The sequence below is a fragment of the Caballeronia sp. SEWSISQ10-4 2 genome (genome assembly GCF_030464885.1).
Taxonomy (GTDB): Bacteria; Pseudomonadota; Gammaproteobacteria; order Burkholderiales; family Burkholderiaceae; genus Caballeronia.
In genome coordinates this window covers 115,344-172,237 of record NZ_JALPRJ010000002.1, presented here as the reverse complement: position 1 = coordinate 172,237, position 56,894 = coordinate 115,344, and the positions used below count along the sequence as shown (strand labels likewise).

Genomic DNA, 56,894 nt, shown 5'->3' with positions numbered 1-56,894 from the left:
GAGACATAGTCGATCAGGTTCGTATAACGCGTCTGGAACACCGTCAGCCGCACGATGCCCACCGCGCTCGACGCGTACTGCAATGCCGCTTCCACTGAATGACTGCGCTCGGGCTGGATCGACGGATTGCCGCTGAACGGATAGTACAGATCGTCGAAGCTTGGCGCGCGGAATGCATCGGAATAACTCAGCGTGGCTTTCCAGTTCGCATCGAAATGGTAGCCGTAGCCGAGATAGTAGCTATTGGCGCCGCCGAAGTCGGAGTACTGGTCATGGCGTACGTTGGCCTGGAACTGACTCGCGCCGAACGTGCCGACATAACCCGCAAAGCCCGAATTCACATGCCGGCCGGGCGCCGTAACCTGATCGGAATCGAGCGTCTGGTCGAGATGTTCATAGCCGAACAACAGCCTGTGATCAGGCGTCAGCGCGATGTCGTTCTGCCACGTGTATTGCCGGTTCTCCGAGTTGAACTTGCTGTTATAAACGCCGTTCAACTCGGTATCGGCACGATCCTGCCCCTGCGCCACAATGAAATGCGTGGTCCAGTTATCGGTGATCTTGCCGTTCGCAAAAACCGACGTCGAGCGCACGCGATTGTGCGACTCATTCTGATCGGTCGGCAGGCCGTAGTTGTTATCGAAACTATTGATACCGTTCGATTGCAGGAAGCGCACGCCGGCATCCCATTTGTCGGTGAACTGATGGCGCAGCGTGGCCGCCACGCTCTCGTTGAGATAACCGTTCGCGTTGGGATTCACATTCGACGACGTGGCGGGATCGATGGATGAGAAGCCATCAGTTTTCTCCCGCGATACCGTCACGTTGAACGTGGTGCGGCCGTCTTTGTCGAGCGCGCCGTTCGCGCCGAGCTGCTGGCGCTGCGTGTGATAGCTGCCGGCTTCGGTCTCGAAGTTGAAGCGCGGCGGGTGATCGCCGCCGTCCTTGGTGAAGATCTGCACCACGCCGCCAACCGCATTCGATCCATACAGCGCCGACACATTGCCGTTCACCACCTCCACATGATCGATCTGGTCGAGCATCAGTTGCGAGAGTTGCGCCGCACCAAGTCCTGCCGATTCGACCCGCACGCCGTCGATCAGCACGAGCGACTGAGCTGACGATGCACCGCGCAACATCAATCCCGCCGGCGACCCCGGACCGCCGTTGCGCGTGATTTGCACGCCGGGTGCCAGCGCGAGCAGGCCGGCGATGTCAGTCGCGTTCGAATCGGCGATATCCTGCCGATCGAAAAGCGTGGTTTGCGCGATGGAATCGGCGAGTTTCTGCGGGACACGTGCCGTCGTCACAACGACGGGCGAGAGCTGCACAGGTTCGGTGGACGCGTCTGTCGCGACCGGAGAAGATTGCGCGAGCGCGACGACAGGCAAGCCGCCGAATAGCAGCAGCACTGCGCGGGCAATAGGTGAAACCATGGCAGGAGAAGGTCCGGTTGGAGCATGCGCGACCCGCTCCCCGCAGGTCCATGCGTGACGAACGCCGCCGCGAGGCGACACTCTCCCCGAGGCCGGTATCCGGGCTGGCGACGCATCGGCCCGCCTTCCCGCGCGAGAAGCGCAGTGGCATGACCGCGTGCTGCCGTACGCCATTTCGAGTGGTGAAATGGGCTGGGCAATACGCGTTGGGACCGACTTGCAACTTGCGTTGTAGTCGCTTACCGTTGCGGGGGCAGCGCAGGTTGGCTCGTCCGGGCGGACTCCGCTCCCTGCTTCCCGTTTAACTGCGCGCACTGGCAGGCGCGCGCGAGCACCAAGGTGGCGGGAGTTTAAGAGCGGCACAATAGCCCGTCAAGAAAGCGGGACAATGCAGGCATGCGGACTGTTCGCGCAGGGGTTCGAACATTCGATTCACCCTTGTTTTAAGGGGGTTTGCGTGATAATCCGAAGACCGCTCGCACGCCTGAATGAATGAGAGAATAAATCCCTGTAACGCGTTTCCTTCTACGAATAAAGGCCCTCGCCAATGATTTGAAGACCGACTGCTGTTACGTCTGGAAACGAACCAATTTTCTGAAGCGCCTGAGAAGCGCGCTAAAATGCGAGGTCTTAAGAGGACGCAGCACATGCTCAACGAACTCGAATCACTGTCACAGAATATCGGCCGGCTGATCAAGATCAGCGAACGCCACCATCAAGCTCACAACGCGCTGGCCCTGCAACTCGAACAGTTGCGCGCCGAATATGCCAACACGCAGGGCGAGCTTGCGGCCGTGCGCGAAGAACGCGACGCACTGGTGGCGGAGCGCGATTCGCTGTCGGCGAAAATCGACGACGCGCAAATTCGCCTCAACGCGATTCTCGAAAAATTGCCGCGTGCGAAAGCTGCGCCAGAACCGGATAACCAGCTTGCCCTTTTGCCTCCCGATGGCGGCATCGAACCGGATACCGCCGAATCGGCGCACGGTGCGTTGCATGAAGAATCACACCATCACGGAGAAAAGGCATGACGACGAAGCAGATCGAGGTATCCATTCTCGGCGCACCGTATCGGCTAGCGTGTTCGCCAGAAACCGAAGACGCGCTGCGTGAAGCGGTGGCGCGCGTGGACGCGGAAATGTCAAAGGTGCGCAATGCGAGCAGCGTGCGCGGCACGGATCGGATTGCGGTAATGGCGGCGTTGTCGCTGGCCTCCGAATTGCTTAAGCTGCAGAACAGCGTGCGTCACGGCGAAGCGTTTCCGGCGGAAGAAATTCGCCGCACCATGCATCAGATGAACGAACAACTTGGCGTCGTGATTTCACAATACGAAGCGCAGTAGTTGCAGCGGTAGCGGTCGGAATTCGCTTTTATTGCTTGACGATTCCGCTGATACCTGAATGTTATTTTGTTGCCTGGATGAGTGCATGAGTGGTTACATAAGCCCGTGTTTTACGGGCTTTTTGCAATTTCATCAGTCACCATAAACTTTTCCCGGATCATTGCTGCATCGTCTCAACGATTGGTGTAAAGTGACTGCTCCCTGCCTGGTTTGCCAAGGTCATATATTCCTTGAACCAATGCCTATGTGCACGGTTGTGGGACCTTGTAGCACTGGCGAGCGCGTCACTCTGTCTGATGAGCCCAAGGTGCTGCTTACTGCGACCAATCTTGAACCCAGGTTCAGGATGCCGGCCTAGCGGCTTGGGCGGGGACCCTTTTCAGCAGCATGCGTGTTGTTCTGCGCAAGCTTGCAAGCAGTTGATTTGAATTGGCTAGATTTGACTAACGGCGTCGGAAATTTTCCGATGCCGTTTTCTTTTGCATCGTGAATCCTGCATCGTGCATGCTCTTTTGCACTGCATATTCTCTATGGGCGACATTCATGCGCTACTGGCTGATGAAGTCGGAACCGAACGAAGCGAGCATCGACCATCTCGCTCACGCTCCGAAAAAAACTCTACCCTGGACCGGCGTGCGTAATTACCAGGCGCGCAACTTCATGCGTGACGGCATGCAGATTGGCGACGGCGTGCTGTTCTATCATTCGAGCTGTCCGCAACCGGGCATCGCGGGTATTGCGAAGGTATCGTCGGCGGTTTATCCCGATCCCACTCAATTCGATTCCGCCAGCCACTACTACGATCCGAAGTCATCGCCGGAAAAGCCGCGCTGGCTGCTCGTGGACGTCCATTTCGTGAAGAAGACGCCGCTCATTCCACTTGCCACGCTGCGCGATCATGCAGAGCTTGCCGACATGCAAGTGCTCGCGAGAGGCAATCGGCTGTCGATCACGCCGGTGACCGAAGCGCAATGGCGCTTTATCACCGAACACCTTCTGTAACCTTGTTGAAGGGAACTTCGCGTGCATGAGAAGCGCCTAAGCTTCGCGTCACATGACGTGCACTCATGCTTACGGAGTTACACGATGAGAAAGAAAAACACCACTTCGACACTCGCGGCCATTGCCCTGCTGGCAGGCGCCGCCATGGCACAGGGCGCGTTTGCGCAAAGCGTCGTTACGCAGGCTCAGCCCTCGGGCGTGTTGTCGCTGGCGGCGCAGGCCAGCGAAGACGTGCCGCAGGACGTGGTCGACATCACGCTGTTCTATGAGCAGGAAGCGAAAGATCCGGCCTCGTTGACGACGGTGCTCAATCAGCGCGCCGAGACAGCGCTGCGCCAGGCCAAGGGCGTCGAGAACGTCACGGCGCATAGCGGCTCGTTCACCGTGTATCCATCGACGGATCGGGATGGACGCATTTCCGCATGGCGTGGCCGAACGGAGGTCGTGCTGGAGTCGAAGGACTTCACGGCAGCATCCAAGCTCGCAGGCAAGATGAGCGATTCAATGCAGGTTGGCAGCGTGACGTTCTCGCTGTCGCCGGAAGCGCAGCGTGCCGCCGAGCAGAAACTGTCGACGCAGGCTATCGCTTCGTTCAAGCAGCAGGCGCAGAATTCGGCGCAGGCGTTCGGCTATAGCGGTTATGCCATTCGTGAAGTGAACATCGGGCATAACGGGTCGTCGCCGCGGCCGGTCATGATGATGGCCGCGCGCAGCATGAGCGCGGATGCAAAGATGTCGGCGCCCATGGCGCTGGAAGCGGGCACCTCGACGGTGACGGTAAACGTGTCGGGTTCCGTGCAGATGAACCGCTAGGCGCTTGAGTCTTGCCATGCAAAAAAGCCTCGCTTTCCGCGAGGCTTTTTCATTGGTTCTGCAAAAGCAGATTCACCGTTCAGGAAACCTTCGCGGGCTCCGAAGGCACTGCCCGGCCACGTCGATACGACCAGATGAGCAAGCCAATTCCGACAATGATCATGGGCAGCGAAAGCCATTGGCCCATCGACAGATTCATCGCCAGCAGGCCGAGATAGTCATCGGGTTCACGTGCGAATTCAACCGTGAAGCGCGCAAGGCCATAACCAATCAGGAACACCGCCGAGATGGCGCCCACCGGCCGCTGCTTGCGCGACATCAGCCACATCACGATAAACAGCGCCAAACCCTCCAGCGCGATCTCATACAACTGCGACGGATGACGAGGCAGCATCTGGTAACGCTCGAAGATCTCCGTCAAATTCCATTGCGCAGCCTGTTGCGGATGGGTCCGCAGCCAGATGGCGTCGTCGGCGGATGTGTTCTGGAAGAGCATGGCCCACGGCGCTTTCGGGTCCGTCACGCGGCCCCATAACTCACCATTGATAAAGTTGCCAAAGCGTCCGGCTGCGAGCCCGAGCGGAACCAGCGGCGCGACAAAATCAGTCACTTGCAGCCAGGTCCGCTTGCGTTGCCATGCGAACAGGATCATCGCGGTCGTCACGCCGAGCATGCCGCCGTGGAACGACATGCCGCCTTCCCAGACCTTGAAGATATCGAGTGGATTCGCGAGGTAATAACTCGACTTGTAGAACACCACATACCCAAGCCGGCCGCCCAGGATCGTACCGAGCACGCCGTAGAACAGGATGTCGTCGATATCTTTCGTCGTCCATCCTTGCGCCGCGACGTAAGGCAAGCGCAGCCGCAAGCGGCCGATAACAATGCACTGGACGAACGCCACCAGATACATGAGGCCATACCAGCGCACAGCGAGCGGACCGAGATGAAGCGCGATGGGATCGAAATTGGGGTGAATGAGCATGTTTCTATTTACGTGTTGGGGTCACTGCAACGCGGGCACGGCAGCCGCATGAGCGCGCACTATATCGATAAAACCGGCGAGCACCGGGCTGACCTCCGCCGCACGCCACACAAGTCCGGTCTCGACGACCGGCCCGGATTCGAGCAACGGACGATACACCACTCCGGTTCTGCGCAGATGTCGCAGCGACTGCGGCACGAGCGCGACACCCATGCCGGCCGATACAAGACTGACGATGGTCTGCATCTGGATGGCTTCCTGCCCGACACGCGGCATCAGCCCGGCCGCGCCGTAGCAACCCATAATCATGTCATAGAAACCGGGCGCGAGACGCCGTGGAAAGACGACGAGCGGGGCATCGGCGAGTTGGTGAAGGCTGACGGGCGTCTCCGACCACTCTTCAGCGCCCTGCCCCAGCTCAGCCGCAGCCTCGCTGGACATGGCGATGACCAGCGGCTCGCGCGCGATCGGCAGATACGAGAGCGCCACGGCATGACGCGGCGGCAGCGGCGGAATGACGAGGCCGGCATCAATGCGCCCCGCCACCAGTTCCTCCACCTGCACGTCGCTGGTCGCTTCCACGAGCTGCAGCCGCACGCCGGGATACCGCGTGCCGAAATCGCGCAGCAGCAAGGGCAGCAGGCCGTAGTCGGCGGTGGAGACGAACGCCAGCGACAACACGCCCGCCTCGCCCCGCGCGAGCGATTGCGCGAGCGGACGCAGGCCGTCGGCGCCCGCGAGCAGCCGCCGCACCTCCGGCAGCAAATCCTTCCCCACGGGCGTCAATTCGACGGAGCGCTTCGTGCGCACGAACAGCGCCACGCCGAGCATCTCCTCCAGCGCCCGGATGGCCTGCGACAAGGGCGGCTGCGTCATGGCGAGCCGCGCCGCGGCCCGTCCAAAGTGCATTTCCTCGGCAACCGTCACAAAATAACGCAACAATCTGAGTTCGATGTTCCGCGCTTCCACTGATATTTTCCACGACCTAATAGACCCTGAATAATATATTGGACACGCGTTCGCACAAGCTTCATCCTTGCGCGACCAGATAAAAAAATTCTCAAGGAGCCCCCACATGGCCTTCAATCGCCGCTCGAAAAACATTACGCAAGGCATCGCGCGTTCCCCGAATCGCTCGATGTATTACGCCCTCGGCTACAAGGAAGAAGACTTCGACAAGCCGATGATCGGCATCGCCAACGGTCATTCCACCATCACGCCGTGCAATTCGGGCCTGCAAAAGCTCGCCGATGCCGCCATCGAATCGATTCGCAAATCGGATGCAAATCCGCAGATTTTCGGTACGCCGACGATCTCGGACGGCATGTCGATGGGCACCGAAGGCATGAAGTATTCGCTCGTGTCGCGCGAAGTGATCGCGGACTGTATTGAAACGGCCGTGCAAGGCCAGTGGATGGACGGCGTGGTTGTAATCGGCGGCTGCGACAAGAACATGCCTGGCGGCATGATCGGCCTCGCGCGCATGAACGTGCCGGGCATCTACGTGTACGGCGGCACGATCCGCCCGGGTAACTGGAAGGGCGTGGACCTGACCATCGTGTCGTCGTTTGAAGCGGTGGGCGAATTCTCGGCCGGGCGTATGTCGAAGGAAGATTTCGACGGCATCGAGAAAAACGCGTGCCCGTCGAGTGGTTCGTGCGGCGGCATGTACACGGCCAACACCATGAGCTCGTCGTTCGAGGCGCTCGGCATGTCGCTGATGTATTCATCGACGATGGCAAACCCCGACGAAGAAAAAGTCACGTCCGCCGCGGAATCGGCGCGCGTGCTGGTCGAAGCCGTCAAGGCCGATCTCAAGCCGCGCGACATCATCACGAAGAAATCGATCGAAAACGCCGTCGCGCTGATCATGGCGACCGGCGGCTCGACGAATGCCGTGCTGCATTACCTCGCCATCGCGCATGCGGCGGAAGTGGAATGGAGCATCGACGACTTCGAGCGCATGCGCAAGAAAGTGCCGGTGATCTGCAACCTGAAGCCGTCGGGTCAATACGTGGCAACCGATCTGCACAAGGCCGGCGGTATTCCGCAGGTGCTCAAGATCTTGCTCGACGCGGGCATGTTGCACGGCGATTGCATCACGATCACGGGCAAGACCATCGCGGAAGAATTAAAGGACGTGCCGTCAAAGCCACGCGCCGATCAGAACGTGATTTTCCCCATCGATAAAGCCCTCTACGACGAGGGCCACCTCGCGATCCTGAAGGGCAACCTGGCTCCGGACGGCGCCGTGGCGAAGATTACCGGCCTGAAAAACCCGGTCATCACAGGCCCGGCACGCGTGTTCGAGGACGAGCAAAGCGCGATGACCGCGATTGTCGCGGGGCAGATCAAGGCCGGCGATATTGTCGTGTTGCGTTATCTCGGCCCGAAGGGCGGTCCGGGCATGCCGGAAATGCTGGCGCCTACTTCAGCGATTATCGGCCAGGGGCTGGGCGAGTCCGTGGGCCTGATTACCGATGGCCGTTTCTCCGGCGGCACCTGGGGCATGGTCGTGGGTCACGTCGCGCCGGAAGCGTACGTGGGCGGCACGATTGCGTTCATCAAGGAAGGGGATTCGATCACCATCGACGCCCACAAGCTGCTGCTGCAACTGAACGTGGATGACGCTGAGATCGGGCGTCGTCGTGGAGAGTGGACGCAGCCTGCGCCACGTTATACGCGCGGCGTGCTGGCGAAATATGCTGCACTCGCGTTGCCGGCGAACAAGGGAGCGGTTACGGGTTAATTGCTGGCTGTCCTTCGCTGGCGCCGGTGGACCGTTTCAGGTTCTGCCGGCGCACAGCGGGGTTCAACGCGGGGTTCCAATATCCGGCTACTTTCACAGCCGCTACCGCGCTCGGAAAACCCGTCTACTACCGCCCTCGCCGCTCCAGTTCGTCCGCCACCGCCTCGCGCACCCATTGCGTCAGCTCCGTCTCCAGCGCCAATGCGACCTCTCGCGTGATCTGACTGACCAGCCAATTGGAATGCTCCTGCAACGACTCCCGGCAGCGCTCCTCGATCAACGCCCGGCCATCGCCAGTCAAAAAGTGCGTGAAACGCCCGCGCAGCCTGTCCGCGATCACATCGGCGTCACGATCCGCGCCGTGCGCAAGCTCCTCCCGCGATGGCGCGGCCGCCGGCGACAACACCGGTTCCGGTGCACGCGGCGCAGCACGAGCGCGATCCGGCCGGCCCGCCGCGATGACATCGCTCAGGACGGGAATGGAGGAATCGAAGTTTTCGGGTGTTTCAGCCGTATCGGGCGCGGTAGTGTTGGGCACGAGTGGACTCCGTCTCTTGATGGCAGGCTGACTGCGGGCTAACGGCGGGCGTTTTTACGATCATACCGCGTGGCCGCCGCCCACTGCGACTGAGCGGCGCGCTCAGTCGCCCTGCTTGTAGTTGTTGAGCACGTAGCCGCGATCGCGATAGAAACGATACCGTTCCCGCCCCGCCACGAGTTCGTGCTCTTCGTTGCCGACCACTTCCAGCAGGCGTTCGAACCGCGCGAACTGAGGCGGCACCGTCGCACTGAGGTTCAACAGGATCTGATGCTGCTGATCCTGCACCAGCGACTCCAGCGACGCGGTCAGCAATACCGGCGTTTCAGCCGCCAGCGCGCTGCCCGCCATGCAATGCGGCACGAACTCGAGCGGCTTGAAGGTCCACAATTGCTCGTCGAAGCGCTTCAGCCGGTCAGGTTCGGCCAGCACGATCAACGGCTGGCCGCTCAGGTACGCCTTGCGCGCGAGACGGCAGGCATACGCGATCGAATCCCCGACATTCGAATGGAAATCGATACGCGTCATAGCCACGCCTCCACGCTTACGCTTGCTTCGGTCAAATTTTCAACCAAGCTCATTGGCCTGCACGGTCGACCAGGAACTGCGTGAGCAAAGGCACCGGACGTCCGGTCGCGCCCTTCGCCGCGCCGCTTTTCCAAGCCGTGCCCGCGATATCGAGGTGCGCCCACGGATAATTCTGCGCGAAACGCGACAGGAAACACGCCGCGGTAATCGCGCCGCCCGGCCGTCCGCCAATGTTCGCGACATCGGCGAAATTCGACTTCAGCAGATCCTGGTATTCGTCGTCGAGCGGCATGCGCCAGGTCGGATCGATCGCTTCCTTCGATGCGTCCAGCAACTCGCCCGCAAGCGCGTCGTCCTTCGAAAACAAACCCGTGTTGTGATGCCCAAGCGCGACCACGCACGCACCCGTGAGCGTGGCGATATCGATTACAGCGGCGGGTTTGAAGCGCTCCACGTAGGTCAGCGCGTCGCAGAGAATCAGGCGGCCTTCCGCGTCCGTATTCAACACTTCGATAGTCGTGCCCGACATCGACGTGACAATGTCACCCGGCTTCACGGCATTGCCGGCCGGCATGTTCTCGCAGGTCGGAATCACGCCGATCACATTGAGCTTCAGCCCCATTTCCGCGATGGCGCGCATCGTGCCGAACACGGACCCGGCGCCCAGCATGTCGTACTTCATCTCGTCCATGCCTTCGCCCGGCTTGATCGAGATGCCGCCCGTGTCGAACGTGATGCCCTTGCCGACCAGCACGACCGGAGCGGCCTTCGCGCCCGCGCCCTGGTGATGGATCACGATGAACGCTGGTGGCTCGACCGAACCCTTCGCCACTGACAGGAACGAGCCCATGCCGAGCGCTTCGATCTGCTTCTGGCCGAGCACTTCCACCTTCAGCTTGAAATCCTTGCCCAGTTTTTTCGCGGTCTGGCCAAGATACGTGGGCGTGCAGACATTCGGCGGCAGGTTGCCGAGGTCGCGCGTCAAGTCCATGCCGTTAGCAAGCGCCGTTGCATGTTTCACCGCGAGTTTCGCGGCTTTGTCGTCGGCGGCGTCGATGCTGAACACTACTTTCTTCAACGCACGATCGCCGTTTTCCGGCTTGCTTTTCATCTGCGTGAACTTGTAGGTCACTTCGCGCAGCGCAAGGATGGCGCAGCGCACACCCCAGTCGCCCGTACGCTCGGGCACCGGCAATTGTGCAAGCGTAAACGCCACATTCGCGATCTTCGTGGCAAGCAGCGCACGCCATGCGGCGCGTGTGGCTTCCGTGTAAGCCTTCTGATTGAAAGCGTCCTGCTTGCCGAGGCCGACCAGCAAGATCCGTGACGCGCCAATCCCCGTCACTTCGGTCAGCATCAGCGTGGAACCGGCCTTACCGCTCATGTCGCCGGCTTTCACCGTACGCGTGAGCAACCCCTTGGTCACCAAATCCATCTCGCGGGCTGCGCCCGTCAACGTCTGCGCTTCGAACACTCCGAGCACTACTACATCGGCCTTTCCGTTAAGGAAACCATTTGCCGAGCCTTTGCTCCAATCACAGGCTTTTATGCTAAAGTCCATCGCGCTTATCCTCGGATAAAATCTGGGCTGAAGGATGAAAGCCGCAATTATCCGCTATTTTTTCCGAGGCGGTCGCGGGCAGCGATGCCCGGATTGAATGTCTCGCTCATGACTCGTTCATGTCTCATTCAATCGGCACGTTTGTCATGGCGTGTGGCCCAAACGCGGGCCGCACATAATCCAACCGCCCGTCGCCCCCGGCGTCCACCTGACAATCAATGATCTTCGAACGCTCCCTTCAGCGTGAACTCGCGTATACGGCTGGCGCCGTATTCATGGTGCTGCTCACGATCATGCTGACCACGATGATGATTCGCATCGTCGGCTTTGCAGCATCGGGGCAAGTCGATCCGCGCGACGTGGTCGTGCTGATCGGCCTCACCGTCATCGGCTATCTTGCCGTGATAATGATCGTCACCCTGTTCGTGTCCATCCTCTTCGTGCTGACGCGCTGGTATCGCGACTCGGAGATGGTCGTGTGGCTCGCGTCGGGTGTCAGTCAGACGGCCCTGATCAAACCGGTCGCCATGTTCTCCACGCCGATCATCCTGGCCATCGTGTTTTTCGCCTTCGTGGTCTGGCCGTGGTCGAATCTGCAGAGCAAACTCATCAAGGCGCGGTTCCAGCAACGCGATGAAGTCTCGCTGCTCGCGCCAGGCCAGTTCCGCGAATCGCAGACAAGCCACCGCGTGTTTTTCATCGAAAAAATGTCGCCGGACCAGGGGCAGGTGCAAAACGTGTTCGTGACGAGCACGGAAGGCGGCAAGGTCAACGTCGTGGTGTCGAAGAACGGCCATACCGAAACGCGCGCCAATGGCGACCGTTTCGTGGTGCTGGAAAACGGCCGGCGCTATGACGGCGTTCCGGGCCAACCGAACTTCCGCATCATGGAATTCGAGAGTTACGGCGTGAAAATCCAAAGCCAGCAATTCGTGAACACGCCGACCACGACCGGCATGTACACAAATGAACTGCTGGCGAATCCCACTCGCGACAACCTGGCCGAGATCGCATGGCGCGCGGGGCTGCCGCTGATCGCGATCAACCTGATGCTGCTTGCCATTCCGCTCTCGTACCAGAACCCGCGACGCAGCCGCACAATCAATCTCGTGATGGCCGTGCTGATCTATCTGACGTATTCGAACCTGCTGAACGTGGTGCAGTCGTGGATCGAGCAAGGCCGGGTATCGTTTGGCGTGGGGCTGGTGGGACTGCACATACTCGTCTCGATCATGGTTGCAGTCATCTTCTGGCTGCGCATACGCAATCGCCCGCTGTTCCGGCTGTCGATGTTCACCCGCTCGAAAGGGGCCTGACGCAATGCGCATTTACGAACGGTATTTCGCGCGTCAGATCTATCTCGCGTTCATCTTCATCCTTTTTGCATTCTCGGGCCTGTTCTTCTTCTTTGACCTGATCAATGAGCTGAACACGGTCGGGCACGGCAACTACAAGTTCGGCCTCGCCGTACTGCGCGTGGCGTTGCAGACGCCGTCGCGCTTCTACGAAATCATCCCGGTTGCCGCGCTGATCGCGGCTATCTATGTGTTCGCACAGATGGCCGCGGCGTCCGAGTTCACCATCTTCCGCGTGTCCGGATTGTCCACCGGCAAGGCGTTGCGCTCGCTTCTCAAGATCGGCATACCAATGGTGCTGCTCACGTATGTAATCGGTGAAGTGGTTGGCCCCTACTCCGATCAGCTCTCGGAGAAAGTGCGGCTCGAGGCGCTGGGGTCGTCGGTATCGATGAACTTCGAATCGGGCGTGTGGGTGAAAGACACGCTGACAGCACGCGCCGACGGCGAACAGGTCACGCGTTTTGTGAACGTGGGCACGCTGAACCCGGATACGACGATTGCGAACGTGCGCATCTACGAGTTCGATTCGCTGTTCCGGCTGACGAATGTGCGGATCGCGAAGAGCGGCGTGTTCCAGCCGCCGGGCCACTGGAAGCTCACCGATGTGACGGATACCGAACTCATCGATGCACCGCCCCAAGCCGTGAATCCCGGCGATGCGCTCAACCCCGTTTATCGTGCGAAACAAGTCACCGTGCCCGAGTACTCGCTGCGCTCGGAACTGACGCCACAGATTTTGTCGGTGCTGCTGGTGTCGCCGGACCGGATGTCGATGTTCAGCCTGTTCAGCTACATCCAGCATTTGACGGAAAATCACCAGGACACGCAGCGTTATCAGATCGCGTTCTGGCGCAAGATCTTGTATCCGCTCGCGGTACTCGTGATGCTGGTGTTGTCGCTGCCGTTCGCATACCTGCATACGCGGGCCGGCGTGGTCGGCGTAAAGGTGTTCGGCGGCATCATGATCGGCATGAGCTTTCAGCTGGTCAACACGCTGTTTTCGCACATCGGTACGCTGAATACCTGGCCAGCGCCCTTGACGGCCGCAGCGCCGGCGCTGGCGTATCTGATAGTCGGATTGATCGGGTTGCGGTGGGTGGACCGGCATTAGGGTTTTGTGGGAATGACAAACGCGTGGAGAACGCCATGAGCAAGCACGGCATGATCTTGTTCGGCCACGGTGCGCGCGATCCGCGCTGGGCTGAGCCTTTCGAACGGCTCGCCACGAAGCTGCGCGCAATGCGCAGCGAGCCGGTGTCGCTCGCATTTCTTGAACTGATGACGCCCGATTTGCCCACGGCTATCGAACAGCTGGCAGCGGATGGGTGTGATGCGATCACGGTCGTACCCGTGTTCTTCGGTCAGGGTGGGCACATCCGGCGCGACTTGCCCGAGTTGCTCGATCGATGCCGCGCGAGGTTTCCATCGGTTGAGATCAACTGTGCGACGGCGGTCGGTGAAGACGACAGCGTGCTCGATGCAGTCGCGCAGTACTGCGTTCGGCAGGTTTGATAGGTTTGGCAGCTGCCGCACTCGGATAGCTGGCTGCTTCAAAGCCCTCAGACGCGGTAATGAAGGTCCGGCAATTTCCCAGGATGCCCCGTAAGTCATCGACTTCCGGGGCATTGTCTTGTGCAGATCATTTTCTCGGCAACACGGCTGAATCTCGCACCGCCGCGCCACCGATAACGACGATGCTTGCTTTCTGCAGCTGCGACGTTTCGCCTAAAATAGTCATATCTGACAAAATAATCCACTTAATTTGTCAGATATGACTATTTTCTAACTCTACTACATTGACGATCATCGTACTTTGTCTATACTGACCAATTAAGTGGGTTTATATGTCAGATACGACAAAATGAAGCGCAATAACAAGGAATTTTCCACTCCGGAACTCGGCCACCGGGCTAAGTCCTTAGGACGCGCGGTCGCGGCGGCCCGTATCGCGCGCAACATGACCCGGCAAGATTTTTCCGAACGAGCCAACATCAGCCCGAGCACCCTGATACGAATCGAAAACGGCGATGTGTCAGTCAGTTTCTCGTCGTGGCTGCAGGCGTTCGACCGGGCTGGCCTTCTGGGGCTCCTCGAGCCGCTCGCTAGCCCCCAAAACGACGTGATCGGCGAGGCGCGGCGCAAGACGGAGTCTCGTCTGCGTCCACGCAAGACCGCATCGAAAACGGGTGAGTATGATTTTTAATACAACGACATGGAGCAAATACGTCTTCATCGCTCTCGAAGGAGCGGTGGAAGCGGTGCCTGCCGGCAAGCTTGAACTCCTTGAAGAAGGTATCAGGCCGGTCGGGTCAACCTTCGTCTACGGCAACAAGTATCTGCAGCGCGCGAACGCTGCCGCCGTAGACCCTGTCAGCATGCCTCTGGACGAGGCCAGGAAGTCGAAGGAAGTCGTATTTCAACCGCCCGCGGGACTGGCGCTGTTTGGCGCGATTCGCGACGCTGCCCCGGATTCCTGGGGGCGTCGCGTCATTGAGAATATGTTGAGGGCGGCGCCCGACGGCCTGCCGGAAACCGAATATCTGACTCACGCCGGTGCGCATCGAACCGGCGCGCTGGATTTCAGGGACTCCCCGACCGCACCCGCGGAGCCCGGCAAGCTCCCGGATGCAAAAGAACTGTCCTATCTGCTGGACGCCGCAGCGATGATCCAGGACGGCAAGCCGGTTCCGAAAAAACTGCAGTTGCTGTTCAGCGTCGGCGCGACGTTCGGTGGCGCGCGGCCCAAAGCGGTGCTGCTGGACGATGGACGGCAGTGGGTAGCCAAGTTCCCCGTCACCCGGGATGGTTTCAACGTTCCCGTCGTGGAGCGCGCGACGCTCGAACTCGCCCGTAAGTGCGGCATGCGCGTTCCCGCGACCAAGCCTGTCCACCTCCCCGACGGGCGGGATGTCATGCTGATCGAGCGCTTTGACCGCGTGCCGCTTTCAGGGGGTGCGTTCGGCAAACGGCACGTTGTGAGCGCCCTGACGATGCTCAAGATGTATGAGAGCGATACCGCGTCGGCCAACTACGCGGACCTGGCTGACCTGCTCGGTGAACGCGGAGCCACGGGCTTTGTCGCGGCCGACAAGATCGAGTTGTTCAAACGCATGGTGTTCAACATCCTCGTGACGAACGACGACGACCATCTTCGTAATCATGCGTTCGTGTGGGATGGGGCCAACAAGGGCTGGCGCCTGAGCGACCTGTACGACGTCGTGCCGAAGCCGCAGGTCGGCTCCGAGCGCTTCCTGGTGCTGGGCGTGGGCCCGGCGATGGGCAGGCTGGCAACGCTCGACAATGCGCTCTCGGCGGCAGGGCGATTCGGCCTGTTAAAACACGCGGCGGTTGAAATCATCCAGCACCTGTCGGCTGTCGTGAGGGAGTGGCGGACTTACTTCGAGGAGTTCGGCGTGCCCAAAGCGGAGTGCGACAAGATCGCCTCGGCATTCCGCAAGCCGCAGGCCATTGGTTTGCGCGAAGTGGAGAAGGCGTAGTCGTTCACGTCTGCTCCACTTCACGCGGGCGTCAGGAAGCCGGCGCGAATATGAAAAAGCCCCTGCAGGTCATCGACCAACAGGGGCTTTTTCGAAGAACCAAACGCCGCATCACACCCGTTCAGCGCAGCGTTTTTCAGCATCGTCAGCGGCTTGAATCAAGCTGCAACCTGCAACGCCGCCTGCACCAACTCCGTCGATACCCCCGACGACCGTTCCGCAAACGCTTCGCCAATCATCAGCAGACTCGGCTGCGATGCATCGAGCCAATCCTGCGCATCACCACGCGCCATCGCGCCCAGCGTCAGCGTCAGCGAGCGCTCACGTTCCGTACTGCAAGCCTCGACGATAGCAACCGGCGTCGACCCCGCCCGCCCTGAATCCAGCAGCTGCTGCGCGATCTCCGGCGCGCTGTCGCGGCCCATGTAGAACACGAGTGAGTCCGCACTCGCCTGCTCGCGGATTTCATCGGTGTTGGGTGCGCGGCTGTAAGTCGCCAGCGCCACGCTCCGCGATACCCCGCGCAAGGTCAGCGAGCGCTTCAACGTCGCAGCACTCGCCAGAGCAGCCGTGATACCCGGCACCACTTCATACTCGATACCCGCCGCTTCCAGCGCGCGCATTTCTTCATCAGCACGGCCGAACAACATCGGGTCACCGCCCTTCAGACGCACGACCACGTCATGTTCGCGAGCGGCATCGACGATCTGCTTGTTGATGAAATGCTGCGCCGTCGAACGCTGTCCGCAACGCTTGCCCACCGCAATCTTGCGAGCGTCCGGCGCGTAGTCGAGCATGGCTGGTTCGATCAACGCATCGTGCAAGACCACTTGCGCCTGGCTCAGCAGCTTCGCGCCGCGAACCGTAATAAGGTCCGCAGCACCCGGCCCTGCACCGATCAGATACACCTTACCCATAGTCAATACTCAGGCTGAAAATGAACGAATCATCCCGGCCGCAACCGTGTGATGCGTCGCTTCATCGATAAGAACAAACGCGCCCGTGCCCTGATGCGTGTCGTAGGCATCGCAGACGATCGGCTTTTGAAGCGTCAGCGCCACTCGGCCGATGTCGTTCATCGTCAGGTTGTTGCGATCCACGGCGTGCAGCAGCGTATGCACGTCGAGCACTTCCTTGATCGCACCGATCCGCGCGAACACGGTGTTCGTGGTCTGCTTGAGCAAGTACTTGCGCTGCGGCGAAAGCGGCTCTTCATCGAACCAGCAGAGGTCCGCGTCCAACTTCTTTGCGGGCTCGATCTTCGTGCCGCTCGTGTTGCGCGGCACGAACGTATCGCCACGTGACACGTCGACATCTTCCGCCAGGCGAATGGTCACCGTCTGACCGGCAAACGCGCGATCCACTTGCGCCACGCCGCCCGGAACCGGCGCGATGATCTCGGCCACGGTCGCATCGCGGTTCGCCGGCAGCACGGTAATCGTGTCGCCCAGCTTCACTTCGCCCGATTCAACACGGCCCATGTAGCCGCGGAAATCGTCGGCCTGGCTACCATCTTGACGTGCGACCCACTGCACCGGGAAACGCAGCGCCTGCTCAACGGGCTGCGCGACCGGCAGCGCTTCGAGCAGGTCGAGCAGCGGTTCGCCTGCATACCAGGGCATGCGCTCGCTGGCGGTCACGATGTTGTCGCCCTTCAGCGCCGACACCGGCACGAAACGCACATCGTTAATCCCAAGCCGGCGTGCGAGTTCGACGTACGCATCGCGAATCTCGTTGAAGCGCGTTTCGCTGAAGTCGATCAAATCCATCTTGTTGATCGCGACGATCACATGCTGCAGTCCAAGCAACTTGACGATCGCGCTGTGACGTACCGTCTGCGGCAGCAATTGCGCAACGCCATCTTTCAACGTCACGCGCGTGGCGTCGACGAGAATGATCGCTGCGTGCGCCGTCGAGGCACCCGTCACCATGTTGCGTGTGTACTGTTCGTGACCCGGGGTATCGGCGATGATGAACTTGCGCTTTGCGGTAGCGAAATAGCGGTACGCAACGTCGATGGTAATACCCTGCTCGCGTTCTGCTTCGAGACCATCGGTCAGCAAAGACAGATCGATTTCATCGCCTACGGTGCGCTTGTTCTTCGCCCGCGACAATGCCGACAACTGATCCGACAACACCGCCTTGCTATCGAACAGCAGGCGGCCGATCAGCGTGCTCTTGCCGTCGTCGACACTGCCCGCCGTGATGAAACGCAACACGCCGAGGTCTTCGGGTTGATGAATGCTCATGATGTTTCCCTGTTCCTTGTTACGGCGTGATGCTTAGAAATAACCTTGTTTCTTGCGGGTTTCCATCGCGGCTTCGGAGGCTTGATCGTCCATCCGCGTGGCGCCGCGTTCCGTGATTTCCGTCACGGCCGTTTCAGCGATGATCTTCTCGACGTCGTCGGCATCGCTGGCTACGGGGCACGTGCAACTGATGTCGCCAACCGTACGGAAACGCACAAGCGCTACTTCCGACACTTCGCCTTCCTGCAACGGCGTGAGTGGCGTCAGCGGCACGAGCAAGCCGTTACGGCGAATGATCTCGCGATCGTGCGCGTAGTAGATAGACGGCAGTTCGAGCTTCTCGCGCCCGATGTATTGCCAGATATCCAGTTCGGTCCAGTTCGAGATCGGGAACACGCGCAGGTGTTCGCCGTTATGCAGACGCGCGTTGTAGATGCTCCACAATTCCGGGCGTTGCGCTTTCGGGTCCCACTGACCGAATTCATCGCGGAAAGAGAAGATGCGCTCTTTTGCGCGGGCCTTTTCTTCATCGCGACGTGCACCGCCGATCAACGCCGTATAACCGTATTCCTCGATGGTCTCGAGCAACGTCACCGCTTGCGCAGCGTTACGCGAATCCGTTTCGCGACGCAGCCGCACGGTGCCCTTCTTGATCGAATCCTCGACATGGCCGACCACGAGTTCCGCGCCAATTTCAGCGGCACGGCGATCGCGGAAGTCGATGACTTCGTCGAAGTTATGACCGGTATCGATATGAACCAGCGGGAACGGCAGCACCGTCTTGCGGCCCGAGCCCAGACCAAATGCCTTCAACGCAAGATGCAGCACGACGACCGAATCCTTGCCGCCGGAGAACAGCAGCGCAGGCTTGCTGCACTCGGCCACGAGTTCGCGCAGGATATGAATCGACTCGGCTTCGAGCCAGTCGAGGTGGTCCATCCGGGTCTCGCGATTCGCGATCGGAGCGTTGACTGTTGAATCGAGCGTGCTGCTCATATGCGTCGTTCCTTGGTTGCTTTGCATAGCACCAAAGTGAAGGCGCCATGCGTCAAATTCAAATACGTTCAGAGCGCCGAGCTAGGCACGGCGCTTCGGTCTTCCACGATGCTGATGTTCGTCACGTGCAAGCCGCATTCCTTCGTGTCCCGAGATTCCCACCACCAGCGTCCTGCCCGGCTGTCTTCGCCCAGACGGATGGCACGCGTACACGGCTCGCATCCAATGCTCGGATAACCACGCGCATGCAGCGGGTTGACGGGAACATCGAAAGCTTTCAGATACGCCCATACATCGGCTTCGGTCCAGTCCGCGAGCGGATTGAACTTGGCGATGTTGCGCGGCGCGTCGTGCTCTTCTTCATGCAACTCGACACGCGTCACCGACTGCTCACGACGCTGCCCCGTGACCCACGCGCTCACGTCCTTCAACGCGCGATTCAGCGGCTCGACCTTGCGAATACCACAGCAGCTTTTACGCAGATCGACGCTTTCATAGAACGCGTTCAAGCCATGATCGCGGACATATTCTTCGACCGCTTCCGGCTGCGGATGAAACTGTTCGATGTCGTAGCTATAACGCTCTTTCACACGATCGATCATGCCCAGCGTTTCAGCGTGCAGACGGCCGGTGTTCAGCGAGAAGATGCCGATCTTCACGCCGCGCGAAAGAATGGCGTGCGTGAGCAACATGTCTTCGGCGGCGAGGCTGCTGGCTAACTTGACGTTCGCATGACGTTGCGCGATGGAATCGAGCAGTGCATCAAGACGTTCGACTTTGGCTTGCAGGTCGGCATTCATGCAGACGCTCCGGAAATGGCCGCGCCACGACGGCGGAACAGCGGTTCCGGATTGTCCACTGCGCCTTGATACGGAATGCTCAATTCACCGAACGCATTCAGCGCGTCGTGAATGTCCTTGTCGGCGCGTACGGCGAAGGCGTCAAAACCGCAACGTGCGTGGAAACGCAACTGGTCGCGCAGCACGTCGCCGATAGCCCGCAACTCGCCCGTCCAGTGATAACGCTCGCGCAGCAAACGGCCGATGCTGAAGCCGCGGCCATCGCTGAACTTCGGGAAATCGACGGCGATCAGCGCGATCTTGTCGAAATCTTCGACCAGTTCAGCGGGTTCATCGTCGGGTGCAAGCCATACGCCGATCGGTTCCTTCTTGTGCGCCGCGCTCAGCGCGTTCTTGTGCTCTTTCCACCACGTGAACGGCACGATCACCTTGGCCGGCAAGAGTGCATCGACTGCGGGCAGCGTGCCGTCAACATCGGCGCGCACCACGGTCCAGTCGTCTTCAACCACTTCGCGATTCTTGATAATCAAAGCCATGTGCTTATTCCTTAGCGACTCAAGCATGCGCCGGCTGGCGCGACGCGTACACGCGTTCCTTGAACGGTGCGATGCCGATACGGCCGTACGTCTCGATGAACCGCTCGCCTTCGATGCGGTTCTCAACAAACGTATCGATCACTTGCGACACCACGTCGGGCATCTCTTCCGCCGAGAACGACGGGCCGATCACGCGGCCGAGATGCGCGCCCGTTGCGCCCGAGCTCTGCTCGCCGCCGAGCGTGACCTGGTACCACTCCGAGCCGTCTTTATCGACACCCAGCACACCAATGTTGCCAATGTGATGATGACCGCACGCGTTGATGCAACCCGAGATGTTGAGCGTCAGGTCGCCGAGGTCGTACACGTAGTCCAGATCGCTGAAACGCTCTTGAATGGCTTGCGCAATCGGGATCGACTTGGCGTTCGCGAGCGAGCAGAAATCGCCGCCCGGGCACGCAATAATGTCGGTCAGCAGACCAATATTCGATGTCGCGAAACCCAGCGCCTTCGCGCGTTCCCACACCGTATGCAGATCGCGCTTCTTCACGTTCGCGAGGATCAGGTTCTGCTCGTGCGAGACGCGAATTTCACCGAACGAGAATTCATCGGCGAGGTCGGCGACCGCTTCCATCTGCTTGTCCGTTGCGTCGCCCGGGGCAATGCCCGTGGGCTTAAGCGACAACGTCACCGATGCATAACCCGGCACCTTGTGCGGCCGCACATTGCGTTCGATCCAGCGCGCGAACGGCTTGCTGTCGATGAGATGCTTTTCATACGATGCATCCGTATCCGGCAACTTTTCATACGCGGGCGGTGCGAAGAACTGCGACACGCGCGTGAGTTCCTCTTGCGTGAGCGTGGAAGGACCGTCCTTCAGATGCGCCCATTCCTCTTCCACTTGCTGCGCGAATTTCGCGGGGCTCAGCGCCTTCACGAGAATCTTGATCCGCGCCTTATACATATTGTCGCGACGGCCGTAGCGGTTATACACACGCAACACGGCTTCGCAGTACGTCAACAGATGCTGCCACGGCAGATCTTCCTTGATCACCGCGCCAACGATAGGCGTACGTCCCAGCCCACCGCCCGCAAGAATGCTCGCGACCACTTCGCCGGCTGCGTTCTTCTTCAGATATACACCCAGGTCGTGCACTTGCACGGCTGCGCGATCTTCCACCGAGCCGTTCACCGCAACCTTGAACTTGCGCGGCAGCCACGCGAATTCGGGGTGGAACGTCGACCATTGACGCAGGATTTCGGCCCACGGACGCGGATCGACGATTTCATCGGGCGCCACGCCAGCAAATTGATCGGCGGTAATGTTGCGGATGCAATTGCCTGACGTTTGAATGCCGTGCATTTGCACCGACGCCAGCTTGCGCAGGATTTCCGGCGTTTCTTCAAGCTGGATCCAGTTGAACTGGATGTTCGTACGCGTCGAAAAGTGACCGTAACCGCGGTCGTGTTCACGCGCGATGGTGCCGAGCATGCGCATCTGGTCGCTGCGCAGGTTGCCGTACGGAATCGCGATGCGGTGCATGTACGCGTGCCGCTGCATGTACAGGCCGTTCTGCAGGCGCAGCGGCCGGAATTCTTCTTCGCTCAACTCGCCGGACAAGCGACGGCGCACTTGGTCGCTGTATTGAGCGACGCGTTCGTCGACGATTTTCTGGTCGATCTGATCGTATTGATACATTCGGGGGCCCCAGTTTTTAGTAGTTCCGCGAGTCCGGCGTCCTAGCCACGCCGCACTTAGATATACGTAGAGTCATTGAGCGCAACGCCGTTCGGACAGAGCGTTCATTTGCTTATGACAAATACAGATATCGATATTGGAAAAATTGGCTCGATGGTAATAAACTTCCTATATATTGCAAACGACTGATAAATTACTTTGATATGCGGATGGGTTATATATGAATCTGCACCAGTTCCGCTTCGTGCGCGAGGCCGTTCGGCAGAACTACAACCTCACCGAAGCCGCCAAGGCACTGTTCACGTCGCAGCCGGGGGTATCGAAAGCGATCATTGAGCTGGAAGATGAACTCGGGGTCGAGATCTTCACGCGGCATGGGAAGCGGGTGCGGTCGCTGACCGAGCCGGGGCGAATTATCCTGGCATCGGTGGAAAAAATCTTGCAGGAAGTGGAGAGCCTGAAGCGCGTCGGTAAAGATTACGCGGCGCAGGATCAAGGCAATCTCGTGATCGCGGCCACGCATACGCAGGCCCGTTATTCACTGCCGACGGCGATCGCGGAGTTTAAAAAGCGCTTCCCCAAGGTGCATTTGTCCATTTTGCAAGGCAGCCCGACGCAGGTGGCCGAGATGGTCATCCACGATCAGGCGGATATCGCCATCGCCACCGAAGCGCTCGCCAACTATAAAGAGCTGGTATCGCTGCCCTGCTTCCAGTGGCATCACCTGGCGGTCATGCAGCCGGATCATCCGCTGCTTGAGCGGAAACTGCTGACGCTCGATGACCTCGCCCAATACCCGATCATCACGTACGACAACGCGTTCGCCGGCCGCTCGAAAATCAACCAGGCGTTCGCACTGCGCAATCTGACGCCCGACATCGTACTGGAGGCTATTGATTCGGACGTGATCAAGACTTACGTCGAGCTGGGTCTGGGCGTGGGCATTCTCGCGGATATGGCCTTTAATCCGGAACGCGATAAACACCTTCGCGCAATGCCCGTCGGTCATCTGTTCGGCTCGAATGTCACGCGCCTGGCGCTCAAACAGGGCGCGTATCTGCGTAGCTACGTGTACACGCTGGTCGAACTGCTCTCGCCTTCGATGAACCGCAAGCTGATCGAGCAGGCGCTGTCAGGCGAGCACGAAAGCTACGAGCTTTGATTCGGTGGATTCCGGCAAAAGCGCGGGGAATGCGCGCGCTTTGCCGGATCAGACGCCACGCGTTTTTTTGTCAGCATCACACTTCAGCATTTTTAAACCACACCTCTTCGCGGAGACCATCCAATGAAGTTGTCGAAGTTCATGCGCCCGGCGCTGATGGTAAGCGCGCTCGCGCTTTTCAGCGCGGCGGCCAGCGCGCAACTGAAAGTCGGTATCGATTTGTCGAGCACGGGTCCGGCCGCGGCTATCGGCATCACGAGCAAGAACGCCATGCTGATGTGGCCGAAGACCATCGCAGGCCAGCAGGCCGATTACATCATTCTCGACGATGGCTCCGATCCGGGTGCCGCCGTGCGCAATATCCGCAAGCTGATTACAGAGGACAAGGTCGATGTGATCGTCGGCCCGAACATCACGCCGGCAGCGCTCGCGGCGCTCGATCCGGTCGCCGAATATCAAACGCCGATGATCACGCTGATCGGCTCGGCATCGGTTGTCGAACCGCAGGAAGGCAAAAAGGTGTGGGCGTTCAAGATGGCCCAGACCGACCGTGCAATGGCCGACGTCATGACCCGTACCATGGTCAACCGGAACGTGAAGACGGTCGGTTTCATCGGTTTCGCGGATAGTTACGGCGATAGCTGGTTCAACGAGTTTTCGAAGTTCGCGGAGTTGCGCCACATCAAGGTGGTCGCGAGCGAGCGTTTCAATCGCACCGATGCCAGCGTGACCGGCCAGATCCTGAAACTGATGGCCGCGAAGCCGGATGCGGTGCTGATTGCCGGTGCGGGCACGCCGACCGTGTTGCCGCAGCGCACGCTGGTCGAACGCGGTTACAAGGGCGCGATTTATCAGACGCATGGGATTGCCACGCCGGAGTTCATCAAGCTCGGCGGCAAGGACGTGGAAGGCACGCTGTTCCCGACTCAGCCGGTCGTGGTTGCGCGGACGTTACCGGCGGATCATCCGTCGAAAAAGGCGGCGCTCGCTTTCGTCGATGCGTACGAAGCCAAGTATGGCAAGGGCACGGTGACACAGTTTGCCGGCGACGCAGCGGGTGTTTATCCGCGATTGCAGGATGCGCTCGGGCGTGCGCTGAAGGCGGGGCAACCGGGGACGGTGGCGTTCCGCGTGGCGTTGCGAACGGAACTGGAGCACGCGCATGAGCTGGTTGTACCGAACGGCGTAGTAAACACCAGCGCCACCGATCACGTCGGCCTCGATCAGCGGGCCAGCGTGATGGGCATCATCAGGAACGGCCAGTTCACGTATTTGAGCCAGTGAGTGAGCTAATGACCGCGGTTGTCCGCTGCAAGCTTCCAAGGGCTTGCCCGCTGAAACGATTTTCGGCATAATCGCTGACTTGCCGGTTGACGTCGGATTTTTTCCGTCTCAGTCGGCACGTTCAAATGCTGTTTGCCCGGGTGGTGAAATTGGTAGACGCAGGGGACTCAAAATCCCCCGCCGCAAGGCGTGCCGGTTCGATTCCGGCCCCGGGCACCACAGACAGTTCTGCAGAATTCCGAGGAAGTCCATAAACCCGCTATAGCTCGAGGCTTGGCGGGTTTTTTGTTTCCCGGAGAGTCCGGGGGCATCTATTGACATCTGGGGGCATGTGGGGGCATTTCTGCGAGAGCGGTGACCACTCCCGCAAAATGCCCCTAGGAGATTCTCCATGGCCTTGACCGACGTTGCTGTTCGTAACGCAGCTCCGCGTGAGAAGGCGTACCGCCTTGCTGACGGCCGTGGGATTTTCCCAGGTGCGCGCTCGGCGCTGCGTCCTATGAGTGAAGCGGCAATCAACGCCGCTCTAAGACGCCTCGGTTACGACACTCGAACCGAAATCACCGGTCACGGTTTCGAGCGATGGCTCGCACCATCTTGCATGAAGAATTTGAGCGTTGGGCTTTCCGTCATCTGCAGCGCGTTTTGACCTCATTGTCCGCCGCACGTGCTTTGTATCCGGTCATAGGCGGAAACACGCACCAGTTGCCGTCATCGTACCGAAAAAAGAACAACACGCGGGCTCCGTGCCCTGACGAGGTCTCGACGCGTAAGTAGCGTCCGCCGCCCCTTCGCGTGCGACTGAATTCAGTAAGATGAACGGGTATTGCCGGAGCCGAAGCGAGCCATTTTTCAACAAAACAGGGGCTCGTGTGTCATTTGAGCGCCTATCGCGGGCTCAACAACTGATGAGTATTGAACATCCAAGTGAACGGCGGCGGGCTATCGATGTCGAGGGCGCGCTCTTCCACCGCTGCGCACTCTAGAGAAACGCTGCCGCTGAGCCAGCGCGGCATTTCTGCAATGCCTGCGCAGGGCTGAACGGCTGAGTTTTCAAAGTCGACTGCTATTTCACACGCCAGCGATTGATGAATTCTTCCATGTCGATTGGCCGTTGGGGTAAAGCTTCTCCTTCGCCTATACTGGGTCGGATATTCACATCCCGCGGACAGTGCGCTTTCCGCCGCACATTACGGGCATGGCGAGTCAGCGGACACGTCAATGGCTGGACGACAGGTTCGAGCGAATGCTCCATCCATGGCCGCAGTGGGTTAAAAGGGAGCCGTCGATGACTCACCGCAAAGACGCACCATACCTAGTCCAGAGGAGACGCTTCCCTGCGACTTAGTTCGGAGCCGGGCCGACGCGCGCGTTGCGAAACGTGCTATGCAGGTCGGGGAGAAAGCCCGGCGACGGAAGCTGCCGGTAACCACCGCTATCATGAATATATCGCGGCTTGTCCTGAAGTGCGCGCAACAAGGTCGAATCGAACTTGGCAGGCAGCGTTGAGGTGGGTGCCGAGACGCGAACGCCGAACACTCGTCAGATGCATCTCATATCGTTCGCAACTTGGAGGGCCTCTCCATGCCATTGAACAAGCTCGTCGATTCTGGTCAGGCGATTCAACCGCCTCCTGATGTCCAGCGCACAGACATGTCGCTCGACGTGCTGGGCCGATTTGTATGCAGCACCTGGGATGAAGCCGTCAACAACGGCGGCGCTCCGTTCGACGCTATCGTAATTGGCGCAGGAATGTTTGGTGGTTACTGCGCGGAAAAGATTTATCGATTTGGCGCGGCCAATAACCTGCGTGTGCTGGTACTCGACGCGGGACCGTTCCTCGTTGCGACTCACGTTCAGAATTTACCTCGCGCTGGCATCAACGTACCGAACCCGTTGTTTCCCGCAAACGACCCGGGGGTCGCGCGAGAACTCGTTTGGGGCATACCCTGGCGAAGCAATGTTGACTGTGTCGGCCAGGCATATTGCGTGGGCGGGAAGTCGCTTTTTTGGGGAGGCTGGTGCCCCCGACTTTTGGCGGATGACCTCGTAGACTGGCCGCCTACCGTGGCTGCATACCTTGACCAGAACTACGCGCGGCTGGAGGCCCAGACGGGCGTCGACGTTACAACGGACTTTATTCAAGGTCCACTTTATGGCCTTGTAAAGTCGCGCATCAGTCAGGTAATCCAGTCGCATTCTGTGCCGAACCTCGACACGGTTCAGGACCCCCCGCTCGCAGTACAGGGCCAGTCGCCGGCCTCCGGTCTCTTCGGCTTCGACAAATTTTCCAGCGTCACACTTCTCATCGATGCGGTCCGCGAAGCCGCGACCCAAGCCGACGCACAACGGCGGCTCTTCGTCGTACCGAATGTACATGTCGTGCGACTCGTCACGCAGAACGGGTCCGTCGCAGGCATTCAGGCTTCCGTCAACGGCAAGGAAAAGTTTCTCCCAATCACCCAACACTGCGCAGTGATACTCGCTCTTGGCACGATTGAGTCCACGCGCCTCGCCTTGGCGTCGTTTCCCACCAGTAACAACCCAGCCGAAGAGCGCATGGGTCGCAATCTGATTTCCCATGTGCGCAGCAATATCTATCTGCGCGTGCGCCGCTCAGCGCTCGATAGTGCCAACGTGCTACCACTTCTCGTGCAAACAGGGGCGGTGCTAGTTCGCGGTTCGATGCCGCAAGGGAAGTTTCATATTCAGATTACCGCGTCCGCAGACGCTGGCTTTAATTCCGATGCCCTGCTGTTTTCAATGGTTCCCGACATTGACCAGCTCGACATGTTGTTGAAGAGTCAGCGAGCTGGTTGGATATCGTTTGCCTTCCGCGGCGTCTCCCAGATGCATGGCGACCGAACCGCGCCGGTGCCCAACGCTTCGGGGCGGTGGATTAACCTGAGTCCGTTCGAATCGGATGAATTTGGCGTGCCTCGCGCGTATGTTCAGTTTGCAACGACTGGAGACGAGGACTCACTTGCCAATGCAATGGACACTGCCATCCTGGCGCTTGCGAACCATCTTGCCAATGGGAATGCAGCGGACCTCGAGATTGTGAGTCAGGGGCGTGATGCACTTGGAACGACATATCACGAGGCGGGCACGCTATGGATGGGGGCCGATGCGACGAGCTCCGTTACGGACGTGAACGGGCGCTCTCATCATGTCGATAATGCGTTCTGCACCGACCAGTCGCTCTTTGTCACCGTAGGTTCAGTGAACCCAACGCTAACCGGACTCACTCTAAGTCAAAAAGTCGCCCAAGCGGTGGTCGCTCGCGCCACGGGCTCCGCGCCACCTCCGTAAGCAACGTCACCTAATGGCCAGGTGACGCGTGAGGATTAAGGCCGCTATGCACCGAGCTACGGCATGCGCGCCGGTTTGAGCGTAGCGGTAACAAACTCCTCAACTGCCTTCCTGGCTTCCGTTGCCGCTTTCTCATCATAAGCGAGGGCGACAAAGCTACTGCACGACTGGCCACCTATAATCCAGGCCCCACGTGAAAGGCTAGTCACTGAGTCTCATCGAAAAATGCCGCCTTAGAACATTGCGCAATTTTCATGTTGAGGCCATGTAGTCGTCAGAGCCGCCCGTCTAGATTTGTCTCCAGTGAATTGACACTTGGAGAACGAAATGAAATTGTTGACTTCCATTATCGCTGCCCTTGGCATTGCTACGGTTAGCCCAGCGTTTGCAGAACATGCGTATCAGGTGATTGACGCGCAGTCGAACTCGGCTGCATACGGGGGAGCTTTGGATGGCTCCTACTCCTCGGGGATGGGTGGCAAGACGCGCGCTGAAGTTTACGCGGAACTGGTTCAAGCGCAGAAGGACGGAATCCTTCCTTTGAACAGAAACGACTATCCGCCGAGCCAGCAAACCATTTAGCGCAATCGAGACCTTTACCGGACGACCCATTAGCAGACGGGTAGCGCTCCTTACGAAAGGGTCGTTCGTCTACAGCCTTGGAATCGCGAGCGGCACGACAATGGTTGGCAAAGAGGCGAGGAACATTATCGCCATGGAGATGACGACTGACAACTGGCGGTCCCCCTGTGCCGATCGTTTTCAGTTTATTCCGGCGCTCGGAAGGCCCGGAAACCGTGCCTTCCTTGACGACACTCCCTCGAAGCACCACACATGCATCGGCTTTGAACATCGAGACGATTCCGGCTTCGCCAGCGACATAAAGCAGATGCAGTCGCGGGTCGAAGTCGACGACGTTCGGATCTTGCCCGATGTCGTAGGAAGACGTGACGCGCATCGTGCGCATATCGAGCACCAGCAGCGTGTCGTCACCCTGGCGCGCGATGATGCGGTCAGTGGCCGGGTCTATTTCGACCAGTCGCTGTCGGGATTGCACGTTTACCAATGGTCGCGGGCAGCAACGCTGAACGCTTCTGAAGAAGCGCTGCTCCGTGAAATATCCGGCTAAAGCCACGACGAACAACGACCGAGAGCGAGTCTCCAAGACTCCTGCAACATAGCAGAGATAACTTAGCCATAACTTAGCATCGGCTGGATTCCTGTCGAAATAACGCTAAATAGTACGAAGGGGTTTATCGGAGCCATCAGGCAGCCACCGTCGGGACACATCCTTGTCCCGGCGTCGTCATATTCCGTAGCTATCTTCCGGTAATACGCCTTGTAATTTTCCGGTAAGAGATAGACAAAGGCCAACCACATCAGATCGCCAAGCCTTGCTATTTCCGCACTCTCTGTATCGGTCGTCTTTGCCAAGCAGCTCGTCGTGAAGCGAACAAAAGGAGCAAGAAATACAGCAACGCTACGTGTTGGTGTGGTCCGTAATGGAGCCGCGCTGGCGGTTGCCGGTGCGGTTCATCGTCTCGCGTCCCCCCAAAAACAGTCCGGTCTTTTTCGAGGAGCAATCATGAAGAATCATTCGTTCGAACGCATGTTCAAGTTGTGCGTTGTCGCATCGGCAGTACTGCTTGCCACACAGGGGGCGCGCGCCGATTCAGAGCACGACGGGGAATCCACGGAACGCAACGGACGGATGCCGCTGGCGACTGGCCAGTACGTTACGCCTACGTACCTCAGCGGTGCGGTTCAGCGGCCGCTCAACCCGGGCTTGGCCGCATACCCGAACTTCGTCGCGGGCGAAGCGGTACGCTCACAGCTCAGCCCGGACGGCACGACGCTCGCGGTCCTCTGCGCCGGCCAGAATTCGCTCTACGCGCCCGACGGTACAGTCGATCAGGCAAACTCGACCCAGTACATTTTCCTTTACAACGTGGCGGGCGCCAACATGGCGAAGCCCGTGCTGACCCAAGTGATTCAACAGGCCAACGCCCACGTCGGCCTTGTCTTCTCGCCAGACAGCAGCACGCTCTACGCGGCGGGCGGCGTCGACGATGCCGTGTATGCGTACCACAAGAGCGGCGCGACCTGGTCGCAGACGGCAAAAATCGCCCTGGGCCATGCCGGAAAGGGCGTGGGCCTGAACGTGCAACCCAATGCCGGTGGCCTGGGACTATCCGCTGACGGCAAAACGCTGGTCGTGGCGAACAACTACAACGATTCGATCAGTGTGATCGACACCGCTACCCACACCGTGCGCTATGAGCACGACCTGCGTCCCTATCAGGCGAACAATGAAGGCGCCGACGGCGCCCCCGGTGGAACCTTTCCGTTTGCGGTGGTCGTAAAGGGCAACGGCACGGCCTACGTGTCTTCCGATCGTGACCGCGAAGTCGTCGTGGTCGACATCTCCTCGCCCACCGCCGGCCGCCTGGTCAAGCGCATCAAGCTCGACGGCAATGCTCTCGGGATGACGTTCGATGCCTCGCAAGCCAGGCTGTACGTGGCGCAGGACAATGCCGACCAGGTCGCGGTCATTGACACCGCGAACAACATGGTCACCGCGAAGATCGACGCGCGCGCTCCGGCGGACCTGCTACGCGGATCGAAGTACACGGGCGCAGCCACATTCGCGGTGACGGTTTCCAAGGATGGCGGGATGCTTTATGCCGTCAATTCCGGCTCGAACTCAGTGGCCGTGATCCCACTGTCCGGCCGGAATGCGAACACCGTCACGGGCCTGATTCCCGCGGCCTACGAGCCGCATGACATCACCTTCAGCGCCGACGGAAACTGGATGTATATCGTGAATGGCAAGAGCACCACAGGCGCCAACCCGGGCCACCTGTATGGCAACACGGCGCTCGTCACCAGCGTCACCTACCCTGGCGGCAACACGGCGGCCGCGGCTGCGGCGAGAGCATCGAACGAGTATCAGTTCCAGCTCGAACGCGCGTCCCTGGTCAGCGCCCCAGTGCCCAAACCGTATGAATTGCCTAGGCTGACGGAGATCGTCGCGCAGAACAACTTCTACTCGGACGAATCAGGCGAGCGCGACGAGGGAAAGATGGAGTTCTTGCGCAATCGGATCAAGCACGTCATTTACATCGTTAAGGAAAACCGCACCTTCGACCAGATCCTCGGTGACCTGCGCAACGGTGCGAACGCCGATCCGAGTCTGGCAATGTTCGGCCGGAACATCACGCCGAACTTCCACAGCATCGCGAGCAACTTCGTCACGCTGGACAACTTCATGGATCCCGGCGACGGCAGCATGGACGGCTGGTCATGGGCGCTGCAGGGCCGCGTGACCAATACCGAGACGATCACCCAGCAGCTGAACTACGCCGCCGTGAACCGTGGCCTGTCCTACGAATCCGAAGGTTCGAACCGCAACGTGCCGGTCAATCTGGCAACCGTCACGGAACGCGACCACGCAACCAACGGCGCATACAGCAGCGGGTCCGGCGGGCTGGTTGGCGGCCCGGCCAACCTGCTGGCGGGCGTAGGCAATCACGCGTCCTCCGACGCACCGTTTGGAATCCAGAAGGGCTACATTTTCAATGCAGTGCTCGCAGCGGGCGGCACCGTGCGCAACTACGGCTTTCTGGTCAACAACATCGGCAGCATCGGCACCCAAGGTTCGCCAGTATCGAATCCGTTCGGCGCGGGGGTCGTGCAGGTGGCCCCGCTCGAACCGACGCTCGCGGCGCTCACGGACGTCTACTTCCGCGGTTACGACCAGAACTACCCGGACCTCTGGCGGTACAACGAGTGGAAGCGCGAATTCGACCAGTTCGTGGCCCAAGGCAATCTACCCAGCCTGTCGACGGTTCGCTTCAGCCATGACCACACGGGCAGCTTCGGCACCGCGCTGGCCGGCGTCAACACGCCGGAAACCCAGCAGGCCGACGACGACCTGGCGGTTGGCCGGCTCGTCGAGGCCGTGGCCCATAGCCCCTATGCGGCGAACACTCTGATCATCGTCACTGAAGACGACTGCCAGGACGGCCCGGACCACGTCGATTCGCATCGCGCGACGTCATATGTCGTCGGCCCGTACGTCAAGCAGGGCGCGGTGGTCAAGACGCGCTACAGCCAGGTCAATGTGCTGCGGACGATCGAGGACATTCTCGGCACGCAGCACATCAACCTGAACACCGCCTATCAGCGGCCTATGACAGACGTCTTCGACACCCGCTCATCAGGTGCCTGGACCTACGACGCCACCGCCTCTACCATTCTGAAGACGACGACACTGCTAGCGCAAGGCCAGCCGGACGGCAGCGTGCGATTCGCACAGGGCCCGGACGTCAAGCCCAGGCACGACGCCGCCTACTGGGATAAAGTCACCGTCGGCTTCAATTTCGACGAGGCCGATCAGGTGCCCCCCGCTAAATACAACAAGGTGCTGTGGTCCGGCATCAAGGGGAAGAAACCGTATCCGACGCGGCCCCACGGTCAGGAGCTTGCTCAAACGGACGACTGACACTCAGCGCGAATGCTCAGGGGCGAGGCAACAGCGCCTCGCCCCTGAGCGCCGACCGCGCAAAGGGCTTCGGCCAAAACCTACGAACGGTGGGCGGCCAACGCCACGATGGACAGAACGGCTTCGCAGACAGCGGTCGTTCGCGGACTTCCTCGACGGGCCTCACGCCAATGTGCAGTTCTCAGCCCAACCGTTGCGAACTGCGCGGGTCGCACGGTGAGCAAATCGAGTTCTCGCAGGGAATCGAAGGCATAGACACGTCTGCTTCCGCCACTGCCGCCTGACGGCGAATACTCAGCCTGCCGTAACGGTGATAGTTCGGGTAGAGAATGGGGTTCAGCGTGAATTGGCCGGGGCGGATGTCACTCGGTCCCAGGCAGCGGGCTAGAGACCAACACGGCGGCAATAGATACGACTCCAATCAAGACCCAAGATTCCACGTGCAAGACTGTGGAGAAGCGCTTTAGGTGACGGGTATGGTTAGCAGACGAATCCCTCAGCGACGCTAGCAAGGATGGCATTTCGAAGAAGCATCCAGTCGCTGCGGTGATATGGGGCGCTTTTGTTGGCCCCTTATCGCTTGAGTTTCGTTCACCTGCTCGGCGGGCAATGTCCCACTTGCCGCAGTGCTGTGGAACGGTGGTATCAGCTTCGGCGGTGTCGCGGCCTTCATATTCGGCGACCTCATCATTCCGCCGATTCTAAACATCTACCGGAAGTACTATGGCGGTAAGATGACCTGGTACATGCCGGTCACCTTCTACGTCGCGATGGTGGTTGCAGCGCTTGCTGTGGAGCTCATTTTCGGACTGAGCGGCCTAGTCCCGCAGCAGCGCAACCTCGGCATTCTGACCGAGACAATAACGTTCAATTGCCGACGGTGCTTAACATCGTCTTCGCGGCTATAAGCATCGTTCTGGTCATCGTATTTTATAAGAGCGGCGGCCCTGAGATGATGAGAATGATGAATGAGAGTGGTCACAACCACGGTGCCGGTACGGCACCACTCGGCGGCACAAGGTCGTCGTTGCTGCTTCAACATGAGTGCTTTACGACACCGCCCACTCGCCAGGAAGGCCGCTTGATGAGAGTATTGATAATCGAGGATGACGCTGATATCGCGACGAACCTCTACGACTATCTGGAAAACGGCGGCTATGAGGTCGACGTTGCATCAGACGGCGCAATGGGTCTGCATCTCGCCGTGACGCAGCACTGGGATGCAATCCTGTTGGACCTGTCGTTGCCGGGCGTGAATGGGTTGACCATCTGCCGCAAACTGCGGGAAGAAGCACGTCGGGACACTCCCGTCCTGATACTGACGGCTAAAGATACGCTTGACGATAAGCTGCAGGGTTTCATCCAGGGTGCGGACGACTACCTGATCAAACCATTCTCGCTCAAGGAAGTTGGCGCACGTCTCGCTGCACTCATCAAACGCTACAAAGGGCAAGTAACGCAAGCGGTGTTGAGTTGTGGGGATGTGCGCTTCGATGTGTCGACATTCACGGTGGACCGCGGCGGACGGCCAGTCAAACTGCCACCGAAGTGTCTGCAGCTTCTGCGCATCCTGATGCAATCGCCGAATAAGGTGTTCGGCCGTGCCGAACTCGAGGCCGAAGTCTGGGGCGAGCAGTTGCCGGACAGCGATACGCTGCGCGCACACGTCTACACGTTGCGACGCGCGCTAACCGCCAACGGCGAGGACGATCTTATCGAGACTGTCCACGGTCTCGGCTACCGGCTCGTGGTGGACAATGCGCACCCGCTCTAGCCTGCGCCGCAAAGTTGCACTGGTTTTTTCCGCGCTGACCATCCTGTTGCTTGTGGGTCAGGCTCTCGGCGTAAAAGCGCTCGCCGAAGCGCAGGAAGAGAAGCTCATCGCGGCGCTGATCGAAGACGACATGGCGAATCTGCTCCAGAGCTACCGGATGGACCCGAAACTTATTCCGCCCATCGACCCACAGCTCGGCGCACACGTGTCCACCGCCGGCACAGCGCCGGTCGCCTTGCCCGCTTCTGTGAAAGATCTGCGCGACGGCACGCACGAGATCATTGTCGGCGACCAGGAAATCCACGTGGCGGTCGCCGCGTTCGGCGATGCAAAGGTATTTCGGGTCTACAACTTCAGCCGCTATGAGCAACGCTTCAAGAAGGTGATCGACGCGCTAATGGCCGGCACGGGCGTGTTCGCGTTGCTCACCATTTGGCTTGCATTTGGCCTAGCGGGCCTCCTGGTTCGTCAGGTTGCCGGCTTTGCTAGTCAGGTCAAGGCGTTGAAATTGGGTACGGTGACTGCGCTGAACCCCGGCAAATACGACGAAGCAGAGGTTGTTGAACTGGTCGAAGTATTCAACGATTACCACCGCCAAATGGCGCGGATGATCGAGCGCGAGAAGGAGTTCACGAGCAACGTGAGTCACGAATTGCGAACGCCACTCACGGCCATCAAGACCAGTTGTGAACTCCTCGAGCACGATACGGCCATTGGTTCGAAGTCCCGGGCACGCCTGCAACAGATCGATCGCGCGACCGATAACATGATCGAGATGACCAATGCCTTGCTACTCCTGGCACGGGAAGAATCCCCCGCAGATACTCGGCCAGTGCGCCTCGCCAGCGCTATCGAGGACGCACTGGATCCTTTTGCAGAAGAGCTGCTTGCCAACGGTATCGAGACAGTGCTCGACGTCGACAACAGTCTGTGCGTCCAGGTTAACCGTTCGGCACTCGCAATCGTTCTGTCGAACCTGATCGACAACTCCGCGCGGTACACCGATCGCGGCAGTATCCGTTTCGCTTATAGGGATGGCCTGCTGCAGATAGAAGACTCGGGCCGTGGCATACCGGGGGAAGCCCTGGCGCATGTGTTTGAGCGTTTTTACCAGGCGAGGCCCGCACACGCAGGCCGCCGGACGTTCGGCATCGGACTTGCGATCGTAAAAAAGATCTGCGATCATTATCAATGGTCTATCAAGCTCGACAGCGAGCCCGGTAAAGGCACTCGCGTCTCGTTACGTTTGCCACCGGTTGACTGAAAATTGCCGGGATAGGGCCCCCTTCGGTGGGTATTTTTTGAACGCCGGTTTTCTACGCACGTACGGCAAGGTAACGGCCATCCACGTGTCGTGCATTCAGTTCGGGAACTTGCCGGCCGCCTGCTTGTGCCTCGTCTCGTCAAGAGACAAGCGCATCAATGGTTTAGCGTGCTTGCCGCTGCGTTATCAACAGACTTATGAACAAATTCTGTGGAGAACTTCGCGACCGCGAGGCCAGCGCGATTCGCGCAGGCGGCCCCATTTTGCGACATCACTGAGCGACGACTGGTGCGGGGCGATGATGACCGTCCGGAAGCCATAGGTGATTGCGGTCCACGCCGCCACGCAGCGATGTCTATGATCGACGCGACCGCCGCCGCTCCATGACCGTGGCGATAACACATGCCTCAGTGGTCGCGATGAAGGCCCAAAAAAGCAGTTCTACCAGGACTAGGGCGAACGGTTCGCCAAACATGTTGACAGGCGTAAAGAACTCCCAGAACAGGTAAGTCAAAACGAAATTGAGCGCAGCAAACCGTGCGGCTCTTCGAAACACGCCGGCGGGCCAAGCATGTGCGAGCCAGCCATAGATCGCGGCGTGAACCACGCCGAAAAGTACGAGGCCGTAGATCATCGGGACGGGATTCACGACAATCAGCGGAAGAGGTTCCAGTTGCGTCCAGACCGCTATGAGCTTCCTGCTCTGGATCGGCGACGTGAGCAGAAATCCGCCTCCGTTCCACCCGAAGCCAAGCAATCGAAACGTCAGCGCCATGACGACATTCAGGGTAAGCCCACCTGCGAGCCCCGCGACGAGTATCCTCATCCTGCGACTCCCTGGTCGGCCTTGCGAAGACGGGCAAAGTCCGCGGCCGCTTGAATGAGCGCCTGGTTGAGGCGATAGTCCTGCGGGTCGGTTCGACTGATCTGCACCCATGCGCGCATCGTCGATTTATCGTAAGGCTGGAACGGGCGGGCGCGCCGAGCGGACTGCAGACTGGCGGCGACACTCACGGGCAGTTTCATCGCCACGCTGTCGCCGTACACGCAGGCGACCATTTTTCGATCGGTGAACCTGGCGGGACAACCGAACATCGTGTGGCGCGTGACGCCGCGCATCGCCGATAGCAATTCGTCGAGCACAGCCCTAGATGGCCCCTGATTCCGTGACATCACGATCAGCCTCCGCGTCTTTCAGGCGAATGCATCAGCAAGGTTGCACAGCCGTTCATGCCAACTTATCCGGGCAGGATATCGTGCAGTTATTCCCTCCTTTTATGCCGGTCAAAATTGACTAGCATGACGTGCGAGTGTGACGCTCGTGCGCCCAGTCAGCACCCTCCTCCCGACCGCCCTGACGCGCCGGCGCCTTGTCGAGAACCGCCTTCATGAAATGTCGCTGAAAGCGTTCAATTTTCAGAATGCGAAGACCTTTCTAGAGATCAGGTCCGCAGCAGCCACGCCGCTGTTGCATCGGCGGACAGTTCACAGAGCCGAACGAGCAAAACACGCAGCAATCGCCCGGATTGGCCTGCAGCAGGACCTTGCAGTGGCCGCACTCATAAAAGAACTGGCAGGCATCCATGGGCATAGTTTCCTGACGGGCAAAACCACAGTGCGGACAGGTCAGTACGGATTCCAGGACGATTGCATCCATCGCGGCCTCACTTCTGTAGTGTTGAGGGATAGCCCGCACATTCACCGACAGTCCCCGTCAAACCGACTCATCGCTGTGGCGTAATCCAGCCAAACAGCCGCCGCCCGTACAGGCCGCTCAGGACCATCAGGACCGCTGCGACGCCGAAATTCCACATCAGGATCATGACTGTCGCGTCGAGCGGATGAAACAGCGATAGGGCAACCGCCGTCATGGCGGCAACAGCAAGACTTCCGGTCATTACAACGGAGTTCGGTGACAAACGCGCCACGTACCGCAGCATGATCAGCATCACCAGCGACAGTGGGATGCCTGTGATCGCGAGTGTCGCAAAGCAGCGCGCGGTTTCGCCCGGCGACATTCCGTCCGGCCCGATGTTGATCCAATTCGTGAGGCATCCGTAGCCAATCGTGGATATCCACGCCACCACCGCAGGCGCCGGTAGCAGCAACCACCCCCGCGACCAGCCCGGCACGCTCGCCATGAACGATGCAATCGAGGCGAGCACTGCGGTGGTCAGCGCCGCTGCCACACCAACGACAAAGATCGGCTGGTGTAGCTTGACCATGAGATCGGGCCGTACGCCATGCACGAGCGCGACCACCGTTAGCATCAACGCGGCAAACAGCAGCCAGCACAGGGCGCGCATCACAGGCGATAGCAGGCGCCGCACCGGCTTCGCGTCAGCAACCAGCGAATCGATCAGGTCGGACGTTGACTTCATGACTGGCCATCCCGCTTCCCGATCAACCTGCGCAGATTCTTCAGCGCCCGATGCGTTGCCACTTTCAGCGCGGCGACCGACATTCCACTCGCAGCCGCGGCTTCCTTCAACGACATTTCCTCAAGTTTCAGCATGCGTATGGCGTCCCGTTGTCCGGCCGGCAAGTGCTCAACGGCGTCACGCAGCATACTGGCGTCCGCCGCCTCTTCCTGCAGATTCGTTTCAGCAGCATGAAAGGTTTCATATTCCGGATCAAACGGCGCCTCATGCGCACCGAGACGTCCCTGGCGTCGCAGCCCGTCGGCGACGCGCCGGTTCGCAATCGTGACGAGCCAGGGGCCAAACGGGCGCGCGGGATCGTATGTGTGGCGCACTGTATGGATGGTCAGAAGAATGTCCTGCACCGTATCCTCGACGTCGCTCCGGTTACCGATGCGGCGGGCCGCGATCACCCGTAAATACGGCGTGATCGCTTCGAGCAGGCGTCGGTACGCATCCCGGTCGCCCGCTTGCGAGTGAGCCATCAGGATAGACCAGTCGAGGGTACCGTCGGGGCGCGTTTCCGACGTTTCGGGAGGATGATCAGCCTGAGCCGCATCCTGAGCATTGCGTACGATACTCAGCATTGGGCCAGGGCGGTGCGTTCTGGAGGACATGTACGAATTCTGCACGCCGGGAGGACGCTTTCGTAAAAAATAAATTTTGCGAGCGGCGTAACCTTTGCCCGTCGCCGGCGAATCTTCCTGCAGGTTGCGATTGTGCGACCCCAACCTCAGGAGGATGCAAAATGAGCAAGCAACTGGGTAAGCCGCTACTGGCCGCTTCGACCCTCTCCGCCGCGATCGGTCTCGCGCTTGCGATGCAGGCTTTACCGGGACAGGCGCAGGAGATGAAGGACATGAGCAAGATGCCGCAGGCCGTCCAGGACAACATGATGCGGATGCAGAAGAACAAGCTGGAAAAGTGCTACGGCGTCAATTCGGTCGCGAAGAACGACTGTGCCGAGGGCGCCCACTCGTGTGCCGGCCAGGCGACCCAGGCACGCGATACGAAGTCGTTCGTGCTGCTGCCGGCGGGTGACTGCTTGAAGATTCAGGGCGGCAAGCTGCAGGCAAGCTGAGCCGATACCCGCGATGAGCATTCCAGTGCGTCACGCGCAGCAGGCTTCCAGCCCGATTCCGGTGAACGCCGGCATCGGGCTGCGCTTTCGCCATCACCAGCCGGTGCTCGACAGGCGACCCACAGTCGCCTGGTTCGAGGTGCATACCGAGAACTACATGGGTGGCGGCAGCGCACCTCAATACCTGGACGCGATTCGCCGCGACTATCCCATTTCGTTGCACGGCGTCGGACTGTCCCTCGGAAGCGCCGACGGGCTCGACGCTGCGCATCTGGCTCGCGTGCGCGGCGTGGTCGAGCGGGTCGACCCCGGCCTCGTTTCCGAACACTTGTCCTGGAGCGTCGCCGGTGGCACGTATCTGGCCGACCTGTTGCCGCTGCCGATGACCGAAGAGGCGTTGAGCGTTGTTTGCCGACATGTCGATGAAGTGCAGGCTTGTCTCAGGCGGCGCATCCTGTTGGAGAACCCGTCGACCTATCTGCGCTTCAGTCACTCGACGATTCCCGAGTGGGAATTCCTGGCCCAGGTTGCGCAGCGCACGGGTTGCGGGATTCTGTGCGACGTCAACAACATCTACGTCAGTGCCTCCAATCACGGCTGGGATGCGATGACCTACCTAGGTGCGCTGCCACCGGTTGCGATCGGCGAAATCCATCTTGCCGGGCACAGTGTCCGGCAACTTGATCACGGGCAAACGTTGCGCATCGACGATCACGGCTCACGTGTTGCGCCGGAGGTCTGGGCGCTCTATCGCGAGGCGCTCAACCGTTTCGGGCCAGTGCCGACGCTGATCGAATGGGATACCGGCGTGCCGCCGATCGAAATCCTGATAGAAGAAGCCGCTCTCGCTGACGCGGCACTCGAAAGGCAACGTCATGAATCCACCCGTGCCTACGCTGCGTGAACTTCAGCACGCGATGCGGCGAAGCCTGCCTGAAGGCGTCAACGAAGAAGCGTCTGCCTGGATCGTGGCAGACGGCCTGGACGCCGGCAAGCGGCTCAGCATTTACCGCAACACGTTCGCCGGTGTGCTCGGAACAGCTCTGCGCCTGGCCTTCCCGGCCGTGCATCAGCTCGTCGGCCCGGATTTTTTCGAAGGTGCAGCGGGATTATTCGTGGCGCAGGCTCCGCCACGCAATGCGTGGCTGGATGAGTACGGCGCGGAATTTCCGGACTTTCTGGAGCGGCTACCGCAGGCGGCGTCAGTGCCTTATCTTGCCGACGTCGCGCGTCTGGAATGGCAGGTCAACCTTGTCCTGCACGCACCGGACGCTCCGCCCCTCGACATCTCCCGGCTCGCAGCACTGAGCAACGTCGCGCCGGCGCAATTGCACTTCGAACCCCACCCCGCGGTACGCCTGCTGCGATGTGAATTCCCGATCGACGTCATCTGGCGCGCGGTACTTGAGCGCGATGACTGTGCCATGGCGACGGTCAATCTCGCAGAGGGCCCGGTCTGGCTGCTCGCTCACCGAACGCAGAGCGGTATCGAGGTGAAGCGTCTGGGCAAGCGTGAATGGCACTTTACCGCTGCCCTGTTTTCCGGAAAGTCGTTCTTCGGAGCGTTGGAAGACGCACCGTGCGACGACGCACACACCGTGCTCGCCACGCACCTGGCCCGCGGATGCCTTGCGGATGTCAGCGTGGTTCCCAGCGCGCTTGCGAACGAGTTCCGGAGGACTGACACATGACACGTTCTCACCAACCCGTCACCCCGTCACCGGTCAGGGGCGGTCGAATCGGGCGCCTCGTCGGATGGCTCGAGCGTGTGCCCTACGCACTCCTCGCCATCCCCTTACGGATTGCGGTGGCCACCGTTTTCTGGAACTCCGCGATGACCAAACTGGCGAACTGGGAGACTACCCTCGAGCTGTTTCGAGATGAATACAAAGTGCCGCTCCTGCCGCCGGAGCTTGCCGCCTACATGGCCGTGTCGATCGAGTTGACAACGCCGGTGCTGCTGATACTTGGCCTCGCGGCCCGGCCCGTTGCGTTCGTACTGCTGGGAATGACAACGGTCATCGAAATATTCGTCTATCCCCTGGCATGGCCCACTCATGTCCAGTGGGCTGCCATGCTACTGGTGCTGATATGCCGCGGTGCCGGAACCTGGTCCGTGGACCATGTGTTACGAAAGCGCTGGATCGGCTAGTTCGGCAAAAGCGGGCCGACTTCACAAAAAGGTGTTCGTACTTCGCGGTTGATTTCGTCTTGCGCGATGCAATGGATCCCGTGGGACGTCAATGGCTGCGGACGGGGTCGCAGAACGGCCACCTTCCATCATTCGCTGCGAGCTTCCGTCGATGCCGGAAGTTGTCTGACCTTTCGCCCGAGCGCAACGTCCGGTTTCAGTACCGGCATGCGAGCGAGTCACCCGAACGGCAAGAGCTGACCTACTACGTATCTTGCGCTCTAATTTCGCGGTCCCGAACGCACGCAAGCGTTCTCGCCGAGCTTTCGCCCGATTCGATAGCGCGTCGCGCTCAAGCGACATCAATTGCGCGGCTCGCCTTATCGTAAACACGTCGCCCTTGATGCTGGATGCCGGAAAAGCAGGCTTGCCCTAGTGAGCGGCGTGCTCTATACATTCAGCATAGACACAGGAGGCCGTCACATGGCATACAACCGCCGCCACGCACGAGGATTGCTTAGCGCATCCGAGTTGCCGTTGTTTGAATCCAGTGTCGGCGAGGCACTGACCGGGTGGAACGCTGTGCAATTGCGCCAGAAAATCAAGCGCGCTTGCGACCTGCGTGACAAGTATCGGGATCTTCTACGCCGTCAGAAACTGGCCACCCGCGAGCGCACCGGGACCAAGTCGGGTGTGCAAGGTAACGACAACGTGCGCACTGAACAAAAAGTCAAGCTGTTCGAAGAAGTGCAGCAGCGCCTGGAGGGCCGACAGGTCAAGTTAGCAGCGGCCGAAGCCCGTAAGGCCAGCCAGGCGGAGAGCGCGCTCGCGCTAGCTGCGATACGTAAGGCGCGCGTCGAGCCAAGCAAGGTCATCGCTGCAAAGAGGCCCTCCAACAAGCGCGCGGCGGTTGCGTCGGTGGCAAGAAATCCCAAGGCGAGCGTGGGCTTGACCAGTGAAAAAGCGAGCGCAGCGGCGCAACGTTCGCAGCTCGCCGGTTCGCGTTCCAAGGTGATCCAGACACACATCGCCTCGCAGGGCCGACGACAGCAGGCAGTTCGGGACAAGCGCTGAGTCTGTATCGGGCACTTAGCTCCGCGCAGAGGCCAAGTCAACGGCGACCTCGTCGTGAAGTCCACCGACACCGTGGCGGTCATTCAAGGCCGGGCCTCGCCGCCGCCTAGTACTTTGCCGCCATGCCATCCGTCTACAACATAGTGGTGGGTAGCGAAAACGTGATCCGGCTGTCGCTGGCTAGGAGATCTCGGAAACCGGCGCGCCCTTGGACATCCGTCCAGCAATGTTCGGCGTCGTGATCGGTGAGCCATGGCGCATGATTGTTCGAGCGTCGGCCTCACGTCAATGAGTGTTGTGACGCAGTATGCGCCACGACCACCAACCACGTAATACGGACACTCACAACGAATTGACGTCTTCTTGACGAAAACTTCACAACCCCTTGCGTAGCATCCACGTCTGTCACCGTCTCAACAGGCGGCCAACAAACCCGTGGATGCTGTGCTATGCGCCGACCGTTGCTGCTCGCCTCCGTCATGTTGACCGGATGCGCGGCCTATCACCCGCAGCCCATCGCGCCGACGCAACTGGCCCGGCACTTCGAGGACCGAACGCTTGCGAGCGCCGAACTGCGCGCGTACCTCGCGCGGCAGTCCGGGCACGATATTGATCCGTGGCCATTGCCACACTGGAACCGCGAGATGCTCACCCTCGCGGCTTATTACTACAGCCCGGCGCTTGATATTGCACGGGCCCAGTGGGGCACCGCGAAAGCGGGCATCGATGTCGCTGGCGCAATTCCGAACCCAGTGCTGCAACTGCCGTTCCAGTACGCGACGCCGAACCCGGGACCGGGTGCGCCATGGATCACCGGCCCCGCGCTCGACATTCCGATCGAGACCGCGCACAAGCGCGGCTACCGGATCGACCAGGCATCACACCTGTCGGAAGCCGCGCGCCTCGCTCTCGGCAATGAGGCGTGGAAGGCACGTGCACAGGTGCGTGACGCACTAATCTTGCTGTACGCCGCCAGCCAGCGCGCGGCATTCTTGTCGCGCAAAACCGAGGCCCAACGACAGATCGTCGCAATGGTGACGAAGCGCCGCTCGGTCGGCGAAAACTCCGGACCCGATGTAGACGCGGCAGTGCTCGCGTCCTCCCAGGCACGGGCCGATCTCGCCGCCGCGTACAGTGCCCAACAGGACGCGCGCGCGCAACTGGCCACGGCGATCGGCATGCCGGTGGCCGCACTCAGCGCCGTCCAGCTCGATCTCGACGCGTTCGGCGCAGCCCCGCCTGAACCACCCGCCTCTGACGCGCAGCGCGAGGCGGTTTTCCATCGCGCCGATCTGCTGGCGTCGCTCGCCGAGTACGCGGCCGCCGAATCGGCGTTGCAGCTCGAGGTCGCGAAGCAATATCCGGACATCCATCTCGGCCCCGGCTACACATACGACACGGGTACGAACAAGATCGGGTTCGGGCTCGCTGGCATCACGCTGCCGGTTTTCGACCAGAACCAGGGCGGCGTTGCACAGGCGGAGGCGAAACGCAAGGAGGCGGCCGCGCGCACCGCAGCCTTGCAGGACACGATGCTCAACGACCTTGACCATGCGCTCGCCCACTACCGGGCAGGCCTTGATGCCGTGCTGCTCTCTGCCGCACACCTCGCGACCGCGCTAAAGCAACTGAACAGCCAGTCGGCAAGCTTCGCAGCCGGCACCACCGACCGCCTCATGTTCACGCAAGCCAGAGCGGACTACCAGGCGAGTGAGATTGCCCATCTTGACACCGTCGTCGCCGCGCAGCAGGCAGCCGGCACGCTCGAGGACGCAATGCAACGCCCCCTCGCATTGGAGACCGTCAACTCCGCCGTGACTCAACAAGAGATACCGCGATGAAACGCACATTGGTGATTCTTTCTGTTGTCTCCGTGCTGCTGGCGGCCGGCGCCAGCTGGTTCATCTACCAGACACTCGTTGCCAGTCCACTGAGGCCGGGCGCGCCTGCGCAGGCTACAACTCAGCTGTCCGTGCAGACGGTGAATGGCGAAACGGTGGTTGTCGTTGCCACCGATGTGCAGCGTGCCAGCCACATCGAAGTCGCGCCGCTCACGGCCGTTGCCATCCAACCCGAAAACATGGCGTACGCGACGGTCATCGACTTGCAGCCGCTGTTCGATCTGCGCAATCGCCTTGCCGCAGCGCGGGCGGACTACGACACGTTGCGCGCACAGGCCGGCAACTCGAACGCGCAGTACGAGCGTAGCCGTGTGCTGTTCGATGACGATCGCAACGTCTCGCAGAAGAGCCTGCAGGACGCACGAGTGCTCATGCAGGCCGATCAGGCCAGGCTCCAGTCGGCCAACGCGGCGCAAAGCGGTTTGGATGCGACCATGCGCCAGCAATTCGGGGAAGTGCTTACAGCCGCGGCGATGGCGCCGGCCTCGGACCTGTTCCAGCGGTTGCTCGCCGGCCGCGCGGTGGTGTTGCGCGTGACGCTACCCGCCACCTACAGCAGCGCCGCACCCGCGCGCATCACGATCGACGCGCCGGACGGCCAGCCGGTCGCGGCGCAGAAACTCTCGGCTTCGCCCCAAGGTGATCCTGCGGTCCAGGGCAACCCATATTTCTACGTGACCGGGCGCGCGCTGCCCGTTGGAACCCACACCGCCGCGCACGTGCCGGCGTCGAACGGGAGCGTGTCTGCACTCGTGATTCCCGAAGCGGCAGTCATCTGGTACGGCGGCCAGCCGTGGGCCTACGTGCGTACTGCGCCGGATCGCTTCACGCGACGCTACGTGCCGGCATCGTCGCCCGGCGACCAGGGCTTCGTCGTGACGAGCGGCTTTCATGCCGGCGACGAAGTGGTGATGCACGGCCCACAGTTGCTGCTTTCCCAGGAACTCCGGCCGCAGGGCATCGCGACGGCGTGCAAGGATCCGCCCGAATGTGACGACTGATCCGTAGACCGGTTTGCTCACTTCGCCCACACTGCACGCTCCTGGTAACCAATGCTCTACGCCATCATCCGGTTCTCGCTGCGCTTTCGCGGCGTCATTTATGCGCTGGCGGTGTTGCTGACCGGCTACGGCCTCTACACACTTACACGCGCGAAGCTCGATGTTTTTCCCGAGTTCGCCCCGCCAATGAGCATCGTGCAGACCGAGGCGCCGGGTCTCTCCAGCGAGCAGGTCGAGACGCTGGTGACCCAGCCGGTCGAAAACGCGCTCGCCGGCATGGTCGGCCTGCAGTCGATGCGCTCGAAGTCGCTGCAGGGCCTGTCCGCGATCACGGTGGTGTTCGACAGCCGTGCGAACCTGCTGCAGGTCCGGCAACTGGTTTCCGAGCGCGTCAACGCGCTCGCCTCGACGCTGCCCGCCGGCGTGCAGCCGCCGAGACTGCTGCCGCTCACGACCACGACCAGCGTGGTGCGCACCATCGGCCTGACGTCGAAGACGCGCTCGCTGATGGACCTCTACGACATCGCGCAGTGGACGGTCAAGCCGCAACTGTTGAGCGTGCCGGGCGTCGCGGACGCCATCGTGTTCGGCGGCGACACCCGGCAGTTACAGATACAGGTCGATCCAGGCAGGCTGATGCGCTACGGCATGTCGATTCAGGATGTGATCGCGGCGGCCCGGACGTCCACCGGTGTGCGCGGCGCGGGTTTCATCGAGAACGCGAATCAACGCATCGCCATCAATACCGATGGCCAGATCAGAACACCCGATGCACTTGCCGGCGTGGTGTTGCGCTGGAGTAATGGCGCAGCCGTGCGGCTCGGCGACGTCGCAACCGTCACGTGGAGCAGCGCGCCTCCTGTCGGCGCCGCATCGATCATGAGTACGCCCGGTGTGATGCTGGTCCTCGAAAGCCAGTACGGCACCAACACGCTCGCCGTAACGAAGGACATCGAGAAGACGCTCGCCGCGCTCAAGCCCATACTGACCCAACAAGGCGTCGACATGAACGCGGACGTGTTCAGACCAGCCAACTTCATCGACGCGGCCGTGGGCCACCTGCGCATGGCGCTGCTGGTCGGCGCAGTGCTGGTGATCGCGGTGCTCTTCCTCTTCCTGCTCAATGTTCGCACCGCGATCATTTCAGCCGTCGCGATTCCGCTCTCGTTGCTGGTCGCAATCATCGTGCTGAGTTCGTTTGGCGTGAGCCTGAACACGATGACACTCGGTGGCCTCGCGATCGCACTCGGCGAAGTGGTCGACGATGCGATCATCGACGTCGAGAATATTTATCGGCGGCTGCGCGAGAATCGAAACCGGCGCGAGCCATTGGCGGCATTGCGCGTGGTGCTGCGAGCCTCGCTCGAAGTCCGCAGTGCGGTCGTGTTCGCAACCTTCATCGTGATGCTGATCTTCCTGCCGGTGCTAACGCTTTCGGGGATAGCCGGCAAGCTGTTTGCGCCACTCGGCGTTGCCTACATCCTCGCGGTGCTGGCATCGCTCGGTGTCGCGCTTACGCTAACACCGGCGATGGCGCTCGCGCTCCTTACGCGCGGGCCGCTGCCAGAACACGAGCCGCGCTTGCTCACGTGGCTGAAGACACGCTACACCGCGTTGCTGCTGAAGGTCGAGCAACGTGTGAGGACGGTCATGGTGGTAGTCGCCGTGATGTGCGTGGCGACCCTCGCCGCGCTGCCTTTCCTGCGTGGCAACTTCATTCCTGAACTGCGCGAGGGGCACTACATCGTGCACATGGGACTCGTGCCCGGGACTTCGCTCGCCGAATCGATGCGCATCGGCACTCAGGTTTCGCGAGCGCTGATGCGTGTGCCGGGCGTTCGGCTGGTTGCGCAGCGTGCCGGCCGCGCCAACGGCGTTGTCGATCCGGTCGGCGTGCAGTTGAGCGAGTTCGAAGTAGACCTCGAACCGATGAGCGCGGCCCGGCAGAACGCGATCTTGCACCGCATCCAGGAAGCGCTCGCCCGCTTTCCCGGCCTTACCACGTCGGTCAATACGTTTCTCGTCGAACGGATCGACGAGATCATTTCCGGCGTGACGGCGCCCGTTGCGGTCAACGTCTTCGGCGACAACCTCGATGTGATCGATCGCAAGGCACAGGACATCGCGCGATTGCTGGGGACCATCCGCGGCGCGGCGAGCGTGCGGGTGGAATCGCCTCCGGGCATCCCGGAGCTCGACGTCAGACTGAAGCCTGACCAGTTGAGCCGCCGGGGCTTCCGTCCGGTCGACGTGCTCGATGCGATCCAGAGCACCTATCTGGGAAGCACGGTTGCACAAACCTATGAAGGCAGCCGGACCTACGATGTCACCGTAGTTCTCGCGCCCGAAGCGCGCAAGAATCTGGCGGACGTCGGCGCGCTGATGCTGCGCAACCCGGATGGTCTGGCCGTGCCATTGCGCGAGCTGGCGGTCATCGGCCAAGTCTCGGGCCGGTATCAGATCACGCACGACGGCGGCCGGCGGATGCAGACGGTCTCTGTCAATCTCGGCAGCCGCGCAGTGAGCGATTTCGTGAGTGAAGCGCAGGCGCGCGTGAATCGCGACATTGTGATGCCGAAGGGCACGTACGCGGTATTCGCGGGCGAAAGCGAGGCGCGCACGCAATCACAGCATGACCTGCTCGCGTACGGGGCGATGTCCGTGGTCGGCATCGCACTGTTGCTGTTCCTCGCGATGAAGAGCCGGCGCGGAGTCGTGCTGGTGATGGTGAACCTGCCGTTCGCGCTGGTGGGCGGTGTGCTGAGCGTGCTGCTGACCGGCGGTGACCTGTCACTGGGCGGCATGGTGGGTTTCGTCACGCTGTTCGGCATTTCGCTGCGCAACTCAATCATGCTGATAAGTCACTACGAGCACCTCGTGCATGTCGACGAAATGCCGTGGGGCATGGAGGCAGCCGTGCGCGGCGCGTCCGAGCGGCTGATACCGATCCTGATGACGGCGCTCGTGACGGCGCTCGCCTTGCTGCCGCTCGCGCTTACGAGCGGTGCGGCTGGGAACGAGATCGAGGGGCCGATGGCAATCGTTATTCTCGGCGGACTGGCCACCTCCACTATTTTGAACCTCATCATCCTGCCAACGCTCGCGCTGCGCTATGGCCGCTTTGAGCGCGATACGCTGGCCGAACCGCAAGCCGCATCGTCGAACGGGTGATCCATGCACTTTCGCCCCCCCTGATGCTCCCCTACATCGAACGTCTTCACGCGCGCGGTAGACTCTCAGAACGAAGAACAATCGCGTCGGCGACTTATACGGAGAAAGATGTCATGGAACGCTCTGAATTCGTTACAACCATCCGACAACTGGATGCAGCCGCCGAGATCCTCGCCAAGGCCGGTCCCCAAGACTGGAAATTCGATGCATTTCAATTGCTTGCGTTTTTTCGCCGATACGACAACCCGGGTCCTGGTTTGGAGGCGGTCGTAACGTCCGACGATGAGCTGTTCGCGCGTACTGCGCACGCCGCGCTTACTATGGCGGGGCGTAACGAGTTCGCCGCGTCGCACGCGCTTCTCGAGCAGGCCCGGTCGCTTTTGCCCGCTACATGAAAACCACTGCGGCATACCGGCATGGCGCCTGAGTCAGCGCTCGACACGGCGCAACTTGGGCGCCGGTTCTCATCATTTTGTTTACTGGTCGTTGCGAAGTGCAGTGCCGTTTGCAGGGAAACGCACCGCCTTCGCAGCTCCCCGCGACACTGATGATCATCGCAAGCTATTCTCGTGCGGGACGACTCGGGCCGTCCCGCACATCCAACGGCTACTTCGGCAACGAACCGTCGACGCCTTCAACATACCAATTCAGCCGCTGCATTTCCGGATCGGTCAGCGTCTTGCCCGCGGGAATCTTCACGGCTCCAGACTGATCCTTGATCGGCCCGCTGAACACGTCCCATTTTCCGCTCGCGAGCTGCTCGCGTTTCGCCTGGACATCCTTCAGTGCACTGGCCGGAATCGCCGACGCATTCAGGTCCTCGAGGTCAACGGCCTTCTGCGGAATACCCCACCACACCGGATCGTTCTTCCACTTGCCATCCAGAACCTTCTGGATCGCCGCGGTGTAGTACACGCCCCAGTGCCCGACCACCGAGCCCAGGTGCGCCTCAGGACCGAACTTCTTCATGTCCGAATCCCAGCCGAATGCATGCACGTGTTTTTCGGCAGCCGTCGCCAGCGTTGCGCTCGAATCGGTGTTCTGCAGCAGCACGTCGGCGCCCTGGCCGATCAGCGTTTCCGCAGCCTGCTTTTCCTTGCTTGGATCGAACCAGCTGTTGATCCAGATGACCTGCGTGTGAATTTTCGGATTCACCGAACGCGCGCCCAGCGTGAACGCGTTGATGTTGCGAATCACCTCAGGAATAGGCACCGACGCGACGAAACCCAGCGTATTGGTCTTCGTCACATAGCCTGCGGCGACGCCGGCCAGATAGGCGCCCTGGTACATCCGCACGTCGTAGGTGCCGAAATTCGGCGCCTTCTTGTAGCCGGTCGCGTGCAGGAACACCGTGTCGGGAAAGTCCTTCGCGACCTTCAGCTCGAAATCCTGATAGCCGAAGCTCGTGCCGATAATGATCTTGTTTCCCTTGCTCGCCAGGTCGCGGAATACTCGCTCCGAATCGGCCGATTCCGGTACGTTCTCGACGCGAGTGATCTTGATCTTGTCACCGAATTTCGCCTCGGCCTCTTTCGAGCCTTGATTGTGTGCGTAGGTCCAGCCCGCGTCGCCCGGATTGCCGAGGTAGACGAACGCTACGCCAGGTGCATTGGCCGCCCAAGCGCTCGATGCAGCAAACGTAGCTGACAGCACGAATACTGAGCCCGTCGCTACCAGCGCATTCAGCCATGCTTTCTTCATTGTGATTCTCCTGTGGTGTGTCGGTGTTGTCGTGAAAGGTTTTAGGGCGTTCAGAACTTCGCGCGCACGCCGACGCCAAACGTGTCGCCAGTCGACTGACCCACGTAGTGGTCATTCATGTAGGCCGCATAGACATCGGTGCGCTTCGACAGCGGATAGTCGTAGCCGAGCGCCCAGGTCTGATGCGTCTGGTCGAGACCGCCATTGCTGCGCGAATAGGCATATGAGGCGAGCACGGAGCCCACTCCGATTGGCACCGAAACCCCGCCTTGCACTGTGTTCACATGGAAGCTGCCTGCGCCGAGATCGATGTCGTTTTTCGTGTACATGTACTGACCGAAGAACTTCACGTACTTGAGGTCGTAGGACACGCCGAGCTGCGCGGCGCTCTGGCTCTTGTAACCGGACTCAAGCGACGACAGGTCGCCGGGAGCGCTGTTGAAGTTGACGTACTGGTAGACGCCTGTTGCCGCGAACGCGCCATGGAAATACAGGAACTGGACGCTGTACTTCTTCTGGCCATTCTCGCCCGCCTGATTTCCCAGGCCGTACATCACGCTGCCCGTCAGACCGTTGAAGTCCGGCGTCGAGTACTGCAACGAATTGTTCCAGCCCGAGTCGCCAACGATTCCCTGATCGGTCGTGTAGGTCGGGAACGTGCCCTGTCCAAGGAACACGTGAAACACCATCGGCGAGAAGGTGTAGGAATCGACGAACGGGTTGAAGAGAATCGTCGATACGAACAACTGTGTGGTCAGACGCCCCGCCGTGAACGTACCGTAAGGCGACTGAATACCGACATAGGAGTTGCGCGCGAAGAAGGTGTCACCGGTGAAGCGGCCGTACTGGCCGTTCTGCGCCCGGTAGAACGCTTCGAGAGCAAAGATCGCCTTGTATCCATTGCCGAGGTCTTCTGCACCCTTTAAGCCCCAGTAGGACGTCGACATACCGCCGCCGCCCACGTTCCATGCACGATCGCCGGCGGGGAACTTCGTCGCGCCGACCCATTCGTCGATCTGCCCATAGAGCTGAACGCTCGATTGCGCGTGTGTAGTATTTGCGGCCAGCAAGCCGAATACGCCTGCGATGGCGGCAGCTTTTATCGTGCGGCTGACGGCTGCTTTCATGGATTTTCCTGTCATTGTCGAAAAATAGAGCGGTGGCTTGCGAGGGACATGGCGTCGCCTCGTCGAACTGTTTTTATGAGTACCTCGAGGACTGGCGTCCAGAAGGCGGGCTCATCATCAAGGCCCAATTTCCCGGCCAAAAACAAAGTTCCTTATGACTGGCATAACCAAATACATATGGGCAGAATGCGCTGCACCGTCGTGCCTGAAATCGTCGTTGCGTTGCTGCACGACTTCCTAAATAGAACTAAGGTTTTCCTTAATCACCACCTCCTATTTTCTGATCTTTCTGAAATGCCATCGTCGCAAAAAACCATCATGTGGGTTTTGACAAGCGCGAGCAAAGGATGGGTAAGCTTTGCCCAAAATCCGGCTTTGAATGTCGATACGACATCCAAATGCTGCTTACGCGCAAGATGTTCGACGTGCAGCCCCAACGAATGGTGAGGATTCCGTGAGGAAACTTGCTCGCGGCTCAAGTTGCGGTATCGTCCCGCCGTAATCTCGTGGGTGCTCATCGTTGGAGTGGATCGAAGTGTCTCAGGATCGAAGCAGCCGCTCAGCATCATCCTGCCAAAAGGGCCAAGGGGTGCCGGCCACGCATCCGCGTCGGGCGAACGAGGCACCGCGCGATCCGCTGGCATCCGCGATGGCCGCCCGGGCCCGTTCGGCGGGGCTCACAAGCGTCAAGGCGACGCTCGGACAAGCCGATGCCGCGTCGTATGCGGCCAAGCGCGACAGCCGCAACCGTGCCAGCGAGACACCGCATGCTTGAGCGTCGGGGCGTGTGGTCTAGCCTTCGATCCAACCGCGCTGCCATGCGGCCGGCGCTGTGGCTCGGTGTCGTCAGGGATTCGTTCGTCACCTTGATGCCTCTGACCTTCTTCGGCCTAGGCGCCGTGCTGCTGCAAAACCTCCCCTGGGATACCTACCAGAGCGCGATGGCCTCGCTCGGCGGAAGGACCTGGCACGAGCGCCTGAACCTGATCGTACTGGCCACGCATGGCGTGATGGGGCTGGCGCTGGCGCCACTCATTGCCGTTCATCTCTTCCGGCGCCTGCCTCCGATATCAGTCGACGGCACGGACGTGCCATCGACCGTGGCGGCACTCTCGGCCCTCGTCAACTTCATGCTCTTCGTGTTAGCCCAGCCGATCTCCAACGAGAGTTTCGGGCGCAACGCCATGCTCAAGGGCATCGTGGTGGGGATCGCCTCGGCCGAGCTGCTTCGGCAGATGATGCGCGTGCGCTGGTTCGCACTGGCACACCTGCCTTACGACACCGAGTCCAATTTCTACTTCGGGATCCGGCTCACTCCGCCTGTCATGGCGTCCGGCCTGGTGATGCTGGCAGCCGTCGCGCTGTCGGAGCGGCTGCCGAGCCTGCCGCACAACGCCCTTGCGCCATTTGTGGCCTGGGCTCAAGCGCACGGGGTGGCCACATGGCTGCTCAGCGTGGTCGCGGCGGCCCTGAACCAGATAATGTGGTTCACTGGCGTGAATGGCGGCAACGTCCTCGACCTCTATGCCACCGACCTGTTCGCGCAGGCGGGCGCGGCCTATACCAGCGGGCTCGCGCCGCGTGCCTTGTTCAACGCCTTCGTCCTGCTTGGGGGGTCAGGCGCTACCTGGGGCTTGATCGTGGCAATCCTGCTGGTCGTGAAGCAAGGTCCCCAGCGGCGCATCACGCAAATGTCTATCGTGCCGGCCTTCTTCAATATCAACGAATTGCTCATGTATGGCCTGCCCATCGTGCTGAATTCGATCTTCCTGACTCCTTTCATCTGCGTGCCGCTGGTGCTCTGCCTGCTCACGATCGCCACGGTGGAAAGCGGTTGGCTGACGCTTCACCCGGTGTCCCTGCTGTGGACGACGCCGCCGCTTATCTCCGGCTGGATGCTCACGAACTCTTGGCGCGGCGCCTTTATGCAACTGCTCGAGATCGGCCTGAGCACGGCGCTCTACCTGCCGTTCGTCCGGAAAGCCGAGGCGGACCGCAAGACGCGCGAGGCCGAAGCTGCGCGGGTGATCATGCAGATCATTCTTGGCAACGCATCGGCACGCAAGTCGTTGATCCAGCGCCGCGATGAAGTCGGCCGCATGGCGCGCGGGCTGCTCTCGGATCTATGCGACGGCTTGAGCCACGGCTGCCAGACCTTAAGCCTGGTCTACCAGCCCAAGCACGACCGCGAAGGCACCGTCGTGGGCGTGGAAGCACTGTTGCGATGGCACCATGCACGCTACGGCGCCATTTCACCGCTCATCGCGGTGACGTTGGCCGAGGACAGCGAGGAGATTCATCGCGTCGGCGCCTGGGTGATCAACGAAGCCTGCGCATGCAAGGCGCGCTGGAACGCGGCGGGCCACCGGCAACTGACGATGGCCATCAACCTGTCGCCGATCCAGCTCACCGATCCCGATCTGCCTGCGCGTGTGAGCCACGCACTGCGCACGCACGGGCTGGAGCCAGTCGAGATCGAGCTGGAGATTACCGAATCGGCCGAGATACCGGACGGCCACGTGGTCGACGAGACGCTGAGGCAGCTGGCCGAGGCCGGTGTGCGTCTGTCAATGGACGACTTCGGCATGGGACACTCGTCCCTGCTGTACATGCAACGCTTTCCCGTGTCGTCGATCAAGCTCGACGGCTCTCTTACGCGAGCGGTGCAGACCAATAGCACGACTGCGGACGTTATCCGTACGATTACGGCCCTGGGCCGTTTGCTGAACGTGAAGGTAGTGGCTGAATTTGTGGAGACCGCTGCACAGCGTTGCGCGCTCATCGAACTGGGCTGCGACATTTTCCAAGGCTACTTCCACAGCGCACCGCTCTCCGAGCAGGCCTGTCTGGATCATTTCAAGCAGCATGAATTGACCGCGACATGAACCGGTTCAGTGCTGAACATATTCCAGGTCGACTTGGACGTTCGGACGTGCCTCATTGCGGGGCCATCGATTCCTGGGTATGGAACTGGACATTGTTGCGGCCTGCCGATTTCGCGCAATACAGCGCAGCGTCCGCAAACCTTATCAATTCGTTCTCGGTCACCGCGTCGTTCGGATAAGTCGCCACACCAATGCTCATCGACGTTACGAACTCCTGCCCGTCAAGAAGAACCGGCTCGGAGACGGCAGCAAGAATGCGATTGGCGATGCTCACAACCTCTGAAATGTCGTTCACGCGGGGCAGGACGATCGTGAATTCGTCGCCTCCCAGCCGGGCGACGCAATCAGTCGGGCGAACGCAACCGGTCAGCCGCCTGGCGACCTCGCACAACAACTGATCACCGGCCACGTGGCCAAGCGTGTCGTTAATCGTCTTGAAGCGATCCAGATCGAGTATCAGCACGCTCATGGAGTAACGGCCTTGTCTCGCTCGTGCCAGGTCGGAGGTGATGCGTTCGTTGAAGTGGAGCCGGTTAGGCAGGCTTGTCAATGTGTCGAAGTAGGCCAGCGAGTGTATTTTCGCCTGATACTCATAGACCTCCGTCATATCGCGTGCGACGAACAGCACGCCCGCGACCTGCCCCTCCGTATCGCGCTCCGGGCAATATCGCGCGTGAAAGTGACGGTCCGGCCCGGCCTCTGTGGTCAAAAGGAGTTGCAGGGACAATTCGCGCCCGGTCTCGAGCACCTCGCGCACGTGCGCTTCGTATTCCCGCCCCTTACCCGTCAACCGCGCCACCTCTCCCAAGGTTTTCCCCAGCAGATCTTCGGCGGCACAGCCCGTCGCGCGCAGATAAGCTGTATTGAAGTAGGTACGCCGCCCATCACGGTCAAAGCGGATGATGAGATCGGGAACGTTCTCGGCAAGCGAGCGGATCTCGCGTTCACGGGACATCAATAGGGCGTCCATCCGCTTGCGCTCGGTGATGTCGCGGCCAAATACGATTGCCCCTGTTACCTGGTCATTCTCATCGCGTTCGGCTGCGATCTTGATCTCGTGCGTACGTTGGTCATGCTCGGGACTCGGGACAAGCACTTCGACGGTCTCCGCTATCCCCGTGCCTATCACGCGCTCTAGTGCCGCGGTATAACGCTGCTTGTGTTCCCTCAGTGTTTCGCCCCAGTCGAAGCTTTGCGACAGCCCGCCTTTATGCGGAATGACCGGCACGTTTTGACTCAACGCCGCACGATTGGCGAATATGACGCGGCAATCCTTTCCATAGCGCACGACGTTGTCAGGAGCGTTCTCCGCGAGGGACCGGAATTCCCGCTCGCGCGCGCGCAGGGACTCTTCCGCCCGCCTGTCTTCCGTGATGTCACGCCCGATAGCCAGTACACCTCTTCGGCGGCCAGAGGCATCATTCTCTGCAATGAAACGCACGAGATGAAGGTGGTGCCCGCCACCTTCTATCGGCATGGACAGTTCGATCTCGATTGTGCGACCGTTGTCGACAACCTGTCTGAGTGCACGGTCGTAGGCGTCGAAGCGGCCGTCGGGAAACAGCCCGACCGCAGCTTCTCTGCCGATGACCTTCCGGCGGTCGACTCCCAGCAGCTCTGCAATCCGCGTGTTCATATAGCATAGCCGGCAGTCGAGGTCGTAACGGCAGATATTGAGTCCGGTGTTTTCGGCCAGGTACTCGAATTCAACGGCCTGCCCGGAGAAGTGCTCGAACCCGGCTGCATGGCCGGAACGCTTTCCTCGACGCGGATTTGTTTTCCGCTCGAAGATGCGGCGCTTCGTCAGCCTTGCCAGTTTCTTCATGCAATCTTCATCTCCGTTGGGCAATCTAGCGTCGGCGAGATGTCGCCGTGCGTGTCCTTTCCGGGGGGCTGTTGATTGGAGACCTACACCCGGTTGGCTAAAGCTGGTTGATACCGCGCTTGTCGGCCTGAATATGTCTCTCTTGTCCGCGCTGAAACATATCCCCAAGAGCATGTAAACGGCAGAAATCGAGGATTACTAAAGGGCTGCGACAGAAGGGAATTCCTGAAAATGCAGTCAGGATATTCTGACTGTATGGTCCCCTGAATGCTCATACTCGGGCGGCGGTCGAAGGCGTATCCGGCCGAGGCAGTGGACTAGCCGGTTCTCGACTGACTAGCCGTGCCGCACTGAAAGTGCTCACGGTCGTCGAGGCAGCAAAAACGGAAGACCAGACGCACAAAAAAAGGCGCTGAAAATTGCTTCAGCGCCCTTTGACAATCGAAGTATCGCAGTGTTATGGACAGCGTTTATGCCACTGCCCGCGCCGCATTGCGCCCACGCAACCATTCGAGCGCGAGCAGCAAGCCTGTCGAGAACACGATCAGAATCGTCGCGAGCGCAGCGATGGTCGGGCTGATATTTTCGCGGATACCTGTAAACATCTGACGCGGCAACGTCGTCTGATTCGCCCCGGCGAGGAACAGCGTGACGACCACTTCATCGAACGATGTCGCAAACGCGAACAGCGCACCCGAGATCACGCCAGGCGCAATCACCGGCAATGTAATGCGAAAGAACGTCGTCACGGGATTCGCGCCGAGCGACAGGCTCGCGCGCACCAGGTTGTAGTTGAAGCCCTGCAGTGTCGCCGCCACCGTCGTCACGACGAACGGCACACCCAGCGAAGCATGCGCGAGAATCAGCCCAACATACGTATTCGCCAATCCAAGCGGTGCGAAGAACAGATACATGCCGACGCCGACGACAACCACAGGCACGATCATCGGCGAGATCAGGACTGCCATCAGCAGCGTTTTGCCGAGAAAGTTCGCCTTCGTCAGACCGATCGCTGCCAGCGTTCCGAGCACGGTCGCCACCACCGTAGCCGACGGCGCCACGATAAAGCTGTTCTTCGCCGCCATGCGCCATTCGGCGGATCCGATCAGGTTTTCGTACCAGCGCAGCGACCAGCCCGGAATGGGATACACGAGGAACGTGCTCGACGAAAACGACAGCGGTACGATC

Annotated in this window: 52 protein-coding genes, 1 tRNA gene, 1 other RNA gene, 3 pseudogenes and 1 riboswitch (2 of these 58 cut by a window edge); of the genes and pseudogenes, 32 read left to right on the top strand and 25 right to left on the bottom strand. The window is 60.3% G+C overall.

The genetic code is table 11. The annotated features are described in order from the left end of the window. On the bottom strand, positions 1-1,436 hold the 5' portion of the coding sequence (locus tag M0D69_RS02435) for a TonB-dependent receptor (protein WP_301780488.1). 427 nt of this gene lie to the left of the window's left edge; only the first 1,436 of its 1,863 coding nucleotides appear in the window; the start codon lies at positions 1,434-1,436; its stop codon lies beyond the left edge, outside the window. A 72-nt stretch (positions 1,437-1,508) separates the two neighbouring features. Continuing rightward, a riboswitch (cobalamin riboswitch) is annotated at positions 1,509-1,790 on the bottom strand. Between the two features lie 293 nt (positions 1,791-2,083). On the opposite strand from M0D69_RS02435, the gene M0D69_RS02430 reads away from it, so the two are divergent. From M0D69_RS02430 to M0D69_RS02410, 5 genes are all read left to right on the top strand, one after another. Then, positions 2,084-2,467 (top strand): ATPase, encoded by a 384-nt coding sequence (locus tag M0D69_RS02430; protein WP_301780487.1) that lies wholly within the window; start codon positions 2,084-2,086, stop codon positions 2,465-2,467. Further along, positions 2,464-2,778 carry a cell division protein ZapA gene (locus tag M0D69_RS02425; protein WP_047896038.1) on the top strand — a complete coding sequence of 105 codons (315 nt, stop codon included), beginning with the start codon at positions 2,464-2,466 and terminating at the stop codon, positions 2,776-2,778. Before M0D69_RS02430 ends, M0D69_RS02425 begins: the two co-directional genes overlap by 4 nt. A 195-nt stretch (positions 2,779-2,973) precedes the next feature. Then, a non-coding RNA gene (gene ssrS, locus M0D69_RS02420) (6S RNA) lies at positions 2,974-3,155 on the top strand. A gap of 166 nt (positions 3,156-3,321) precedes the next feature. Next, entirely contained in the window at positions 3,322-3,780 is a 459-nt protein-coding gene (locus M0D69_RS02415) for an EVE domain-containing protein (protein ID WP_301780486.1), read from the top strand. Between the two features lie 84 nt (positions 3,781-3,864). Continuing rightward, positions 3,865-4,593, top strand: coding sequence for an SIMPL domain-containing protein (locus M0D69_RS02410; RefSeq protein ID WP_301780485.1), 729 nt, complete (start codon positions 3,865-3,867; stop codon positions 4,591-4,593). A 79-nt stretch (positions 4,594-4,672) separates the two neighbouring features. Here M0D69_RS02410 and lgt read toward each other — a convergent pair whose 3' ends face one another. Both lgt and M0D69_RS02400 read right to left on the bottom strand, forming a co-directional pair. Beyond that, complete coding sequence (lgt, locus tag M0D69_RS02405; protein ID WP_301780484.1) at positions 4,673-5,578, bottom strand: prolipoprotein diacylglyceryl transferase; 906 nt, start codon at positions 5,576-5,578, stop codon at positions 4,673-4,675. Positions 5,579-5,599: 21 nt separating this feature from the next. Then, the gene (locus M0D69_RS02400) at positions 5,600-6,547 is read right to left on the bottom strand and encodes a LysR family transcriptional regulator (RefSeq protein WP_301780483.1); all 948 of its coding nucleotides are present in this window, start codon (positions 6,545-6,547) and stop codon (positions 5,600-5,602) included. 106 nt (positions 6,548-6,653) lie between these two features. On the opposite strand from M0D69_RS02400, the gene ilvD reads away from it, so the two are divergent. Then, on the top strand, positions 6,654-8,327 hold the full coding sequence (ilvD, locus tag M0D69_RS02395) for a dihydroxy-acid dehydratase (RefSeq protein ID WP_301780482.1): 1,674 nt from the start codon (positions 6,654-6,656) through the stop codon (positions 8,325-8,327). Positions 8,328-8,454: 127 nt separating this feature from the next. Here ilvD and M0D69_RS02390 read toward each other — a convergent pair whose 3' ends face one another. The 3 genes from M0D69_RS02390 to M0D69_RS02380 all read right to left on the bottom strand — a co-directional run bounded on the left by M0D69_RS02390 (position 8,455) and on the right by M0D69_RS02380 (position 10,954). After that, a complete protein-coding gene (locus tag M0D69_RS02390) occupies positions 8,455-8,865 on the bottom strand; it encodes a DUF2486 family protein (RefSeq protein ID WP_301780481.1) in 411 nt (136 codons plus the stop codon). Between the two features lie 102 nt (positions 8,866-8,967). After that, on the bottom strand, positions 8,968-9,393 hold the full coding sequence (locus tag M0D69_RS02385; RefSeq protein WP_301780480.1) for a DNA polymerase III subunit chi: 426 nt from the start codon (positions 9,391-9,393) through the stop codon (positions 8,968-8,970). 49 nt (positions 9,394-9,442) lie between these two features. After that, complete coding sequence (locus tag M0D69_RS02380) at positions 9,443-10,954, bottom strand: leucyl aminopeptidase (RefSeq protein ID WP_301780479.1); 1,512 nt, start codon at positions 10,952-10,954, stop codon at positions 9,443-9,445. 218 nt (positions 10,955-11,172) lie between these two features. On the opposite strand from M0D69_RS02380, the gene lptF reads away from it, so the two are divergent. The 5 genes from lptF (at position 11,173) to M0D69_RS02355 (ending at position 15,809) form a co-directional block, all read left to right on the top strand. Beyond that, positions 11,173-12,270, top strand: a complete 1,098-nt coding sequence (gene lptF / locus M0D69_RS02375) for an LPS export ABC transporter permease LptF (protein ID WP_301780478.1) — start codon at positions 11,173-11,175, stop codon at positions 12,268-12,270. 4 nt (positions 12,271-12,274) lie between these two features. Continuing rightward, on the top strand, positions 12,275-13,423 hold the full coding sequence (gene lptG / locus M0D69_RS02370; protein ID WP_301780477.1) for an LPS export ABC transporter permease LptG: 1,149 nt from the start codon (positions 12,275-12,277) through the stop codon (positions 13,421-13,423). A gap of 35 nt (positions 13,424-13,458) precedes the next feature. After that, positions 13,459-13,824, top strand: coding sequence for a sirohydrochlorin chelatase (locus M0D69_RS02365; protein WP_301780476.1), 366 nt, complete (start codon positions 13,459-13,461; stop codon positions 13,822-13,824). Between the two features lie 349 nt (positions 13,825-14,173). After that, positions 14,174-14,515, top strand: a complete 342-nt coding sequence (locus M0D69_RS02360) for a helix-turn-helix transcriptional regulator (RefSeq protein WP_301780475.1) — start codon at positions 14,174-14,176, stop codon at positions 14,513-14,515. After that, positions 14,505-15,809: a type II toxin-antitoxin system HipA family toxin gene (locus M0D69_RS02355; RefSeq protein ID WP_301780474.1), complete on the top strand. Its 1,305-nt coding sequence runs from the start codon at positions 14,505-14,507 to the stop codon at positions 15,807-15,809. The genes M0D69_RS02360 and M0D69_RS02355 overlap by 11 nt, the downstream gene beginning before the upstream one ends. A gap of 20 nt (positions 15,810-15,829) precedes the next feature. Here the strand turns inward: M0D69_RS02355 and M0D69_RS02350 are convergent, their stop codons facing one another. From M0D69_RS02350 to M0D69_RS02320, 7 genes are all read right to left on the bottom strand, one after another. Further along, complete coding sequence (locus M0D69_RS02350) at positions 15,830-15,952, bottom strand: hypothetical protein (protein ID WP_301780473.1); 123 nt, start codon at positions 15,950-15,952, stop codon at positions 15,830-15,832. 15 nt (positions 15,953-15,967) lie between these two features. Beyond that, positions 15,968-16,726: a uroporphyrinogen-III C-methyltransferase gene (cobA, locus tag M0D69_RS02345; RefSeq protein ID WP_301780472.1), complete on the bottom strand. Its 759-nt coding sequence runs from the start codon at positions 16,724-16,726 to the stop codon at positions 15,968-15,970. A 9-nt stretch (positions 16,727-16,735) separates the two neighbouring features. Beyond that, positions 16,736-18,061 (bottom strand): sulfate adenylyltransferase subunit 1, encoded by a 1,326-nt coding sequence (locus M0D69_RS02340; protein ID WP_301780543.1) that lies wholly within the window; start codon positions 18,059-18,061, stop codon positions 16,736-16,738. Positions 18,062-18,091: 30 nt separating this feature from the next. Beyond that, the gene (gene cysD / locus M0D69_RS02335; protein ID WP_301780471.1) at positions 18,092-19,054 is read right to left on the bottom strand and encodes a sulfate adenylyltransferase subunit CysD; all 963 of its coding nucleotides are present in this window, start codon (positions 19,052-19,054) and stop codon (positions 18,092-18,094) included. Between the two features lie 68 nt (positions 19,055-19,122). Next, the gene (locus M0D69_RS02330) at positions 19,123-19,854 is read right to left on the bottom strand and encodes a phosphoadenylyl-sulfate reductase (RefSeq protein ID WP_301780470.1); all 732 of its coding nucleotides are present in this window, start codon (positions 19,852-19,854) and stop codon (positions 19,123-19,125) included. Continuing rightward, complete coding sequence (locus M0D69_RS02325; protein ID WP_301780469.1) at positions 19,851-20,390, bottom strand: DUF934 domain-containing protein; 540 nt, start codon at positions 20,388-20,390, stop codon at positions 19,851-19,853. The genes M0D69_RS02330 and M0D69_RS02325 overlap by 4 nt, the downstream gene beginning before the upstream one ends. A 19-nt stretch (positions 20,391-20,409) precedes the next feature. Then, complete coding sequence (locus tag M0D69_RS02320; protein WP_047896012.1) at positions 20,410-22,089, bottom strand: nitrite/sulfite reductase; 1,680 nt, start codon at positions 22,087-22,089, stop codon at positions 20,410-20,412. Positions 22,090-22,309: 220 nt separating this feature from the next. Here M0D69_RS02320 and M0D69_RS02315 point away from each other — a divergent pair, with 220 nt between their 5' ends. The 4 genes and pseudogenes from M0D69_RS02315 to M0D69_RS02300 all read left to right on the top strand — a co-directional run. After that, a complete protein-coding gene (locus M0D69_RS02315) occupies positions 22,310-23,251 on the top strand; it encodes a CysB family HTH-type transcriptional regulator (RefSeq protein WP_047896011.1) in 942 nt (313 codons plus the stop codon). 123 nt (positions 23,252-23,374) lie between these two features. Continuing rightward, positions 23,375-24,535, top strand: coding sequence for an ABC transporter substrate-binding protein (locus M0D69_RS02310; protein WP_301780468.1), 1,161 nt, complete (start codon positions 23,375-23,377; stop codon positions 24,533-24,535). A gap of 134 nt (positions 24,536-24,669) precedes the next feature. Continuing rightward, positions 24,670-24,754: transfer RNA gene (locus M0D69_RS02305), tRNA-Leu, on the top strand. Between the two features lie 238 nt (positions 24,755-24,992). Beyond that, positions 24,993-25,153: pseudogene (locus tag M0D69_RS02300) on the top strand (integrase); the annotation flags it as partial. An 11-nt stretch (positions 25,154-25,164) separates the two neighbouring features. Here the strand turns inward: M0D69_RS02300 and M0D69_RS02295 are convergent. Further along, positions 25,165-25,362 (bottom strand): hypothetical protein, encoded by a 198-nt coding sequence (locus M0D69_RS02295; protein WP_301780542.1) that lies wholly within the window; start codon positions 25,360-25,362, stop codon positions 25,165-25,167. 757 nt (positions 25,363-26,119) lie between these two features. On the opposite strand from M0D69_RS02295, the gene M0D69_RS02290 reads away from it, so the two are divergent. Both M0D69_RS02290 and M0D69_RS02285 read left to right on the top strand, forming a co-directional pair. Next, entirely contained in the window at positions 26,120-27,847 is a 1,728-nt protein-coding gene (locus tag M0D69_RS02290; RefSeq protein WP_301780467.1) for a GMC oxidoreductase, read from the top strand. Between the two features lie 327 nt (positions 27,848-28,174). Beyond that, positions 28,175-28,429, top strand: a complete 255-nt coding sequence (locus M0D69_RS02285) for a DUF4148 domain-containing protein (protein WP_301780466.1) — start codon at positions 28,175-28,177, stop codon at positions 28,427-28,429. Between the two features lie 253 nt (positions 28,430-28,682). On the opposite strand, the pseudogene M0D69_RS02280 reads toward M0D69_RS02285, so the two are convergent. Further along, positions 28,683-28,910 (bottom strand): annotated as a pseudogene (locus tag M0D69_RS02280) (hypothetical protein); the annotation flags it as partial. Between the two features lie 648 nt (positions 28,911-29,558). On the opposite strand from M0D69_RS02280, the gene M0D69_RS02275 reads away from it, so the two are divergent. After that, positions 29,559-32,351: a bifunctional YncE family protein/alkaline phosphatase family protein gene (locus tag M0D69_RS02275; RefSeq protein WP_301780465.1), complete on the top strand. Its 2,793-nt coding sequence runs from the start codon at positions 29,559-29,561 to the stop codon at positions 32,349-32,351. A gap of 362 nt (positions 32,352-32,713) precedes the next feature. On the opposite strand, the pseudogene M0D69_RS02270 reads toward M0D69_RS02275, so the two are convergent. Beyond that, positions 32,714-32,881 (bottom strand): annotated as a pseudogene (locus tag M0D69_RS02270) (copper resistance protein CopD); the annotation flags it as partial. A gap of 96 nt (positions 32,882-32,977) precedes the next feature. On the opposite strand from M0D69_RS02270, the gene M0D69_RS02265 reads away from it, so the two are divergent. From M0D69_RS02265 to M0D69_RS02255, 3 genes are all read left to right on the top strand, one after another. Continuing rightward, positions 32,978-33,259 carry a permease gene (locus M0D69_RS02265; RefSeq protein WP_301780464.1) on the top strand — a complete coding sequence of 94 codons (282 nt, stop codon included), beginning with the start codon at positions 32,978-32,980 and terminating at the stop codon, positions 33,257-33,259. 176 nt (positions 33,260-33,435) lie between these two features. After that, on the top strand, positions 33,436-34,125 hold the full coding sequence (locus M0D69_RS02260; RefSeq protein WP_301780463.1) for a response regulator transcription factor: 690 nt from the start codon (positions 33,436-33,438) through the stop codon (positions 34,123-34,125). Beyond that, positions 34,109-35,389 (top strand): HAMP domain-containing sensor histidine kinase, encoded by a 1,281-nt coding sequence (locus M0D69_RS02255; protein WP_301780462.1) that lies wholly within the window; start codon positions 34,109-34,111, stop codon positions 35,387-35,389. The genes M0D69_RS02260 and M0D69_RS02255 overlap by 17 nt, the downstream gene beginning before the upstream one ends. Positions 35,390-35,744: 355 nt before the next feature. Here M0D69_RS02255 and M0D69_RS02250 read toward each other — a convergent pair whose 3' ends face one another. From M0D69_RS02250 to M0D69_RS02230, 5 genes are all read right to left on the bottom strand, one after another. Then, positions 35,745-36,215, bottom strand: coding sequence for a hypothetical protein (locus M0D69_RS02250; RefSeq protein ID WP_301780461.1), 471 nt, complete (start codon positions 36,213-36,215; stop codon positions 35,745-35,747). After that, positions 36,212-36,532: a TfoX/Sxy family protein gene (locus tag M0D69_RS02245; protein ID WP_301780460.1), complete on the bottom strand. Its 321-nt coding sequence runs from the start codon at positions 36,530-36,532 to the stop codon at positions 36,212-36,214. Before M0D69_RS02245 ends, M0D69_RS02250 begins: the two co-directional genes overlap by 4 nt. Before the next feature lie 292 nt (positions 36,533-36,824). Further along, on the bottom strand, positions 36,825-37,046 hold the full coding sequence (locus tag M0D69_RS02240) for a GDCCVxC domain-containing (seleno)protein (RefSeq protein ID WP_301780459.1): 222 nt from the start codon (positions 37,044-37,046) through the stop codon (positions 36,825-36,827). 67 nt (positions 37,047-37,113) lie between these two features. Continuing rightward, positions 37,114-37,770: a DUF1109 domain-containing protein gene (locus M0D69_RS02235; RefSeq protein WP_301780458.1), complete on the bottom strand. Its 657-nt coding sequence runs from the start codon at positions 37,768-37,770 to the stop codon at positions 37,114-37,116. After that, positions 37,767-38,396 carry a sigma-70 family RNA polymerase sigma factor gene (locus tag M0D69_RS02230; RefSeq protein ID WP_301780457.1) on the bottom strand — a complete coding sequence of 210 codons (630 nt, stop codon included), beginning with the start codon at positions 38,394-38,396 and terminating at the stop codon, positions 37,767-37,769. Before M0D69_RS02230 ends, M0D69_RS02235 begins: the two co-directional genes overlap by 4 nt. A gap of 161 nt (positions 38,397-38,557) precedes the next feature. Between M0D69_RS02230 and M0D69_RS02225 the strand changes: the two genes are divergently transcribed. The 9 genes from M0D69_RS02225 to M0D69_RS02185 all read left to right on the top strand — a co-directional run bounded on the left by M0D69_RS02225 (position 38,558) and on the right by M0D69_RS02185 (position 48,563). After that, positions 38,558-38,890, top strand: a complete 333-nt coding sequence (locus M0D69_RS02225; protein ID WP_301780456.1) for a DUF2282 domain-containing protein — start codon at positions 38,558-38,560, stop codon at positions 38,888-38,890. A gap of 13 nt (positions 38,891-38,903) precedes the next feature. Continuing rightward, positions 38,904-39,794 (top strand): DUF692 domain-containing protein, encoded by an 891-nt coding sequence (locus tag M0D69_RS02220; protein ID WP_301780455.1) that lies wholly within the window; start codon positions 38,904-38,906, stop codon positions 39,792-39,794. Then, a complete protein-coding gene (locus M0D69_RS02215) occupies positions 39,766-40,581 on the top strand; it encodes a DNA-binding domain-containing protein (protein WP_301780454.1) in 816 nt (271 codons plus the stop codon). Before M0D69_RS02220 ends, M0D69_RS02215 begins: the two co-directional genes overlap by 29 nt. After that, entirely contained in the window at positions 40,578-41,042 is a 465-nt protein-coding gene (locus M0D69_RS02210; RefSeq protein ID WP_301780453.1) for a DoxX family protein, read from the top strand. The genes M0D69_RS02215 and M0D69_RS02210 overlap by 4 nt, the downstream gene beginning before the upstream one ends. A gap of 414 nt (positions 41,043-41,456) precedes the next feature. Then, on the top strand, positions 41,457-42,095 hold the full coding sequence (locus M0D69_RS02205) for a hypothetical protein (protein ID WP_301780452.1): 639 nt from the start codon (positions 41,457-41,459) through the stop codon (positions 42,093-42,095). 449 nt (positions 42,096-42,544) lie between these two features. Beyond that, positions 42,545-43,936, top strand: coding sequence for a TolC family protein (locus tag M0D69_RS02200; RefSeq protein ID WP_301780451.1), 1,392 nt, complete (start codon positions 42,545-42,547; stop codon positions 43,934-43,936). Further along, the gene (locus M0D69_RS02195) at positions 43,933-44,997 is read left to right on the top strand and encodes an efflux RND transporter periplasmic adaptor subunit (protein WP_301780450.1); all 1,065 of its coding nucleotides are present in this window, start codon (positions 43,933-43,935) and stop codon (positions 44,995-44,997) included. The genes M0D69_RS02200 and M0D69_RS02195 overlap by 4 nt, the downstream gene beginning before the upstream one ends. A gap of 51 nt (positions 44,998-45,048) precedes the next feature. Beyond that, positions 45,049-48,168 (top strand): efflux RND transporter permease subunit, encoded by a 3,120-nt coding sequence (locus tag M0D69_RS02190; protein ID WP_301780449.1) that lies wholly within the window; start codon positions 45,049-45,051, stop codon positions 48,166-48,168. A 113-nt stretch (positions 48,169-48,281) separates the two neighbouring features. Next, the gene (locus tag M0D69_RS02185) at positions 48,282-48,563 is read left to right on the top strand and encodes a hypothetical protein (RefSeq protein WP_301780448.1); all 282 of its coding nucleotides are present in this window, start codon (positions 48,282-48,284) and stop codon (positions 48,561-48,563) included. Between the two features lie 211 nt (positions 48,564-48,774). On the opposite strand, the gene M0D69_RS02180 is transcribed toward M0D69_RS02185, so the two are convergent. Together M0D69_RS02180 and M0D69_RS02175 are read right to left on the bottom strand one after the other, a co-directional pair. Beyond that, the gene (locus M0D69_RS02180; protein ID WP_301780447.1) at positions 48,775-49,869 is read right to left on the bottom strand and encodes a BMP family ABC transporter substrate-binding protein; all 1,095 of its coding nucleotides are present in this window, start codon (positions 49,867-49,869) and stop codon (positions 48,775-48,777) included. A 50-nt stretch (positions 49,870-49,919) separates the two neighbouring features. Next, on the bottom strand, positions 49,920-50,996 hold the full coding sequence (locus M0D69_RS02175; protein ID WP_301780446.1) for a porin: 1,077 nt from the start codon (positions 50,994-50,996) through the stop codon (positions 49,920-49,922). Between the two features lie 589 nt (positions 50,997-51,585). On the opposite strand from M0D69_RS02175, the gene M0D69_RS02170 reads away from it, so the two are divergent. Together M0D69_RS02170 and M0D69_RS02165 are read left to right on the top strand one after the other, a co-directional pair. Then, entirely contained in the window at positions 51,586-51,771 is a 186-nt protein-coding gene (locus tag M0D69_RS02170; protein WP_301780445.1) for a hypothetical protein, read from the top strand. Positions 51,772-51,814: 43 nt separating this feature from the next. Further along, on the top strand, positions 51,815-53,881 hold the full coding sequence (locus tag M0D69_RS02165) for an EAL domain-containing protein (protein WP_301780444.1): 2,067 nt from the start codon (positions 51,815-51,817) through the stop codon (positions 53,879-53,881). A 52-nt stretch (positions 53,882-53,933) separates the two neighbouring features. Here the strand turns inward: M0D69_RS02165 and M0D69_RS02160 are convergent, their stop codons facing one another. After that, positions 53,934-55,706 carry a bifunctional diguanylate cyclase/phosphodiesterase gene (locus M0D69_RS02160; protein WP_301780443.1) on the bottom strand — a complete coding sequence of 591 codons (1,773 nt, stop codon included), beginning with the start codon at positions 55,704-55,706 and terminating at the stop codon, positions 53,934-53,936. Between the two features lie 470 nt (positions 55,707-56,176). Beyond that, on the bottom strand, positions 56,177-56,894 hold the 3' portion of the coding sequence (locus M0D69_RS02155) for an ABC transporter permease (protein ID WP_301780442.1). 119 nt of this gene lie beyond the right edge of the window; the window shows 718 of its 837 coding nt (coding positions 120-837); its start codon lies off the right edge, out of view; the stop codon is at positions 56,177-56,179.

Excerpts from the sequence above, each read along its gene's own strand:
- M0D69_RS02365 (WP_301780476.1), top strand. The coding sequence starts at position 13,459 with ATGAGCAAGCACGGCATGATCTTGTTCGGCCACGGTGCGCGCGATCCG.
- M0D69_RS02315 (WP_047896011.1), top strand. The coding sequence starts at position 22,310 with ATGAATCTGCACCAGTTCCGCTTCGTGCGCGAGGCCGTTCGGCAGAAC.
- M0D69_RS02160 (WP_301780443.1), bottom strand. The coding sequence starts at position 55,706 with ATGAAGAAACTGGCAAGGCTGACGAAGCGCCGCATCTTCGAGCGGAAA.
- lptG (WP_301780477.1), top strand. The coding sequence starts at position 12,275 with ATGCGCATTTACGAACGGTATTTCGCGCGTCAGATCTATCTCGCGTTC.
- M0D69_RS02180 (WP_301780447.1), bottom strand. The coding sequence starts at position 49,869 with ATGAAGAAAGCATGGCTGAATGCGCTGGTAGCGACGGGCTCAGTATTC.
- M0D69_RS02185 (WP_301780448.1), top strand. The coding sequence starts at position 48,282 with ATGGAACGCTCTGAATTCGTTACAACCATCCGACAACTGGATGCAGCC.
- M0D69_RS02360 (WP_301780475.1), top strand. The coding sequence starts at position 14,174 with ATGAAGCGCAATAACAAGGAATTTTCCACTCCGGAACTCGGCCACCGG.
- M0D69_RS02380 (WP_301780479.1), bottom strand. The coding sequence starts at position 10,954 with ATGGACTTTAGCATAAAAGCCTGTGATTGGAGCAAAGGCTCGGCAAAT.
- M0D69_RS02165 (WP_301780444.1), top strand. The coding sequence starts at position 51,815 with ATGCGGCCGGCGCTGTGGCTCGGTGTCGTCAGGGATTCGTTCGTCACC.
- M0D69_RS02425 (WP_047896038.1), top strand. The coding sequence starts at position 2,464 with ATGACGACGAAGCAGATCGAGGTATCCATTCTCGGCGCACCGTATCGG.
- M0D69_RS02415 (WP_301780486.1), top strand. The coding sequence starts at position 3,322 with ATGCGCTACTGGCTGATGAAGTCGGAACCGAACGAAGCGAGCATCGAC.
- M0D69_RS02260 (WP_301780463.1), top strand. The coding sequence starts at position 33,436 with ATGAGAGTATTGATAATCGAGGATGACGCTGATATCGCGACGAACCTC.
- M0D69_RS02215 (WP_301780454.1), top strand. The coding sequence starts at position 39,766 with ATGAATCCACCCGTGCCTACGCTGCGTGAACTTCAGCACGCGATGCGG.
- M0D69_RS02325 (WP_301780469.1), bottom strand. The coding sequence starts at position 20,390 with ATGGCTTTGATTATCAAGAATCGCGAAGTGGTTGAAGACGACTGGACC.
- M0D69_RS02195 (WP_301780450.1), top strand. The coding sequence starts at position 43,933 with ATGAAACGCACATTGGTGATTCTTTCTGTTGTCTCCGTGCTGCTGGCG.
- cysD (WP_301780471.1), bottom strand. The coding sequence starts at position 19,054 with ATGAGCAGCACGCTCGATTCAACAGTCAACGCTCCGATCGCGAATCGC.
- M0D69_RS02250 (WP_301780461.1), bottom strand. The coding sequence starts at position 36,215 with ATGAGGATACTCGTCGCGGGGCTCGCAGGTGGGCTTACCCTGAATGTC.
- M0D69_RS02410 (WP_301780485.1), top strand. The coding sequence starts at position 3,865 with ATGAGAAAGAAAAACACCACTTCGACACTCGCGGCCATTGCCCTGCTG.
- lgt (WP_301780484.1), bottom strand. The coding sequence starts at position 5,578 with ATGCTCATTCACCCCAATTTCGATCCCATCGCGCTTCATCTCGGTCCG.
- M0D69_RS02220 (WP_301780455.1), top strand. The coding sequence starts at position 38,904 with ATGAGCATTCCAGTGCGTCACGCGCAGCAGGCTTCCAGCCCGATTCCG.
- M0D69_RS02235 (WP_301780458.1), bottom strand. The coding sequence starts at position 37,770 with ATGAAGTCAACGTCCGACCTGATCGATTCGCTGGTTGCTGACGCGAAG.
- M0D69_RS02240 (WP_301780459.1), bottom strand. The coding sequence starts at position 37,046 with ATGGATGCAATCGTCCTGGAATCCGTACTGACCTGTCCGCACTGTGGT.
- M0D69_RS02225 (WP_301780456.1), top strand. The coding sequence starts at position 38,558 with ATGAGCAAGCAACTGGGTAAGCCGCTACTGGCCGCTTCGACCCTCTCC.
- lptF (WP_301780478.1), top strand. The coding sequence starts at position 11,173 with ATGATCTTCGAACGCTCCCTTCAGCGTGAACTCGCGTATACGGCTGGC.
- M0D69_RS02230 (WP_301780457.1), bottom strand. The coding sequence starts at position 38,396 with ATGCTGAGTATCGTACGCAATGCTCAGGATGCGGCTCAGGCTGATCAT.
- M0D69_RS02200 (WP_301780451.1), top strand. The coding sequence starts at position 42,545 with ATGCGCCGACCGTTGCTGCTCGCCTCCGTCATGTTGACCGGATGCGCG.
- M0D69_RS02275 (WP_301780465.1), top strand. The coding sequence starts at position 29,559 with ATGCCGCTGGCGACTGGCCAGTACGTTACGCCTACGTACCTCAGCGGT.
- M0D69_RS02190 (WP_301780449.1), top strand. The coding sequence starts at position 45,049 with ATGCTCTACGCCATCATCCGGTTCTCGCTGCGCTTTCGCGGCGTCATT.
- M0D69_RS02285 (WP_301780466.1), top strand. The coding sequence starts at position 28,175 with ATGAAATTGTTGACTTCCATTATCGCTGCCCTTGGCATTGCTACGGTT.
- M0D69_RS02355 (WP_301780474.1), top strand. The coding sequence starts at position 14,505 with ATGATTTTTAATACAACGACATGGAGCAAATACGTCTTCATCGCTCTC.
- M0D69_RS02385 (WP_301780480.1), bottom strand. The coding sequence starts at position 9,393 with ATGACGCGTATCGATTTCCATTCGAATGTCGGGGATTCGATCGCGTAT.
- ilvD (WP_301780482.1), top strand. The coding sequence starts at position 6,654 with ATGGCCTTCAATCGCCGCTCGAAAAACATTACGCAAGGCATCGCGCGT.
- M0D69_RS02310 (WP_301780468.1), top strand. The coding sequence starts at position 23,375 with ATGAAGTTGTCGAAGTTCATGCGCCCGGCGCTGATGGTAAGCGCGCTC.
- M0D69_RS02175 (WP_301780446.1), bottom strand. The coding sequence starts at position 50,996 with ATGAAAGCAGCCGTCAGCCGCACGATAAAAGCTGCCGCCATCGCAGGC.
- M0D69_RS02350 (WP_301780473.1), bottom strand. The coding sequence starts at position 15,952 with ATGCTGAAAAACGCTGCGCTGAACGGGTGTGATGCGGCGTTTGGTTCT.
- M0D69_RS02330 (WP_301780470.1), bottom strand. The coding sequence starts at position 19,854 with ATGAATGCCGACCTGCAAGCCAAAGTCGAACGTCTTGATGCACTGCTC.
- M0D69_RS02255 (WP_301780462.1), top strand. The coding sequence starts at position 34,109 with ATGCGCACCCGCTCTAGCCTGCGCCGCAAAGTTGCACTGGTTTTTTCC.
- M0D69_RS02320 (WP_047896012.1), bottom strand. The coding sequence starts at position 22,089 with ATGTATCAATACGATCAGATCGACCAGAAAATCGTCGACGAACGCGTC.
- M0D69_RS02210 (WP_301780453.1), top strand. The coding sequence starts at position 40,578 with ATGACACGTTCTCACCAACCCGTCACCCCGTCACCGGTCAGGGGCGGT.
- M0D69_RS02430 (WP_301780487.1), top strand. The coding sequence starts at position 2,084 with ATGCTCAACGAACTCGAATCACTGTCACAGAATATCGGCCGGCTGATC.
- cobA (WP_301780472.1), bottom strand. The coding sequence starts at position 16,726 with ATGGGTAAGGTGTATCTGATCGGTGCAGGGCCGGGTGCTGCGGACCTT.
- M0D69_RS02290 (WP_301780467.1), top strand. The coding sequence starts at position 26,120 with ATGCCATTGAACAAGCTCGTCGATTCTGGTCAGGCGATTCAACCGCCT.